The following is a 57,671-nucleotide window of genomic DNA, read 5'->3' as shown; positions in this document are numbered from 1 at the left end:
TTGCATGTCATTTAACAAAATATTGCGATTAATATTTGCTATGATAATATCGTATTTTTTTCCTTCTAAAAGCGCTGCATCTCCTTCGTACACTGAAATATGTTTGCACCTATTCCTCTTAACATTTTCTATCGAATTTTCGTAACACCAACTATCAATATCAATAGCATCAATAGGTTGCGCCCCTTTCATTTCAGCAAAAATTGCTAAAATTCCTGTTCCACACCCCATATCGAGCACTTTTTTACCAGTTACATCTATATTTAGCAAGTGTTGTACCATCATGTGTGTGGTTTCATGATGCCCTGTACCAAAACTCATTTTGGGTTCGATAACTATATCGTATGGTAAATTCGGATTTTCATGAAATGGCGCTCTAATACTTACTAAATTATCGACCTGAATGGGGTTAAAGTTTTTTTCCCATTCTGCATTCCAGTTTGTTTGTTCAATTTCTTTATGCTCGTATTGAATAGAAAATTCTTTAGAATTTAATACAAATACATCCTCTAAAATAGTAGGAGTCCAGTCATTTTTTTGAATATACGCAACCACTCCATCTTCATTTTCTACAAAACTTTCAAATCCTACGCCCCCTAACTCAGCTATTAAGATTTCGGTTGTGGGTTCTTTAGGACTTGTTTTAAAAGTATATTCTATATAAATATTATCCATTAAATTGATTTAACGATTGCTGCAAAATCCTCTGCTTTTAGGGCTGCTCCACCAATTAAGCCTCCATCGACATCTGGCTTAGAAAAAATTTCTTTTGCATTTGCTGGTTTCACGCTACCCCCATATAAAATTGAAATAGCATCGGCTGTTTCAGCTCCATACGCTTTGGTAAACAGTTCTCTTACAAAAGCATGCATTTCTTGCGCTTGTTCTGGCGATGCTGTTTCTCCTGTTCCAATCGCCCAAACAGGCTCATAAGCCAAAATAATATGTTTAAAATCTTCTGCTTTTAGATGAAATAATGCTTTTTTAAGCTGATTTTCAACAATTGTAAAATGATTTTCAGATTTTCTATCTTCTAATAGTTCTCCAAAACAAAAAATAACCTCTAACTCATTTTCTAAAGCAGCTGCTACCTTTTGAGCCAATAGCTCATCGGTTTCTCCAAAGTACTCTCTACGCTCAGAGTGTCCTAGAATTATAATACCAACACCTAAACCTGTTAACATATCGGCAGAAATTTCTCCTGTAAAAGCGCCATTTTTAGATTGGTGCATATTTTGCGCTGCTACTTCTATAGCTGACTTTTTAGTTTTTTTTACTGCATTATGTAGATTTACAAAACTTGGGGCAATAATTACTCTGGTATTTTCTTCTAAACCTGTTTTTACTTCCTTCTTTATCTCCTTAATAAGTTCTTTTGCTTCACTAAGGTTTTTATTCATTTTCCAGTTACCTGCTACTATTTTTTGTCTCACGTCTATTGTTTTTTTTCTGGTTACTAATTATATGTGTGCAAAATTACATTATTTCTAGGCTTTTACGAATTAAATTATCGGTGGCTTTTGTTGCATTGAAAACAATTATTTTTCCGTTCTCATTAACTACTAAAAATCTCGGAATCCAATTTAAGTCTAAAAACTTACCAAAACTCCCTTCCCAACCTGATTGCATAAAATAATGGTCTCCTTCTATTTTTAAGCGTTCGATACCGTTCTTCCAATCTGTTTTGTTTCTGTCTAAGGATAAAAAAACATAGGCTGCTTCTTTATATTCTCCTTGAATTTTTTGTATTTCGGGAATGCTTTTTAAACAATCTGGGCACCAAGAAGCCCAAACATCTATCACTATTTTTTTGCCTTTGTGTTTTTCTAAAATTGTATTGAACGTACTTTCTTTCCCTTCCAAAGAAATAAAAACATCCTCCAAAGCTTCTGTTGAAAACTGACCTGGATTTTCTTTTGAGCATCCTAACATGCTTATTCCTATAAAAACTACTAGAACTATTTTCTTCATATTACTGTGCTTTGTTGTGGAGTTTATCTGACACTTTTGATGATTTGTACACGCTAATTTTTCCTTCTTCATCTATTATTAAAAACCGTGGAATCGTTTTTAATTTTAAAAACTCACCTAGTTCCCCTTTTCCTTTCTTTGGAATATAATAATGTTGTCCTTTTACAGGAATACTTTCCAAACCTCTTTTCCAATCATGGTATGAATGGTCTACCGATAAAAAAACATACTCAAGTGCTGGATTCTTCTGCTGAAATAACAAAACATCTTCAAAACTGCGTTGGCTATAAGGGCAGTACGATGCAAAGATTTGTACAAAGGTTTTCTTTCCTTTATTCTGTTCTAAAACTTCCTTAAATGAAATTGAGGTTCTTTCTAAAGTTAACAATTCTTCATTCAAAGATGCAGCAGTGAATTGTTTGGGCTGAAAAACAGCACAACCAGACAACAAAACTAAAGCGATTATTAAATATAAATTTCTCATGCTACGATAATCGTATTCTTGGGTCTAACCAACTATATAAAACATCGACCACTATGTTGATAATTATAAATAAGGTCGCTACTACTAAAACCGCTCCCATGATAACGGGTAAATCGAGCGTATTTAGTGAGTTTACTATTTCTTTTCCTAATCCGTTCCAGTTAAAAATATATTCTACAAAAACTGCTCCAGCCAACATCGAAGCAAACCATCCAGAAATTGCAGTTATTACTGGGTTCAGCGAGTTTTTTAAGGCATGTTTTCGAATTACCTGATACATAGTTAATCCCTTTGCCTTTGCTGTTCGAATATAATCTTGACTCAACGTTTCAAGCAATGAGTTACGCATTAACTGAATTACCACAGCTAACGGACGAATTCCTAATACTATTGCTGGTAATAACAAATTTTTCCACTGTATATACGTTCCTTCTCCAAAATCATCTACTTCATACAAACTTCCCGTCATTTCCAAATGTGTGTATCTGTGCAATACAAATCCGAACAACCAAGCAAACAATATGGCTGAAAAGAACGAAGGAACACTCATACCTAAAGTACTAACGACTGCTATGACTCTATCGAAAAAGGTATCTTTTAACAACGCAGAAAAAACTCCTAATACAATCCCTAAAAGCAAGGCTATGGTTATAGCAACTATCGCTAAAATAGCCGTATTAGGCAAGGTTTCTTGAATTACTTCGGAAACATTTTTTCCATTTTTTTGAAAGGATTGACGTAAATAAGGGGTTTTGAGAACCACTTCTGTATTTCCTATAGAAAACAGGGGTTGTGCGTTGTATTTTCCTTCAGACAAAAAGGTATAATTGTTTTTGTTCTTACTGTGAAAAGATACTGGAGACACATCGTTCAAATAATACAAGTACTGTGTAAATACAGGTTTATCGAATCCGTATTTCTTTCGAATATTTTGTAGTTGTTCGGTATCTTCTCGTTGGTCTAACATCATACGTGCTGGGTCGCCAGGCAAAATATTAAACAGTAAAAAAATTACCGTAACTACCCCAAACAGCGTTAAAAATCCGTAAAAAACTTTGTTAATGATATACTGAAACATATGTAACAAAGATAACAGAAACTGCTAAATTTATGTACTTTTGCTTAACTTTTACAACAACACATGACAACACAACAACTTGTATCTGAAATTCAAAAAAAGAAATCGTTTTTATGCATTGGTTTGGATGTTGATTTAAACAAAATTCCAGCATATTTATTGCAAGAAGAAGACCCTATTTTTGCCTTTAACAAAGCCATTATTGATGCTACGCATGAGCTTTGTGTCGCTTATAAACCCAATACTGCTTTTTATGAGGCTTACGGAATTAAAGGTTGGAAATCTCTTCAGAAAACAATTGATTACTTAAACGAAAAACATCCTGAAATTTTTACAATTGCCGATGCTAAACGTGGTGATATCGGCAATACCTCAACCATGTATGCCAAGGCTTTTTTTGAAGATTTAGCTTTTGACTCGGTAACGGTCGCTCCGTATATGGGAAAAGATTCTGTAGAACCTTTTTTAGCTTTTAAAGACAAACATACCATTATGTTGGCATTGACTTCTAACGAAGGTGCTTTTGATTTTCAAACGAAAACTGTTCATGACAAAGAGTTATACAAACAGGTTATTGAAACCTCTAAGACTTGGAAAAACTCTCAGAATTTAATGTATGTTGTAGGGGCTACTAAGGCTGAATATTTAGCAGCAATCAGAAAAATTATTCCTAATAGTTTTTTATTAGTTCCAGGAGTTGGTGCCCAAGGAGGGAGTTTAGAGGAGGTTTGCAAGTACGGAATGACCGATACTGTAGGCTTGCTAATCAACTCTTCTCGTGGAATTATTTATGCTTCTAACTGTAATGATTTTGCAGAAGCTGCGACTAAAAAAGCACGTGAGTTACAACGGCAAATGGCAAAAATACTCGATTTATAATTTCAAAATAAACTATTAAAGTTCAATTTCTTTTTTAAAATATACTTAAACAAAAAAAATCATTACTTATGAAAAAGCTAACAGTTTTATTCTACCTTTTAATTTCTTTATACTCATGCACAAAAGATGAAACACCAACCGAAGAGGAAGTCTCTGTGACAGATGAAATTAAAGTATACCAAAAAAATAAATTAAATGATGATTTAGTATTGATTACTCAAGCTAATACTAATGAAGCCTCAATAATAAGAAAGGACGGTTCTGTTTTCCATAAATGGAATTTTTCACATAATACAGGAAATGATATACATTTAGAAGATAATGGAAAACTTCTTGCTCTTTTAAAAACAGATAATGACTTTATAAATTTTGGTGGATATGGTGGGCAAATTCAAATTATAAATCCAGACAGCAGTATTGAATGGAAATTTGAGTATTCTACAAACGAATATAACCTCCATCATGATATCGAAATGCTGCCAAATGGAAATATTATCGCTCTCTTATGGGAACGAAAAACACTAGAAATGGCTGTTGAAAATGGTTATAATGGCGATGATGATATTTTTATTGAATCAGTCATTGAAATAAACCCTATTACTGATGAGATTGTATGGAAATGGAGTTCTTGGAATCACATTATACAAGAACATGATAACACAAAGAAAAATTTTGGTGCTATCTCTAAAAATCCGCAACGAATTAATATAAATCACAACAACTTTTCTCACGGTGATATTATGCATGCCAATGCTATTGAGTATGATGCTAAAAATGATTTAATTTTTATTAGTGTTAATTTTTACAATGAAGTATGGGTTATTGATCACAGCACTTCGACAGAAGAAGCTGCTTCAAGTACGGGAGGTAACTATAATAAAGGAGGTGATTTAGTGTACAGGTTTGGTAACCCTTCTGCTTTTGAAAGCACTAACCAAAGACTTTTTCATAATAATCATCATTGTAACATTATTGAAGATGGACTGCCTGGTGCCGGAAACTTATTGATTTTCAATAATGGAAATAACGATAAACAATCTGTTGTTTACGAGTTAGAAATTCCTGCTACATTTGATTTTAAAACCAACCCAACAGTGGTATGGTCATATACAGATCCTTCGCTTCATTCTGCTAAAGTTTCTGGAGCTAAAAGAACAAAAAACGGAAATACTATTATAACAGAAGGCGACTTCGGGTATTGGGAAGTCACTAAAAACAAAGAGTTGGTTTGGCAATACGTTAAAGGAGGCTTTTATTGGAGAGGATACCCCTATGAATACGATAGCGATGCTATTAAAAACTTAACTAAATAAACTATCAAACCTAACAACTTAGTTTTTAACAAAAACCATACAAGAATTATCTCTTTAGTTCCAAGTCAAACAGAATTGCTTGTTGATTTGGGACTAGAAGATAACATTGTAGGAATTACCAAGTTTTGTGTGCACCCAAAACATCTCTTAAAAACAAAAACTATTGTAGGTGGCACAAAGAATATAAAGGTTGAAAAAATTAAAGAATTACAACCCGATATTATTTTATGCAATAAAGAAGAAAACACCAAAGAAATTGTTGAAACTTGCCAAAACATAGCTTTTACACATATTTCTGATATCTGCACGCTTACTGATGCAAAAGAGTTAATCGTTTTATACGGGAGTTTTTTCTCTAGAAAAGAAACGGCTTTTAAAATGATTAGCGAATTAGATGCTAAAATAATCGATTTTAAAAATTATGTAAAAAATATCCCTCCTAAAAAAGTGGCCTATTTTATATGGAAAAATCCTTGGATGGTAGCAGCAAATAATACGTTTATCAATCATCTACTAGAGTTGAACAAATTTGAAAACGTATATAGCAATAAAGAACGTTATCCTGAGATAGATATTGAGAAACTACAACACAAAAAACCAGAGTTAGTCTTACTCTCTTCTGAGCCTTTTCCTTTCAAAGAAAAACACATTAAAGAAGTAAATACATATATAAAACCAACTGTGGCAATCTTGATAGATGGCGAATACTTTTCTTGGTATGGTAGTAGACTTCTAACAGCTTTTGATTACTTCAAACAATTACATAACTGTATTTGACACATCTTCATCTAAATATTTAATTCTATTTAGCTTTTCCAATATTTTCATTGCTTTGAATGCAGAGCGATCACTTTTACACTCATCTTCGTATTTATAATCATTAGCCGTCTCAACCAAACTACGATACCTTTCTTCTAAATGTTTTTTATACTTTCGTAACTGATTAATTCTTGACATATTAAATTTGGTTAAACGACCATATAAATATACATAATTATTTGAATGTGATACCAATAAAATTATTTCTAACTTTAGAAACACAAAAAAAACTTAAAACTTATATAATTACAATTCCTTCTAGATAATATTTAGTCTTTTCAGAAATAGCTAACACCTCTTAAAATAGCTGTACTGCTCTATGATTTCTACTATTTTACAGCTATAAATCACTGTAGATTATGTTCTATCAAACAATTTAACTTTTCTTCTAGAACACAAAAACAGAATTTTTACATAAAAACAAGGTGATTGTCTCACTTGTAATCTACGTGTCTTAATTTTTTACAGTTCGTTTTTACATAGTAAGCCTAAAAAATGACCACCGTCTAAGACGGTGGTTCTATACATTCAAATAAATCTATCGAAAAAAAGTAATAAGAGTAAAATTTTATTCCTTAATAAAAACACCAATAAGTGTTCTTATGCTAAAACTGTTCTAACAAATAGTAAATTAAATCTGTAGTAGTTACAATACCTACCAGTTCACCATTATCAACTACTGGTAATGCATGAAACTCTTTTTTTGTTAAAATTTCAGCAACTTCTTTTATGGTAGTTGTAGAACTTACTGTAGTTAAATTTTTCGCCATTACCTGATTAATAGTAAACATGTTATACACTACAGTATCTACATCTGATTCATCTTCATAAATAGCATCGGCAAAACTAATTCTAAGTAAATCTGTATAACTTAACATTCCTTTAATTTCATTTTCTATCAATACAGGAATGTGTCTTATATTTTCTCTTTTAAACAATCGCTCTGCAGTTACTAAATCGTCTGTACTACTCAAGGTAATTACATCTTTAGTCATAATTACTGAAACTGGTGTTCTTTTTTTCATCTTAAGGTATAGTTTGTGTTTCTATCTATCCCCAAATTTCTGAAATAAATAATAACCAAAAACTGATTAAAGTCATAGACTTTAATCTATTTTATGACTACATAGATGTGCAAATATTTAGTTATTTTTACAAAAAATACATTTCATTTTGTTAGAAAATTTACAAAAACACTACGGCTTTTTATTTGAAGAAGCTTTATTACAAGAAATAACTGATGTTGCTACCTTTAAAGAAATACAAGCAAATGATACAATTATTGATATAGGAAGTTACATTACCTCTATTCCCTTACTACTAAGTGGTGCAATAAAAATATTGCGAGAAGATAAAGAAGGGGATGATTTGGTTTTGTATTATATTGAGCGAGGTGATACTTGTGCGATGACCTTATCGTGTTGTATGGGAGAAACGAAGAGTCAGATAAAAGCTGTCGCAGAAACAGATACTGAATTGCTCATGATTCCTAAACAAAAGATGAGTGAATGGTTAAGCAAGTATAAAAGTTGGCAAGAGTTTATTTTGTACAGTTATCATAGCAGGCTACAAGAATTTATTGAAGCTATTGACACAATTGCTTTTTTAAATATGGATCAACGCCTCTTTAAATATTTAAAAGATAAGGCTTTTGTAAATCAAAATGAAGTAATAAATGTTACACATCAGCAAATAGCAAACGATTTACATACATCTAGAGTGGTGGTATCTAGACTTTTAAAAGCACTTGAAAAACAACATAAAATAGCGTTAAATCGAAATCAAATAAAAGTCTTAGAGTTATAAAACTGTAACTTGTGTTACAATTTTTATAAGAGAATCGTTCTATCTTTATATCAAATTTTCGAACGATGAAAAAACTTATACTCTTACTTAGTATTCTATACTTTTATGGCTGTAATCAAAGTCAAAAGAGTGATGATTCCAAGAAAAATACTGAAGATATTTCAGTAAAAAAAGTGATGATTCCAGAGGGTAAAAAACTTTTAGAAACTCATTGTTTTGTGTGTCATAACCCTACCACACCACACGAAGAAAGAGTAGCTCCGCCAATGATTGCTATTAAAACACATTATATTGACGAAGGCACTTCTGAGGAAGATTTTACGAATGACTTTCTCCAGTTTTTACAAAACCCAACTAAAGAAAAAGCTAAAATGAAGGGTGCTGTAAGAAAATTTGGTGTAATGCCATATCAGAAATTTAACGACACTGATCTAAAGAAGATTGCTTCTTATTTATACAATTATCAAATTGAAGAACCAACCTGGTTTAAGGAACATTGGGAGTCTAAAAAAGGAAAAGCGTACATCAATTCTGGCAAAAAAGTAAGTTTAGAAAAAACCGCCAAGACTCCTGAAGAAATAGGAATGCACTATGCCATGGAAACTAAAAAACTATTGGGTAAAAACTTAATGGGAACCATTCAAAACAGTGGTACTATAAACGCGTTAAAGTTTTGTAATCAAAATGCTTACACATTAACCGATAGTATGGCTACAAGGTTTAAAGCTACTATACAAAGAGTTTCAGATAAACCAAGAAACCCACAAAACATGGCCAATGCCGAAGAACTAAACATCATTGAAGAATACAAAAGAGTGGTACATAATAACGGAAGTATTGAACCTGTAACCAAACAAATAGAAAAAGGCACTAAATTTTACTATCCAATCATCACCAATAAGATGTGTTTGCAATGTCATGGAGCTCCGAATACACAAATAAAAACTGAAACATTACAAGAATTGGCTCGCCTATATCCTACCGATAAAGCACAAGGGTACGACACAAATCAAGTAAGAGGAATCTGGAGTATTACCTTTAAAAACTAATATTATGGGAAATTTTTCTGAAATAATAAAAGGCGACAAACCCGTTTTAATTGATTTTTTCGCCGAATGGTGTGGACCTTGTAAAATGATGGCACCTATTTTAAAAGAAGTAAAACAAGAGTTAGCTGAAAAAATTACCATTCTAAAAATAGATGTTGACAAGAATCCACAAATAGCTACAAAATATCAAATTAGAGGCGTGCCCACATTCATGCTTTTTAAAGAAGGTAAGTTGCTGTGGAGGCAATCAGGAATGTTGTACAAAAATGATATGATTCAAACTATTAATCAACATACCTAAAACGTATCATTCTCCCCAAATTAAAAGCATCTGTAAAAAGATGCTTTTTTTCATTGTAACATTAGTTACTGACTACTCCCTAATATGCCTCTACTTTTGTCTTTATAAAATCATACAAATGAAAATACCTTATTTCAATATACTTATAGTTACCCTATGTATTGTCGCTAGCTCCCAAGCGCAAACTAAAATTTCAAAAGAAGAAGTATTGCAAAAAGTTCAAAAGCACAATACTTCTCTAAAAATAGCAGCACAAAACTATGAAGAAGCTAAGGCCGATTATACGCAAACCAATGCGATTTTCTTACCTAATATAACTGCCTCTCATACAGGAATTGTAACTACTAATCCATTAATGGCATTTGGAAGTAAGTTAAATCAAGAAATTTTAACGCAAGCCGATTTTAACCCCGATTTGTTAAACAACCCTAAGCGAACACAAAATTTTGCCACTAAAATTGAAATACAACAACCTTTAGTGAATCTAGATGGTATTTTTCAACGCAAGGCTGCCAAAACAAAAATGGAAGCTACTACCCTACAAACACAACGTACACAAGAATTTTTATCGCTTGAAGTTGAAAAAGCTTATATGCAATTGCAGTTGGCTCATAAAGGAGTTATCGTATTAGAGAAAGCCTTAAAAGCAGCAGAATCTAATCAACAAATGGCAGAAAACAACTTTAAGCAAGGGTATTTACAACGTGCCGATGTTTTAGCAGTAGAGGTTCGAGTTACCGAAGTAAAAAACCAATTGCAAACCGCAAAAAGTACTATAAAAAATGCTTCTAATTACCTTTCTTTTTTAATGAATGAAGCACAAAACACGGTTTTTATCCCTGCAGATAGTTTACAAGTAACGCTAACAAATCAGTCCTCTGATGTTGTTCTTTCTAAGAACCGTTCAGATATTAAAGCCATGGAGTTAGCTTCTGAAGCCCATCAAAAAATGTATAAGGCTAATAAAATGGATTTTCTACCTCGCCTAAATGCTTTTGGTAGTTACGAATTGTATGATGATGCTCTTTTTAGTACTGATGCTAGTGGGTATGTAATAGGCGCGCAGTTAACTTGGGACGTTTTTAAAGGCTCAAAACGTTACGGAAAAGTTCAAAAAAGCAAAGCTCAGTACGAAAAATCGAAGCTAGCATACGAGCAGTACAAATCTAAAAGTGAGCTAGAATTAAACAATACAAAAAGGTTATTGGCAGATGCAAAAGAACGCTTGAAATTAACTGAATTGGCGCTTCATCAATCAGAAGAAGCGCTAAGAATCAGAAAAAACAGATATAAAGAAGGACTAGAAAAAACATCTGATTTGCTAATGACTGAAACCCAATACGCTCAAAAACAATTAGAATATTACCAAACCGTATATCAATATAACTACACCAAAGCTTATTTAGATTTTTTAACCAAAGAATAATCAACCTTAAAAACAAATACATGAAAACCATCTATACCATTGCTCTTTTATCTCTTTTAATGATAAGCTGTGGCAAAAAAGAAACAACTGACAAACTCGATAGCTCGCCAGCAGTTACCGTAAAGGTTGCTAAAGTAACACCTAATAACAACCATCCGTTTGTAACCTCTAGTGGTAAGGTAACTGCTACCAATAGTGCTGAGTTAAGTACTCGTATGATGGGCTATGTAACCAATATATATGTAAAAGTTGGTGATAACGTAACCAAGGGTCAGCTTTTACTTGCTATTAATAACAGCGATTTACAAGCTAAAAAAGCCCAAGTAGAAGCCAATATTATCAAAGCTAAAGCGGGATTTTCAAGTGCCGAAAAAGATTACAATCGTTTTAAAAACTTATTTAAACAAAACAGTGCCTCTCAAAAAGAGTTTGATGATATCTCGGCACACTATAACATAGCCAAAGCAAACTTAGAAGCGGCAAAACAACTAAGAAATGAAATTAACTCTCAATTTGCATACACCAATATTAGAGCACCCTTTTCTGGAGTAGTAACTAACAAATTTATCGATAAAGGTGCTATGGCAAATCCTGGGATGCCACTTTTGTCATTAGAAGGAAAAGGTGGATTTGAAGTCACTACCCTAGTGGCTGAAAACGATATTGCTCAAATTAAGAGCAACACCAAGGTGGATGTTTTAATAAAATCCATCAACAAAACAGTTACAGGTACGGTATCAGAAGTAAGTACTTCAGCAAAAAACACAGGCGGACAATACCAAGTTAAAATTAACTTGGATAAAACAGACGTACCACTCTTATCAGGAATGTTTGCTACGGTGCAATTCCCTGTAGAGAAAACACCCCAAAGCAATGCTATGGTTTTAGTTCCTACTGAGGCTTTGGTACATAAAGGACAATTATTAGGCATTTATACGGTAAGTCAAAGCAATACTGCTTTGCTACGTTGGTTGCGCTTAGGAAGAACTTTTGGCAGTGATGTTGAAATATTATCGGGGTTGAATGCTGGCGAAAGCTATATCATTTCTTCAGAAGGAAAACTTTACAACGGAGCGAAAATCAGTGTACAGTAAACAGTTAGTAATAAACAATGTACAGTTAGTTGTAAACTAAAATTATAAATCACAGTTAAAAGTTGCGTTAGGGATAGAAGCGGCATCCTTTTTACGTTAGTTCGAGTGTACTGAGCGAAGTCGAAGGATACGAGAACAAGTAAAAAGATATAGCGAATAGCCCGTTAAAACGCCCAAAAAAATATAAATCAAAATGAAAGAAGGTTTAGCAGGAAAAATAGCCAAAGGATTTATCGGCTCTAAACTCACCATTTTATTAATGGTAGTGTTTATGGTCATTGGCGTATATAGCTCTTTTTTAATCCCTAGAGAGGAAGAGCCACAAATTGATGTGCCTATGGCTGATATTTTTGTAGGATATCCAGGGGCTAGCCCTACCGAGGTAGAATCACGGGTAATTAAACCTTTAGAGAAGCTCATTTCTAACATTAAAGGTGTAGAATACGTATACTCTACTTCTATGAAAGAGCAAGGAATGGTAATTGTTCAGTTTTATGTAGGCGAAGACATTGAACGTTCGTTTGTAAAGCTATACAACGAGATTAATAAGCACATGGATCAAATGCCGAAAGGAGTAACCATGCCTTTGGTAAAAACACGTGCGATTGACGATGTTCCTATGTTAGGTTTAACATTATGGAGTGAAACCTATGATGATTACCAGTTAAAGCAACTCGCACAGGAACTTACCAACGAAATTGAAAAGGTAAACGATGTGGCAGTTACTCAAAAAATTGGAGGTAGAAACCGTGAGGTTCGTGTGGTAATTGACAAAGATAAGCTGGCCGCTAGCGGATTGGATTTCTTATCAGTTACCGAAATGCTAAAGGCAAGTAACCAACAAATAAGTGCTGGTAGCTACCAAAAAAACGATACCGAATTTTTAGTTTCAACAGGTAAGTTTTTACAAACTTCCGAAGAAGTAAAAAATCTGATTGTTGGAGTACAGCAAAATCAACCCATTTACCTAAAACAAGTAGCCAAAGTTATAGACGGTCCTGAAATTCCAAAAAACTATGTAAGTTTTGGATACGGAAAAGCGAGTGATAATGCTAGCACCTACCCATCGGAATACCCCGCAGTAACTATCTCGGTAGCCAAGCGAAAAGGGGCAGATGCGATGCAAATTGCCGATGTAATTTTAGCCAAGGTTAATCATTTACGTAGTAACTTAATTCCTGATGATGTACATGTAGAAGTTACGCGTAATTATGGTGAAACGGCTTCACAAAAAGTATCTGAGTTGCTACTACACCTTATCGGTGCAATTATCGCAGTAACTTTGGTGGTAATGCTAGCTATGGGCTGGCGTGGTGGATTGGTTGTATTCTTATCGGTACCCATTACCTTTGCACTTACCTTGTTAAGTTACTACATGCTAGATTATACCTTAAACAGAATTACCCTATTCGCCTTGGTATTTGTAACAGGTATTGTGGTAGATGATTCTATCATTATCGCCGAAAACATGCATAGACACTTTAAAATGAGGCGACTACCGTTTAAACAAGCCGCTTTGTATGCTATTAACGAGGTTGGAAATCCTACCATATTGGCAACCTTTACCGTTATTGCTTCGGTATTGCCAATGGCATTTGTGTCTGGTTTAATGGGACCTTATATGAGTCCGATGCCTATTGGTGCTTCTATTGCCATGATTTTATCATTATTTGTAGCATTAACCATTACCCCTTATTTAGGATATATCTTCTTACGTGAAAAAGACAAAAAAGGTAGCAAAGAGCAATTTGAAGAAGATGAAACCAAAGCCATGCAAAGCACGTCAATTTACAAATTGTATGAGCGTTTTGAGCGTCCGCTTATTGAAAATAAAACCAAACGTTGGGTGTTCTTAGGAATTACGATACTATTATTGGTAGGCTCTATGTCGTTATTTTTTACCAAATCGGTTGCTGTAAAAATGTTGCCTTTTGATAATAAAAATGAATTTCAGGTAGTAATTGATATGCCTGAGGGGTCGACCTTAGAACGTACTAATGCAGTTACAAAAGAAATAGCCCAGTACTTAGCAACTAGGTCAGAAGTAGTGAATTACCAAAGTTATGTTGGTACTTCTGCGCCTATTACGTTTAACGGATTGGTGCGTCATTACGATTTACGTGGTGGAAGTAATATGGCAGATATTCAGGTAAATTTAGTCGATAAAAAAGAGCGAAGTGAGCAAAGCCATGACATCGCCAAGTCTATGCGCTCAGAGATTCAAAATATTGCCAAACCGTTTAATGCAAATGTAAAATTAGTAGAAGTTCCGCCAGGTCCTCCTGTACTATCAACCATTGTGGCAGAGGTATATGGCCCTGATTACGAACAGCAAATAGCCATTGCCAACGAGGTACAAAACATTTTACATAACACAGAAGATGTGGTGGATATTGATTGGATGGTTGAAGATAACCAAACCGAATACGAATTGGTAATTGATAAAGAAAAAGCAATGCTGTACGGTGTAGCACCTCAACAAATTGCTTATACCTTACACATGGCATTGTCTAACAATCCTGTTTCAACCTTGTATGATGAAAATGCTTCCCAGCAAGTAGGCATTGTATTTACCTTAGACGAAAAAGAAAAATCTACCATAGCCGATATCGCTCAGTTACAAATTACCTCACAACATGGCAACATGGTTTCAATAAGTGATTTGGTTCGAATTGAAGAAAAAAATAGTGCCAAGAGTATTTATAGAAAAAACCAAAAACGCGTGGTATATGTAATGGCTGACATGGCTGGTGAGCTAGAAAGTCCTGCCTATGCTATTTTAGGTATGGAAGAGCAATTAAAACAAATTGCACTTCCAGCGGGGTACGAAATGAATGAACTGTATATTAAACAACCCGATTTTGAAGATCATTACACCGTGAAATGGGATGGTGAGTGGCAAATTACTTTGGAAGTTTTTAGAGATTTAGGAATTGCCTTTTTAGGAGTAATTATTATTATTTATATGCTAATTGTTGGATGGTTTCAAAACTTTAAAGCTCCGATAGTAATGATGGTTGCCATACCGCTGTCTATGGTCGGAATTATTTTAGGTCACTGGATGCTAGATGCTTATTTTACCGCAACTTCTTTTATAGGAATGATTGCTTTGGCTGGAATTATGGTGCGAAACTCCGTCTTACTTATTGACTTCGTTAACTTACGCTTGGCAGAAGGAATTCCTTTAAAACAGGCGGTTATTGAAGCGGGAGCCGTTCGTACCACGCCTATTTTATTAACTGCTGGTACCGTAGTTATTGGTGCTTTTGTTATTTTATTTGATCCTATTTTTCAAGGATTGGCTATTTCTTTAATGGGAGGTACTATTACTGCCACCGTGCTTACATTACTCGTAGTACCGCTCGTATATTATTTAATTGAACGTAAAAACTATAACTAACATGAAGTTATTAATTATAACCGTGGTTGAAGGGCTACAAAATGAAGTTATTCAACTCTTAAAAGAAGCAGGAATCAATAATTTTAGTGCTTCAGATATTGAAGGGTTTCGAAACTCTTTCCCTGTAGTTTCGGTAAACGATTGGTTTTCTGGCAATGAAAGAGCAACAAGCTCTTATATGTACTTTTCATTTACTGAACCTGAAAAAATTGAAGTGTTCTTTAAATTAGTTACAAAATTCAATACAAATTTAGAAACCAATAATCCTATTCGAGCTATTGTAGTTCCTGTAGAAAAACATATTTAATCATTATTAATCTTTAAAAGACAAACCCCATGAAAAATAGAATTGTACGTGGTATTGCAGGAGCATTTATCCTCATCAGTTTAATCTTAGCTATTAAAGTAAATATCAATTGGTTGTGGTTTACTGCTTTTGTTGGTGCTAACTTATTACAATCATCGTTAACCAAATGGTGTTTACTTGATGATATTTTAACCAAGGTTTTTAAGGTAAAAGAGTAACCTATTTAATGTGAGTTTAGGATACCCATAGGGTTCACTTTAATATTTTAACCTCTGAGGCACATTTAAAAGTGTTCTTCCAATGACTCATACTTGCTTTTAAAGTTTCATTCATACTAAACAATTGATACACTATTTTTTTCTATGCCAGTCTTGCTGGCATAGTATTCTTATATGCACTGTAATACTGGTAGAAACTTAGCAATTTATTTTTCACCTACATTGGCACTCAATCTAAATAACGTATCTAAATCATCGTCTAATTCATATTCTTTACGAATGAGTTTTCCAGCTTCTTATAGTGACATTTTACGGTGTTAGTTTGTGCACAGTTTAGGGATATATAGTTTAACGTGAGTTCGGGATAGTTTATCCTATTCTTTGTAAGTTATCGATATTGATATTAGGTTTAGTTGGATAAAACGAATAAGCGATTAACCCTGCGACTAAATTTAAGATAAAGTTATCGAAGCTTCTGTGTCTTGTGTGCTCTATTTGACATACGTTTTTCAAAATATCATTCACACTTTCAATAACAGCCCTTTTTCTAAGCATAATTTTATCATAGATATGCATAAGAGTATTTTTCATATTCTTTCTAATTTTTGTAACCAAATGTATTCCATCTACAAAAAGCTGTTCAAACAGTTCTTTACCTACATACCCTCTGTCGGCAAATATTTTTCCGAACACACGATTATGAAAGGCTTTATCTTTAAGTGGTTGCCTGTCATCTATATTACCTTGCGTAATTAAAAAGTCAACGATATCGCCCTTTTCATTGATAATAATATGAAGTTTAAAACCAAAGAACCACCCCATGGTTCCTTTCCCTTTTTTTGCGGTGTTTTTAAAAACTTTGTTCTGCTTTTCTCTTTTATAATGACATACTTTAATAGTGGTAGAATCTAAAAAGGAGATCCCTGTACATTGACCTAAACAGTGCATTTGAAGAAACAGTATCATAGGCACTGAACAACGCTTTTTCAATTCTACAAATCGGTTATAGGAAACTAAATCTGGAAATTCTTTTGACAAGTGTTTGCTAACATATTCGATATAAAAGTGTTTAAAACACCTAAAACCACTAAAATGGAAAAGCACCATAATTGTGATTATTTCACTTTGGGTGAGTTTAGGCTTTCTTCGTCTAACTATCTTTGAACAGGTTTCTAAAGCATTTTTATCAATAACTTGATTAATTTCGGTACAAAAATCATCAATTAAACAGAAAAATTCAGTAATTTTAAAATCAGAAATCATAGTGGAAAATTTAGTTATACAATTAAAAATCAGCACTTTACTTTACTAAATTTTTCGCTTTTTTTCGTGTAATTAAAAAACTTTTTTATCCCGAACTCACGTTAGTTTAAGTTGTTTTAGTACTTTTGGATGTAAATCGCCGATATTAAATTTATCATCTCCTTTTGATTTTATTACAGTGTTGCTATTTGAAGGGGTACAAACATAAGTATAGGTTTCATAATATTCCAATACACCGTAGTGATGTTTAATGTCTTTTTTAGATAGATGGATAATTAAAGGTGGTCAATTTTTCGTTTTGATACATATTCAAATCCTCTACCGAAAAACTACCTAAATCTTCTTCATGATCTATAAAATAGGCAGTACCATAATCTTGAAAGACCAATAGCATAGAGTTTTTAGAATAGTTGTAAAAAGCCAATGTAGCATAAGGAGCTTCATAGGTGTTAGTTGTGTATACTTTTTCGTGTTTATCAACTTCTTATCTATTATGTCAATCACTTTGTTTTTAATCATAATTTGCAAAGAGTCACGATTTTGAATTTCATTTTTTACCAAATATAAATTGGGATATACGTTGGATTGTATGAATTCCATTTTTATAAAAAATATCTGATGAATAGTTATACTAATAATTGTAATTAACAGTATTGATAACGTACTAATAATTCTCTCTTTCTTAGCAATAATCCATTTTAAAAATTTTTAGAGTAGGAATATGCCTATACCAAGGAATAAGAATAAATTAATGATAACGAGTATTTCCATTTTACTAACTTATTTATTCCCAAACACGCATTGTAGCATTACAATATCCTGTGACCATATCTAAAATATCATCAGCTCCGTCTTGCAGGGTTTGGTTGGCTGGATGTTCAATTTTTATTGTTTTTAATATTTCAATAGCTATATTTTGTGTTCCTTCAGAGTTTTTAAAAGTAAACAATACTTTTCTAACTTCTTCGTTAAAACAATTGCCTTGTTCAGCAAATTCTAATAAGGTTTTATATAGTTGCTTATTGATGATTTACTGTTTTTAAATTACATCAATCACTTTTTCTAACAGCTAATGTACTACTATCACAAAAGCAGTAACTATCATAAGAGCTCCGAACTGAATAGAAATTAGTTTACCATTATTTTTCAACTTCTTTTTTAGGCAAAAAACATCCAAAAGAATAAATAACAACGTAATTACGAGTCCAATTATCAACCCTACATGAAATAGTCCCCAGTTGTAAAACATATGAGCTAAATACCCCAATCCTTCTTTAGGTATATTATTAGCCCCTAAAACAATCCGCATATACATTATACCCAACACTATGGAAACTATTGTCCATAAAGTGTATATAGCAATTTGTTTTAACTTTTTCATATTTCTAGCTTTCTTCTAGAATTGTTATGATTTATTGTTAATTAATAAATACTATCCATAATCACAACTAAATAAAACAGTTGTTTTTTAACTATTGGATCTAATTAAAATTATATAGCTAAAGTATTTACTTCTGCTTCTAACTATTGAAAAGCTTTTTGCTGAGAAGAAGCTAACAAAGCACTTTTTATTTTGCCCGTAATTATTTCAATAATATTTTGTCGTGCCTCTTGGCTTTTGCCAAAATAAGCATTCATAACCGAATTTGGTATAACATGATTTATTTTTACTGTATTATCTTCGACAAAATGGAGTTTTATAGCATGCATTCCACTTTTCTTAAGTACAATACATTGTGCTATTCGTCCATTATCTTCAGTTCTCATTTCCCATTTGTCATATTCCTTAGCGCAATCTAAAGTTGATTTGTTTTTAAAATAATTGTAAAGCGTATCTAATGAATTGTATTCGTTTCTTAGTATGATTATTTTTTTCATTGGTATAAAGTTTAGGTTGTTTTTTAATTTAATGATTAGCAAACCGACTTATTATATAAAAATCGGTTTGCTTTTTTGTTTTTTCTTAAACTATAATTATTATTGATAATGATAATTAATTCATAAAAGCTGAACCTGTAGAAAGAAACATATCTGCTCCTGTTTCACAAGGGATATATCTGAAAATATCATCTTTACCATCTCCATTAAAACTCCCAATGTACCATCTATCAGTTCCATTACCAGCTCCTGTCCAACTTCCAGACTGAACAAAACTACTTCCAGTAGATAAAAATACGTCAGCTCCACTAGTACCTGGAACATATCTAAAGATATCATCTTTACCATCTCCATTAAAATCTCCTACATACCATCCATCATCTCCATTACCAGCTCCTGTCCAACTTCCAGACTGAACAAAACTATTTCCTGTAGATAAGAATACATCAGCTCCACTAGTACCTGGAACATATCTAAAGATATCATCTTTACCATCTCCATTAAAATCTCCTACATACCATCCTGCATTTCCATTATGAGCTCCTGTCCAACTTCCAGACTGAACAAAACTACTTCCAGTAGATAAAAATACGTCAGCTCCACTAGTACCTGGAACATATCTAAAGATATCATCTCTACCATCTCCATTAAAATCTCCTACATACCATCCATCATCTCCATTACCAGCTCCTGTCCAACTTCCAGACTGAACAAAACTACTTCCAGTAGATAAAAATACGTCAGCTCCACTAGTACCTGGAACATATCTAAAGATATCATCTTTACCATCTCCATTAAAATCTCCTACATACCATCCATCATCTCCATTACCAGCTCCTGTCCAACTTCCAGACTGAACAAAACTATTTCCTGTAGATAAGAATACATCAGCTCCACTAGTACCTGGAACATATCTAAAGATATCATCTCTACCATCTCCATTAAAATCTCCTACATACCATCCATCATCTCCATTGTTGGCAGTTGTCCAAGAATTGTAATTATTGCTTATAGTTATACTAGGAGTTGGTGCTGTCCACCATCCGAGGTAACCATTTCCATTAACATAATCCCATATATATATGTAGGCCTTAACTGTATAAGTGCCATCTGGTAAATCATATTGAGAAAAATCTAAACAATTATTAGATGGTCCATACGTTGTTCCTACATAAGCATATTGATTACCATCTTTAAATAAAACAAAATCGTATATATCTGCACCTGGTGGAACACAGGCTGAAAAATTATAATTTAAACAATCTTTATTGTAATTCAAACTAAATTCACTTTTTGCTTGAAATGAAATAACGATTTGCTCATATTCTTCTTTTGATAAAGGTTTTCTCTCAGGCGGTATTTTTTCTTGTACCTGTTTATGTTCAGGAAGTTCTTTTCTTTGTTTATGTTCAGTGTTTAAAGAGTTTGAATCTAATTCAATAATTTGTTGTTCACAACTACTGAAAGCAATAATGCACAATAGTGTCAAAATAATTCTAAAATTCTTTTTTTCATAATTTTAAGTTTTAAATGAGTTATATTTATGTTTGATTTATTAGTAGTCTGTTTCAATAAAATCTCCATTTAATTTATACCTGAATGTAAATGTTGTACCTCCTTTTTCAGGGTTTAACATAACTACATATTCGGTTTTAGTCACATCTCCATTCTTTGGAAACTTGATATACGCCATGTTTAAAACAGGATTTTCTATACCTTTTTCAGCAGTTAATTTTGTACTCGATTTTTCAACCAATTCACCTAGTTTAGAAAGATTGATATCATCGTTTAGTTGAAACATAAAGTCTGCAGCTTTGTTTCCCTGAGGTACTTCTAAAGAAATTTCTGAGTTTTGCTTCCAGTTATCTTGTATATGATTCCATTGCCCCATTTTTAAAGATTCAGGAGCTGAAGTAACTGTTACTCCAATAATATTTCCTATAGATTTATTATGAGTAATCGTAACATCTGTGTAATATGCATTATTACCAAATTCGCTTTTAACCTTTTTTTCTATAGCGGCAAATCCTTCTTTGTTAGCCGCTTGCTTACTTGTCGAATTTCCGCAAGAAACCAACGAAATAAATACTGCTATGATTGCTATGAATTTTAACACTTTCATTTTCGTGTTTTTATAATTACACGACTAAAAGTATATAGCTAAAGTGAAGTAGGAAATAGAGAATCTATTTCTGGGGTTTTTGAATAAATAAGTGCAGTACTTTACAAAATATCCGTAAAACAGGAAGTTAATTATTTGTCCAGTTTAAAAAAATATTTAAAAAATGTTCTTTTTTCCGAGAAGAAACAGGTATTTTCTTACCACATTTTAAATGAATAACTCCGGTTTTATCATATTTATCTATGAATTTTAAGTTAACCATGTAAGATTGATGCGGGCGCGTAAAATTAGCCTTAGAAAGACGCTCTTCAAATTCTTTTAAAGTTTTTGAAACCATATATTTTTTATTGTCACTACAATAAAATGTAGTGTACCCCTTGTCTGATTCACAAAATAGCAATTCGTTTAAATCAATTACTTGAAAACTGTCATGCAAGGATAAAATTAATTTTGAATCCTCATTGTTCCAAGCCTGTTTTGCAATTTGTACTTGCTTTTTATGTTGACTTATGGGTAATTGCGTAACTTTTTGTATGGCTACTTTTAATTCATCGATATCGACGGGTTTAAGTAAATAATCGACGGCACCAAATTTTAAAGCGCGTAATGCATGTTCTTCATAAGCGGTAATGAAAACAACCTTAAAGGTAAGATGTTCAGTTTGTGCTAAAAAATCAAATCCAGTACCATCGGTTAGGTTGATATCTAAAAAAACCAACTCGGGCCTGCAAGCATTAGCAACTACTGTGGCATCTTTTACCGATTCACATTCTCCCAATACTGTTATTTCTGTATCAAGTAATTCTAATAGGTTGCACAATGCTTTACGAATATATTCTTTGTCTTCAACTATTAATGTTTTCACTACTTTGAATTATTATATATGGAATTATCAATGTAACAATAGTTCCACGTTCATTATATTTCTTTCTATCTTCAATAACTACGGATCCTTTCTTTTTAAAGTCTTTCGACAGTAGTTGTAAGCGTTCTGCCGTAATCGTGGTTGATAGTGATTTTTTATCTTGATTTTTATCCTCCATCAAATAGTCGATACCTACACCGTTGTCTGTTATCATACAGATTAATTCTTGATTTGAATAGGTCAGCTCAATGTTAATAATTCTATCGCCTGTTACATTTATAAAGGCGTGTTCTACAGCGTTTTCAACAAAGGGTTGAATAAGCATTGGTGGAATTTTAAACAGTGAAGTATCAATTGTGTCTTCTACGGAAATAGTATAGGTATACAACTGGTTTTCTAGATTTTGAAGTGCTAAATAATTTTCAATTGCTATCAATTCTTCAGAGAAAAGTACAGTTCGGTCTCTCGAGTTTTCTAAAATAGTACGCAATAATTTGGAAAACTTAGATACATAAGAAACCGATTTTTTCTGCTCTTTGTTTAAAATCATGCCTTGTAAAACCGAAAGGGAATTGAATATAAAATGCGGTGTCATTTGCGAGCGTAGTAATTTTTGTTCAATAATTACATTTTGTGTTTTTGATTTTTCGTTTCTCAGTTTTAAAGATAAAATGACAATTCCTAAAACCAAGGTTGTTATTAAAAAAGCAACGATACCAAACAATAAATTACGTTGTGACTTTTTTAAGTTTTGAGAAGTATCAAGTACTGTTTTTGTTAGTTTTAATTCTCGAATACTAGCAGAATCTAAGGCTTGTTTGTATTTGTAATCGTATTCTATTTGAGTAATTTTTTCAATATTTTCTTTATTAAACAAACTATCGTTTAACTTTTTAAACTCTTGATGACTTTCTAAGGCTTTTTTGTATTGCCCCATATGTTGATAAACTTCAGAAAGTATATCTGAAGCTGTTTTTTGAGATTCTAATAAGTCTAATTCTTTAGCAAGTTGTTGCCCCTCTAAAGCATTCGAAAGCGCTTTTTTATACTGCTTATCTTGTAAAAAGGTTTCCGAAATTCCTAAAAGACTAAAAGATAAAATACGTTTGTTATTTATTTGTTTACTTATGTCTCTGGCTTTGCTATAATTTTTACGAGCAATTAATGACTTATTTTCTTGTAAATATATATTTCCAATGTTAATAAAGTCAGTGGCAACTTTCCTAAAATTACCAATCTCTTGACTTGTCTTTAGTGATCTGTTAAAATATTCAAGAGCTTTTGTGTAATCTTTTTTATACATATATATACTTCCGATGTTACTATAATTAAGATTTATAAGAACCTTGTATTCGGTGTTTTCTAAGAGCTTTAATGATTTTTTATGATATTCTAATGCTTTATCATACCTTCTAATCGAAGTATAGGTGTCTGCTAAATTGAAAAGGCTATTTGCTATACCTAATTTGTTTTCCCTTTTTTCTTCATAGGTCAAGCTCTCAGTATAGCTTTTAATAGCTAATGGATAATTACCTTGCCTTGAGTATACAACACCTAAGTTAATAGAAACATAAGAAATGTGATCTTCATCATTAATAGCTTTACATAAAATTAAAGCCTCTTTGTAATTAGCAATGGCACCCTTATAACTTCCAAGTTCAGAATATACATTTGCCGTATTTATTAAACAGGTAACTATTTCTTTTTTGTTTCCTAAATCTTTATAAATTTCTGTAGCTTTTTTGAAATTCTCTATGGCATCATCGTACTGTGATAAATCACTATTTGTAATACCAAAAGCTACATAAACATCTGCAATTCTCTTTGTATCTTGAATGGCTTTAAAATACGTTAGTGATTTTTTAAAAAAGGTTAAACTTTTTGTATAATTAGCTTTCATGTTTTCTAGCCTTCCCTTGGCAAAAAATACTCGGGCTTTTCCTTTAGTATAATTTAAAGAATCGCTTAATTTTTCAGCTTTTTCAAGATAGAATGTAGTGCTATCTAAATCTTTTCGAAAATTAGCATAGGCTAAATCATACAATATATTAAATCGTGTAGTATCCTTAATTCTATGATGATCTAACTTTATTTTCAAACTATCTATTTTTTTATCTTGTGCCTTTATTCCTGCAATTAAAAGGAAAAAGCTTAGTAAAAAAAGAATATAGTTTTTTTTGAAATTCATAAGAAACGGGTATTATAACTTTAGTATCTGTAAAATTTTTGTTGCTAAAACTACTGAATATTATTCAGTAAATCTTCTTTTATATTTTATAGAGGTTCGTCGTATACAAATATCGCAGATTCGAGTAAGGGTAAGGGTTTTATTGAAATAGTTAAGCGTTAAAATCTACATACATTATAAAATGAAGGCAGCATATTGGTTATTAGTACGCTAATATATTACTTGATTGAACATAAAAATTATACATAAGAGGTTGATCTTTTATACTACAGAATAATTCAACATCAGTTGAATCTTTTGATATAATTGCGGAAATTGTTGCTGTAGGTCTTCGGGGGTTTCAAAAAAATGCTCCATGATTACAGCAACAAATTCTAATTTATTTGTCAGTGCATAGTCTCTAAAATAACCTGACGCTCTAATTGTTTCCGTATTTGTGCTATTATCCATAAAACTGGTTATTTCTTCAAATAATCGATGATAAATTCGGGCACTTACATCTTTCGATTTTCTTCCATGAAAAGTTAACGCATGCGAAAATTCGTGAATGCCTAAGTTTACATTATCGTTTAGTACAATATCTCCTAATAAAAAATCTTCCCAAGAAAACACAATTGTTTTCAAACCAGGGTTAAACTCTCCTTTATGATACAATTTGGTAATGGGCGAGTAAAAACTGGTTGGGTAAATAATAATCTTATCGAATGTACTGGTTAGGTATTTTCGCATTCCGAAAGTTAATTTGATATACGATGCAGCAATTAAAACTTTCATCTCTGGAGTTATTTCAAAATTACCTCTTTCGATAAAATCGTATTTTCTTATAAACTTTGCCAATCGGTGTTCGAAATATACTTTTTGCTTTTTTGTTAGCTTTTGATAAAAAGCTACGCTTTCTGCTAAAAACACTTTCTTGTTTTTAGGCAATTTCTTCTTTATTGGGTAAAAATGAACAAAAACTGGTTTGTTAAAAAAATATACATAGAACGATTCTATGATATTTATTCCTACACCTACAAAGCTCAAAAAAACGGCAGTATATTTTATTAAAAATAGAGGTCTCATATCAACTTTATAACTCCAACATAGCTTATGTAACATAAGTTACATTAATTTAAAAGGCAACTTTGTACTTTGGTCAAAGTAGTTAAGCAACCTTTCCCCAATAATTTCCCTTAAAGATAAAAACAGTAGATTTATTCTACTGTTTTCTTTTTGTGACCCAGAGAGGACTCGAACCCCCAACCCTCAGAGCCGAAATCTGATGTTCTATCCAATTGAACTACTGAGTCGTTATATTTCTCTTACGCTAATTTCGCTTTTACAATCGCAGAAATAGTTTTTCCGTCTGCTTGCCCTGCTAATTTTTTAGACACGATTCCCATTACTTTCCCCATGTCTTTCATTCCTTCTGCTCCAACAGCATCGATTGTTTCTTCAACAATTTTACCTATTTCTTCATCGCTTAGCGCTTCTGGTAAAAACTGCTCTAAAACAGCTGCTTCTTGTAATTCTGGTTCTGCTAAATCTTCTCGCCCTTGTTGCTTAAATATCGCCGCACTATCTTTTCGTTGCTTGACTTGTTTTTGAATAATTTTTAGCTCTTCTGCTTCAGATAAATCTCCTGCTCCTGCTTCGGTATTTGCCAGCATAAAAGCAGATTTTAAAGCTCTTAAAGCTGTTAAAGCTACCGTATCTTTCGCTTTCATAGCTTCTTTCATTTTATCCATTACCTGTTGTTGCAAACCCATTATGTATGTTTTTAAGTAGTAAAAAAATCCCGATTTTGCCTCGGGATTTTAAAAATACGTGTTATTCTTTGATTAATCTACATTATCGTGTAAAAATGAATTATTAGAGCGCAATAAATCATTATTATCGGTATTCAATGCCGTATCTGACTTGCTAATATCTGAACCAGCATCAATGTCAACTCCTAATCTTTTGTACGCAGGTTGGCGCTCAATTTCATCAATGTTTTTACTTACCTGATCGTTGAACTTATAGTTAAATCCTTTCATTTTTTCACGTCGTTCCTTTGCTCTTTTTTGCAATTCAGAAATTGTTAAACTTAACGGAGAAACTTCTTCACTTGACGTTTCTATGTTATTAATTTCTTCTTGGGTTTTCGACCTTACTTCAAATTTTAATTCTTCTTCTACCTCATCTTTAGTTGATGGCGTAGAACTTTTACCTATTGTTGGCTTTGCATTAAAGTCTTCTAATACATATCGTTTTTCAACTTTATGATACGTTACTTCTTCTGCCTTTACTTCGATATTTTTTATCTCATTAGTTGTTTCAACTAAATGAGAAGCTGGTTTTATTTCTTCGAAAGAGTTTAAAGGCAAATCAAACAACAAATCTTGTTGTATAGGTTGTGCTTCTATTTTTCTTTCTTCAACCTTAGGTTTGGCTATATTGGTGATGATAAAATCGTCTTCTGAGATTGCTTCTATCTCAATTTCATCATATACTACCTCTATATTTTTAATTGCTTCTGTGGTAGGAATGATATGCGATATTGGTTCAGGACTTTCTTCTTCTAAAACATGAACCACTTTAGTGGGCGATGTACTTCTAATAGGTTCATCTATTGCTCGATCAGTTTGTACTTTTTGATCACCAAAATTATAAGTTGCTTTTTGTTCGTCTTCTAACGTATGTACTATTTTTTTTACTTCTGTATTGGTAATATTTCCTTGCTGGTCAGCTGCAAAACCTGTAGCTACAACGGTTACAGCAATTCCGTCTTCTAACGACTCGTCTTCTCCAATACCCATAATGATGTTGGCATCGTAGCCTGCTTCATCTTGAATATAGTCGTTAATTTCACCTATTTCGTCTAAGGTAACTTCATTCACTCCAGAAACGATTAATAGCAATACATTTTTAGCTCCTGTAATTTTGTTATCGTTTAACAATGGTGAATCTAAGGCTTTTACAATGGCATTTTTAGCTCGATTTGCTCCCGATTCTTTTGCCGATCCCATGATGGCTGTGCCACTGTTTGACAATACAGTTTTTGCATCGTGTAAGTCGATATTTTGCTTGTAGTGGTGTGTAATTACCTCTGCAATTCCTTTGGCAGCTGTAGCTAATACTTCGTCTGCTTTAGAGAAGCCTGCTTTAAATCCTAAATTACCATACACTTCGCGCAGTTTGTTATTGTTGATAACAATTAGCGAATCTACATGGTCACGTAGCTCATCTATTCCTTTTTGAGCTTGTTTTGAGCGCATTCTTCCTTCAAACTGAAATGGCATGGTAACGATACCCACCGTTAAGATGTCCATATCTTTCGCAATCTTAGCTATAATAGGAGCTGCACCTGTACCAGTACCTCCTCCCATACCTGCGGTAATAAATACCATTTTGGTATGTGTACTCAACATTTGTTGAATTTCCTGCATACTCTCGGCAGCAGCCTGTGCTCCTATTTCTGGATTTGCCCCTGCTCCCAACCCAGAGGTTAAGTGTGCCCCTAATTGCACTTTGTTAGGTATCGGACTGTTTTCTAATGCTTGTGCATCTGTATTACAAATTACGAAATCTACTCCGTGAATTTGTTTGCTATACATGTGGTTTACTGCATTGCTACCTCCCCCACCAACACCAATTACTTTAATGGCATTCGATTGTGTTTTTGGCATGTCGAATGAAATGTTATCAAATTCTGCGCCCATAATAACTTTTCTTTTTTATTAATTCTTATTCAATTTACACTCCTCATAGGGGATTCATTAGGAGTTTTCTTATTTATATTTAATTACTCTGCGTTATCTAAAAATTCTTTGAATCGCTCGGTAAACTTATCAAAAAACGATTTAGATTTTTTCGTTTTGGGTTTCTTTTCTTCTTGCACTTCTTCTATAATTTCTTTTTCTTCTTCAATGGTTTGTTCTAACAAAACCTCTGGTGCTTCTTTAGTTACTGCTTTCTCTTCTACGTGTTTTTCTAACCCTTCCATTAACAATCCTACAGCAGTGGCAAATGCAGGACTTGACAATGCTTCTTCTGAATCTCCTGCTAGGTGCTCGTTTGGATAGCCTATACGAACGTCCATACCAGTAATGTATTCTACCAGTTGTCGTAGGTGTTTTAACTGGGCTCCTCCTCCTGTTAGTACAATTCCTGCAATGAGTTTTCCTTTTTGAGTCTCGTGTCCGTAATTCTTAATTTCTAAATACACGTGTTCAATAATTTCCTGAACTCTAGCGTGAATTATTTTTGATAAATTTTTAAGGGTAATTTCTTTGGGTTCTCTTCCTCTTAGTCCTGGAATGGAAACAATTTCTGTTTCTTTATTTTCTCCTGGCCATGCCGAACCGAACTTAATTTTTAATAGTTCTGCTTGCTTTTCAATAATTGAACAGCCTTCTTTAATATCTTCGGTAATTACATTGCCGCCAAAAGGAATTACGGCTGTGTGGCGAATAATTCCGTCTTTAAATATTGCTAAATCTGTAGTCCCTCCTCCTATATCAATTAATGCGACACCAGCTTCTTTTTCTTCTTGACTTAATACTGATGCTGCTGATGCTAGCGGTTCAAGCGTAATATCTGATAGGTTTAATCCGGCACTTTTAATACACCTTCCTACATTTCTAATAGAAGAAACTTGTCCTACCACCACATGAAAATTTGCTTCCAATCTTCCTCCATACATTCCGATAGGTTCTTTGATATCGGGTTGACTATCTACTTTAAACTCTTGTGGTAATACATGTATAATTTCTTCGCCAGGTAACATTACGAGTTTGTGCACTTGGCTTACTAAGTTTTCGATATCATTGGCTTCTATTACCTCTTCTGATTTTTCTCGTGTTATATAATCGCTATGGTGTAAGCTACGTATATGCTGACCTGCTATGCCAACAACTACATTTTCTATTTTGTATCCTGAAATGCTTTCTGCTTCATCAACTGCTTGTTGAATCGATTGTATTGTTTGCGTAATGTTATTAACTACCCCACGTTTTACACCTAAACTTTTTGCTTTACCAATACCTAAAACCTCAAGTTTACCGTATTCGTTTTTACGACCAATCATGGCAACAATCTTGGTTGTACCAATATCTAAACCAACTGCAATTTTATTGTTCTCCATCTTGATTTTGTTTTGTGCACACAACTTGGTTGTGGTATTTTACATTTATCGCTTTATAGTTTTTTATGGTTTTGTCTTTAAATGCTTTGTTATAAAATGCTGTTAGCTTTTTAAACTTTTCTGAAGCATTTGTTGCCTCCCCAAAAATTATTTTATAATCGCCACTACGAACTGTAAATGTATATTCGTTTTGGGCGTCTCTTTGAATAGCAATGATTTCTTTTGCAAAAAAACTATTGCTATTAACAATGTTCATTAACGTTATTAATTCGTTGATTTCTTCGGGCCCCCCAACTCCTAAAACTAACGGTACTCTTGCTGAAAAATTTGTTGATAACGGAATTTTTACTCCATACTTATCAACATAAAAAGATTTGTCTTTATCAACAATACGAGCTATCGGTTTTCTTTGCTTTATAAAGGTTTTTAACACCCCATCTACAGTTAAAAACACCGCTGTTTTTTCAACATACGGATTCGCCGAAACATTAGCTTCTAGAAAGTGTAAATCTACCAATCTTTTTGGTTGATTTTTAACAAATTCATTATTTTGTATTAACAATTTATCAACCATACTGTGCGTCAAAAAGTTATTGTCTCCAGCTGCAAACTCTATTGCCGTTTTTTTAACCTTCTTCGCACCATTTCTAAGGGTTGTAAAACCATATAAAAAGCCCAAAAACAGCAGCAGCAGGAAAAAAGACAGGTATGTTGCTAATTTTTTCATTTTATTTTTTGTGCTTTTTTTCTAATTTATTTTTTACTTCATCAACTAATAAACCAATATCTCCCGCACCCAACATTACTACAACTTTTGACGCTGATTTTATGATTTCGTCACTCAATTTTTCTTTCGTTACTAACTTTTTAGCATCCGTAGTAATTTTTTCTAATAACCAACTCGAGGTAATTCCTTTGATTGGCACTTCCCTTGCTGGATAAATATCTAATAACAGTACTTCGTTAAACAACGATAATGCTTGAGCAAAATCATCTGCAAAATCTCTAGTTCTGCTAAACAAGTGTGGTTGAAATACCACCAACACGTGCTCTTTTGGATACATTTCTCGAATAGATTGCGCTACGGCTTTTATTTCGGCGGGATGATGTGCATAGTCGTCAATTAACACCATGTCTTCCGTTTTTATTTTATACGAAAATCTACGTTGTACTCCTTTAAAACTTCCTAACTGTGTTTTGATGTTTTCTAACGATACTCCATACACATCTGCCATAGCTAATGCTGCCAAAGCATTCATCATATTATGCTTTCCTGGTAAATGAAAGGCTATATTTTTAATTTCTGATGTTGGTGTTTGCACATCAAAAACATAGTTTCCTGTTGCTATTCTTACGTTGTGCGCTTTATAGTCTGCTTCTTCATTTACAGCATACGTTATTCCTTTTAATGGCAATCCTTTTGCTACAATTAAGGTATCAGAAACTTTACTTGCAAACTCTCTAAATGATTGCTGTAAGAATTCATTTTCCCCATAAATATCTAAATGGTCTGCATCCATAGAGGTTACACAGGCAATATTGGGTGCTAATTTTAAGAACGAGCGGTCAAACTCATCGGCTTCTACAACAGAAACTTTGGCTTCTCCTAAAATTAAATTAGAATTGTAATTTTCTGCAATTCCCCCTAAAAAAGAGGTGGCTTTTTCGGGTTGCATGATGTGCCCTAAAATAGCAGAAGTGGTTGTTTTTCCATGTGTTCCTGCTACTGCTAAACAAAAGGTATGTTTAGTGATTTCTCCTAATATTTCTGCTCTTTTTAATACCGTGTATCCGTTATTTATAAAATAGTTTAATTCTAGATGATTTTTTGGAATTGCTGGAGTATACACCACCAGTGTTTTTTGAGTTGATAAAAATGTAATTGGAATATTGTTTACTGCATCTTCAAAATGGATTTCGATTCCTATTTCTTCTAAACTTTTAGTGATAGGTGTTGGTGTTTTATCATACCCTGCAACTACTTTTCCATTTACAGAGAAATAGCGGGCTATGGCACTCATTCCTATTCCGCCAATACCTATAAAATAAACGTTATGTATCGTTTTTAAATTCACTAACTAATTAATTTTTCTATTTCGTTAACGATATGACTGGTTGCATTTGGCAACGCCAATTCGTTAATATTTTCACTTAAACTTTCTTGTTTTCCTTTATCTTTTAATAAGGTTTCTAGCACTACATGAAAGGTTTCTAGCTCATTTTCTCTTATTAAAATTGCTCCGTGCTTATCGGCAATAGATTTTGCATTTTTTGTTTGATGGTCTTCTGCCACATTGGGCGACGGAATAAAAATAGTTGGTTTGCCAACAATGCATAATTCTGATACGGAACTTGCGCCTGCTCTCGACACAATAAAATCTGCCGCAGCATAGGCTAAATCCATTCTGTTTAAAAACTGATGTACTTGAACATTCTCTTGCTCGTCGTACTTTTTATATTCTTCAAAATACAACTTACCACATTGCCATATTAGTTGCACATCTAGTTTTTTAAAGAACTCTAAATTTGCTTCAACTAACTGATTTATTTTACGGGCACCAAGACTTCCTCCTAAGATTAGAATTGTTTTTTTTGATGTATCTAATTCAAAAAAGTCTTTTCCTTCTTCTACTTTTGTATGTATAAATAGTAGGTCTTGGCGAACTGGATTTCCTGTTTTTACGATTTTATCTACTGGAAAAAATCGTTCTAAATTATCGTATGCTACACATATTTTACCTGCTTTTTTTCCTAATACTTTATTGGTTATGCCTGGATAGGAATTCTGTTCTTGAATTAAGGTTGGAATACCTCTTTGATTTGCTACCATTAAGGTTGGTCCGCTAGCAAAACCTCCTGTACCTACTGCTACATCTGGTTTAAATTTTCGTATAATTTGATATGCTTTCCACAAACTACTGAGTAGTTTAAAAGGGAACATCAAATTTTTTAAAGTTAGTTTTCTTTGTATTCCTGAAATCCACAATCCCTCAATGTCATATCCTGCTTGCGGAACTTTTTCCATTTCCATTTTGTCTTTTGCGCCAACAAACAAAATTTTTGCCTCTGGGTAACGTACTTTTATTTCGTTGGCAATGGCTATGGCAGGATAAATATGACCTCCTGTACCTCCTCCGCTTATAATGACATTTATTGATTGTTTCATACAGTTATTTTTATGTTATCATTCAGGTTGTATGTAACACACATCTTAGTTTCAACCCATAAATCGTTATTTTTAATCCAGTGCTTCATGTAAAATATCTAAAGGGTTATCATCTAAAATTGTTTCTTCTGTTTCGTTTTTAGAAGCGCTTACGCTTAAAATCATTCCTAATGCGAAACAGGTCATCCATATAGAGGTGCCTCCACTACTAATAAGCGGAAGTGTTTGTCCGGTTACTGGTAATATATTCACGGCTACTGCCATGTTAATCATTGCTTGAAAAACGATGGGAATTCCTACACCAACGACTAATAGTGTTGCAAATATGGTATTGGCTTTTTTAGCGGTTATTAGTATTCTGAAAAGCAATAAAAAATAGATAAAAATGACCACTATTGCTCCTGCAAATCCATATTCTTCTACAATAATTGCGTAAATAAAGTCGGATGAAGATTGGGGTAAAAAGTTTTTTTGTACACTTTTTCCTGGTCCTTTTCCTATGACTCCTCCTGTTGCTATGGCTATTTTAGCTTTTTCTACCTGATAATTTTCTTCTCCGTCTGGTTGAAAAAAACTTTCAATTCTACTTTTCCATGTATTTACACGGTTTGGCATCGCATCTGGAAATGCTTTGGCTACTAAGATGAAAAATAAGAAAGCAAAAAGTCCTATTCCTAAAATATAACCTATGTATTTTAATGGATATCCTCCGATAAACGACACCAGCAAAATCATAAAGAATACCATTGCTGTAGTTGAGAAGTTTGCTGGTAATATTAAGATTAGCACCAAACCTACAGGAAGCCATAATTGCAGTAAACTTTCTTTGAAAGATATTACTTTTTCTTTATTTTTAGCTAAGTACCGTGCGACATATACCATTAACACCAAACCTGCTAAGGTAGAGGTTTGAAATCCGATACCTACAAACGGAATGCGAATCCATCTACTCGCATTAGCACCTCCAATAGTAGTTCCTTGTGCTAGCGTAAAAATGAGCAATAACACAACAATGGGCAACATTAAAACGGAACCTCCACTAAAATATCTGTAGGGTATTTTATGTACTCCGTAAATCACAGCAAATCCTGTAATTAATAAGACAATATGTTTTACCAAGTGCCCTAAGGTAGAGCCGTTACCAACTACATATACTAAATTGGTGCTTGCGCTATATATTGGCATGAATGAAAATATTGCCAATACTGCAACGATTGCCCAAATAGCTCGGTCTCCTTTAATATGTTGAAAGATGCTTTTCATCAATATTTATGATGTATTATATATTTCTTACCGCTTCTTTAAATTTTCTTCCTCTATCTTCATAATTTTCAAATAAATCGAAGCTTGCACATGCTGGCGATAGCAATACTGTATCGCCTCTTTGCGCTACTTTATACGCTACTTTTACGGCTTCTTCTGCTCCTGCTGTTTCAACTATGATATCTACTACACTGGCAAAAGTGTCTATTATTTTTTGGTTGTCTAATCCTAAACAAACTATTGCTTTTACCTTTTCTCTTACAAGGGGTAGTAAGTCGGTATAGTCGTTTCCTTTGTCAACTCCACCCACTATCCAAACTGTTGGATTATCCATACATTCTAATGCATAAAACACTGCATTTACATTGGTAGCTTTGCTGTCGTTAATAAATTCAATTCCGTTTACTTTTTGTACTTTTTCTAAACGGTGTTCTACTCCTTCGAAATCAGACAGACTTTCTGCGATGGTTTCTTTTCTTACTTTTAACAATCGTGCAGCCATCGAGGTTGCCATTGCATTCTTAACGTTGTGTTTTCCTTGTAATGTTAGTTCAGAGACTTTCATTAATTTTTCTTCTGTATTTAGTTTCATTAGTATCGTATCTTGTCTTAAAAAAGCTCCGTAATCCAATTCTTTTTCTACTGAGAATGGCACTAGTGTCGCTTCTGTTTTGTTGTTTTTTAACCAAGTTTGAATTGCTTCGTCGTCGGCGTCGTATAGTAAAAAATCGTCTTTTGTTTGATTTTTTGTGATTCTGAATTTTGAGTTGATATAGTTTTCGAATTTGTATTCATATCGATCTAAATGATCGGGTGTTATATTGGTAATTATAGCAATGTGCGGCTTAAATTTTTCAATTCCGTCTAACTGAAAACTACTTAACTCCAACACATATTCGTCATACACATCGTCTACTATTTGCTTGGCAAAACTGTCTCCAATATTGCCTCCAACTCCTACATTTAACCCTGCCTTTTTCAATACATGATACAGCAGCATAGTGGTGGTGGTTTTTCCGTTGGAACCTGTGATTCCTGCAATGGTAGCATGGGTAAATTCTGAAGCAAATTCTATTTCAGAAATTACTTTAATTCCTTTTGAAACTAGTTTTTGTACCAATGCTACTTTATCTGGAATTCCGGGGCTTTTCATGACCACATCAGCATTTAAAATTTTAGCTTCGGTATGTTGATGTTCTTCAAAATCAATTGAATTATGTAAAAGAACTTTTTTGTATCGCTCTGCTATATTTCCTTTATCGGAAACAAAGACGTCATATCCTTTTTGCTTTCCTAAAAGTGCTGTTCCTACACCACTTTCTCCTCCTCCAAGCACTACTAATCTTTTCATTTTTAATTAATGATTTTAGATTTATTGATTGAAGATTTTGCCCTACAAGCAGCTCTATAATTAGCTCCAACCGAACTAGAACACCTTATCAATTGTCTACAATATGCATCAAACTCTCTCGCTTTGGGGTACTCTTTACATAACCCCCAATAATCGATAGCAAATTGTTTCGTTCTATTTTTAATCTGTTCTTTCATTCAATCTTATATCTTAAATCAAAGCTCTAGAATCGCTTTTATCTTAACTTTAATGTTACAATGGTAAATACCGCTAATAAAATTCCTACAATCCAAAAGCGTACTACAATTTTACTTTCGTGATAGTTTAATTTTTGATAATGGTGATGTAAGGGAGACATTTTAAAAATTCGTCTTCCTTCTCCAAACTTCTTCTTTGTGTACTTAAACCATGAAACTTGTAGTATTACCGACAGGTTTTCTACCACAAATATGCCTGCTAAAACTGGCAGTAATAATTCTTTTCTAATAGCAATCGCTATTACTGCTATAATTCCGCCAATGGTTAAACTTCCTGTATCTCCCATAAATACTTGGGCTGGGTAGGTGTTGTACCATAAAAAACCAATTAATGCTCCTGCAAATGCCAAGATGAATACGGTCATTTCTCCTGACTTTGGGATATACATGACATCTAAATAATCTGCAAAAATAATATTCCCTGATACCCATGCAAAAATGGCAAGGGTTATGACCATGATTGCCGATGAACCTGCTGCTAAACCATCTATTCCATCGGTTAGGTTTGCTCCGTTTGAAATTCCTGTAACAATAAAAACAGTAATAAAAATAAAGACTATCCATCCATATTTTTCATATCCATTTCCTAAGAAACTCAGTGCTTTTGCATAGTCTAATTCGTTGTTTTTCATAAAGGGAACGGTTGTTTTCGTAGATTTATGTGCTTCTCCAAAGACTTTTTTCTTACCATCTACTTGCACTACTTGTTCTGAGGCTGGCAACTGCTCTTTTATGGTTACATCTGGATGAAAATACAACATCAAGCCTACGATTACACCCAAGCCTATTTGCCCTAAAATTTTAAATCTTCCTTTTAACCCTGCTTTATCTTTTTTAAATACTTTAATATAATCATCGGTAAAACCAATAAGTCCCATCCAAACTGTAGTTATCAATAGTATAATGATGTATATATTTTCTAGCTTTGCTAAAAGGAGTACAGGAATTAAGGTTGCAAGGATTATAATTACACCACCCATGGTAGGTGTTCCTGCTTTTTGCACTTGCCCTTGTAATCCTAAGTCTCTTACGGTTTCGCCTACTTGTTGTCTTCTTAAATAATTGATGATTTTTTTACCAAAAATGGTTGAAACCAACAGCGATAAGATGAATGCCATGGCAGATCGAAATGTAATAAACTGAAACACACTTGCTCCTGTTAAGCTAAATTCATTTTCTAAATATTGAAATAAATAATATAGCATTCGTTAGTGTTTTTTTAGTTGATTAAAATAGTTGGTTACTTCTTCTAAATCATCAAAATGATGCCTTACACCATTTATTTCTTGATAGGTTTCATGTCCTTTTCCTGCAATCAGTATGATATCTCCTGAAACTGCCAACTTACAAGCGGTTTTAATCGCTTGTCTTCTATCTAAAATTGAGAGTGTTTTTTTATAATTTTCTGCTCCAACTCCTGCTTCCATTTCATCGATTATCGACTGTGGGTCTTCTGTTCTGGGGTTGTCTGAAGTAAAAATAGCTTGATTGCTTAGCTGAGAGGCTATGAATGCCATTTTTGGGCGCTTCGTTGTATCTCTATCTCCACCGCAACCTACCACCGTAATTACTTTTTCATTTCCTGTTCTGATGTCGTTAATCGTTTGCAATACATTTTTTAATGCATCGGGGGTGTGTGCATAGTCTACAATAGCCGTAATTCCTTCTTCTGAAACCGTGTACTCAAATCGTCCACTTACACTTTCTAATTCACTAATGATTCGTAAAATTTCTAATCTTTCAAGACCTAATAACTCTGCCACTCCATATATAGCTAGCAAATTATAGGCATTAAACTCTCCGATTAGTTTGGTCCAAACTTCTACTCCATTAATTGTTAACAGGGTTCCTGAAAGGCGTTTTTCTAGCACTTTCGCCTTAAAATCTGCCATTGTTTTCAAGGCATAGGTTTGTTTGGTAGCTTTGGTATTTTGCAACATTATGGGTCCGTTCTTATCATCGATATTTACCAATGCAAATGCTGATTTTGGTAACGAATCAAAAAATGACTTTTTAACATCTCGATAGGCTGCAAATGTTTCATGGTAATCTAAGTGGTCGTGCGATAAATTTGTAAATACGCCTCCTGCAAATTCTAATCCCTCTGTACGTTTTTGATGGATTCCGTGAGAGCTTACTTCCATAAAACAATAGTCAACACCAGCATCCACCATTTTCGATAAATAGTTGTTTATCGCTACTGAATTAGGTGTTGTATGTGTTGCTTTGTACTCTTCTTCACCAACCATTATTTTAACGGTAGACAACAACCCAACTTTATAGCCCGCTTTTTTAATTAACTGATACAACAAACTTGCAATGGTGGTTTTACCATTGGTACCTGTTACCCCTACTAATTGCAAGCGTTTTGATGGATTTTCGTAATAATTCGCCGCCACTATGGCTAGTGCGGTATTAGAATCTTCTACTTTTATATAGGTAACGCCTTCTTTTTTATCGGTAGGTATTTCTTGACAAATAACAGCTGTAGCACCTAACGATACTGCTTTGGCAATAAACTGATGTCCGTCTACGGTTACTCCTTTTTGAGCGACAAAAATATCACCCTCTTGTACTTGCCTGCTATCAAACTGAATACCGTTTACAGCAATATCTGTACTTCCATAGACTTCTTTTATAGCTACCTTGTATAGTATGTCTTTTACTTTTTTCAACTATGATAATTTTAAGTATATCGTTGCTCCTTTTGAGACTTTTTTCCCTCTTTCTATCGATTGTTCTGTTACTTTTCCTACTCCTGAAAACTTTACTTTCAATCCCATATTCTCTAATAGCGCAATGGCATCCATTCCGCTCATACCAGTTACCTTAGGCATGATTGTTTTATATTTTCTTAATTTCTGATAGTATTCTTGATAGGCTCTATCAAGTACTTCTTCTGAAATTGTATCAGACACCGACTGATTATTAATAGCGGTTGACGTATAAATTTTTTGTGCTATTTCTTTGAAAATAGGCGCTGCCACTGTCGCTCCATAATATCCTTTTTCTTTATTAGGGCTATGTACTACTACTATACACGAATATTTTGGCTCATCTACTGGAAAAAAACCTGCAAACGAGGCTACATACTTTTCATTTGAATAATATCCCCCTTCGTACTCTCCATTAGCGTTCTTAGTTCTTGGAATATATTTTTTAGCAGTTCCTGTTTTTCCTGCCATAGAAAAGTTTGGAGAATAAATATCTTTTCCTGTACCATATTTTACCGTATTTTCCATAACTTTTCGAACCTTGTTTAAGGTTTCTTGAGAGGCTATTTTTTCTTTTACTACTTCTGTTCCAAAACGCTGCTCTACTTTACCTCCAACCCGCAACTCTTTTACAAAATAGGGCTTTACCAATGTTCCGTTATTGGCTACTGCATTGTAAAAAGCTAAGGTTTGTAATGGAGTGAGGGAAACTCCGTATCCCCAAGCCATCCATTCTAATGAAATCGGACTCCAACTTTTTTCTGTAGGTTCTGGTATGTAGGGTTTTCCTTCTCCTTTTATTTTCACCCCTGTTAATTGATTTAAGCCAAAAGACTTCATTCTATCGGTAAACTTTTTAGGGTTCTTATCGTAATGTTTTTGTATTGTTTTTACAATCCCTACGTTTGATGACACTTCAAATACTCTTCCTAGCGATATTTTTCCGTATCCTCCTTTTTTACTATCTTCTACTTTGCGGTTATTAATGTAAATTCTTCCCTTTTCACAATCTACCACTGTGGCTGTATCTGCAACTTTATCTTCTAAAACTGCCATCAAACTTGCTAGCTTAAAAGTTGACCCTGGTTCATGGCTTTCCCAAACAGCATAGTTTCTTTTTTCGTAGTATTTTCCTTTAGAAGTTCTTCCTAAATTAGATATTGCCTTGATTTCTCCTGTTTCGACTTCCATTACTACAGCACAACCATGATCGGCTTCAAAATACTCTAACTGTCGTAACAAAGCATGGTGTGTTATATCTTGAATATTTACATCGATCGTAGTAATTACATCACTGCCATCTATGGGTTCTTTCTCGTTTACATCGTTAATAGGTTTCCATTGCCCTTTGGCTATTTTTTGCTTTAAACGCCAGCCATTTTCTCCTTCCATATAATCTGCAAAAGCTCCTTCGATACCAGCACCTCCTCGATAATCATCATAACCAATAGTGCGTTCAGCAATTTTACCAATAGGATGCACGCGAACTGTTTTTTGTTCTGCTATAAAACCTCCTCGATACACTCCTCGGTTAAAAATGGGGAAGCTTTTCATTTTCACATAGTCATTGTATCCTACATTTCTAGCTATTAGCAAATAACGATTTTTCCGTTTTTTCGCTTCTCTTAATTTATTTTGATAATACGTAACTGACCTCCCCAATAAACCAGAAAGTGATTCAGAAAGCGGTCGAATATTTTTTTCAAACACTTCTGAGTCTACCGCCATCACATCCATTCGAATGGTAAATTTCGACATCGAAGTGGCTAGCAAATTCCCATCTGCCGCATATACATTGCCTCTATTGGCAAAAATGGTATCGTTTTTAACTGTTTTTTCTTCGGAAAGTTTTCTGTACTCCTCTCCTTCTACATATTGGAGTTTAAAAAGTCTAAAAATGATAACCACAAAGAAAAGCGTCATTAAAACAACAACCACGTAGAGTTTGTTTAATATGCCTTTTTTTACTACCATTTTATATTACTCTTTATTATAGGTTACTTTAATTTTTTGGGGTGGTTTTTTTGCGGGGTACAATCCTTTGCTTTTTACTTTATCTCGAATACTACTTTCTAACTTCATTCGCATTAGTTGTGTACTCGTATCTACATCTTCTGCCCGCAGCTCTCTTTTTTTCTTGTTCAGTTCTGCTATTTCCACCACTTTAGCATCGGCACTGTGAGAGCTGTATATCATAATTAACAGCAGCAACACAACAAAAATTAAAATCCGCCAATTTTTAAAAGAACTTTCATCTGTAAGAAAACTACCTCTTAAAACGTCGTATATATTCTTTCTTGCTTTAGACATTATCTTTTAATGTTGCTATTCTCAGTTTTGCACTTCGTGCTCTGTTATTTTCTTTTATTTCTTCTTTGGTAGGCACTATCATTTTACCCACCTTTTTAAGCGGTTCATTTGTATTGCCGTAAAAATCTTTTTCTGGCTCACCGCTAAACAACCCTGTTCTTATAAATCGTTTTACCAATCTGTCTTCTAACGAGTGGTACGAAATCACACTCAATCGCCCATCTTCATTTAGTAAATCTGGAATTTGCTGTAAAAACTCTTTCAACACTTCCAATTCTTGATTTACCTCTATTCGTATTGCTTGAAAGATTTGCGCTAAAATTTTATGCTCTTTTGCTTTCGGAAGAAATCGTTGCAACACCTCTTTTAACTCAAAACTTGTTTTAATCTCTTTCGCTGCTCTTGCCTCCACAATAGTTTTTGCCAAAGCTCTTGCATTTCGCAATTCTCCATACAAAAACAACAAACTTGCTAACTCTTCTTCACTATAGGTATTGATAATTTTTTTACCTGACAACTTAGACTTTTGATCCATTCGCATATCTAAATCGGCATTAAAACGAGTTGAAAACCCTCTTTCTGCTTCATCAAACTGATGCGACGACACTCCTAAATCTGCCAACACCCCATCTACTTTCTTTACCCCATAAAAGCGTAAAAACCTCGATATGAATCGAAAGTTTTCACCAATCAACACAAACCGCGGGTCGTCAATTTTATTTTGTTGTGCATCTGGGTCTTGGTCAAATGCAAACAATTTTCCGTTTGGTCCTAAACGTTTTAATATTTCTCTAGAGTGCCCTCCTCCTCCAAAGGTTACATCTACATACACTCCATCTTCCTTTATATCAAGTGCATCTACACTTTCCTGTAACAAAACTGGGTTATGATAACTCATCTGCTTCCGTATTACCCATTACCTCTTCTGCCAATTCAGCAAAATCAACAACAGCATCATCAATTACTTTTTCGTACTTATCTTTATCCCAAATCTCAATAATGTTTACTGCAGAAGAAAGCACTACTTGCTTTTCTATTCCTGCAAACTGACATAAATCTTTCGGTATCAATATTCTTCCAGAAGCATCGATATCTACCATCTTTACACCAGCGGTAAACCTCCTGATAAAATCATTGTTTTTCTTTACAAATCGATTTAGTTTATTGATTTTTGCCATCATTAAATTCCACTCTTGCATCGGATACAACTCCAAACAAGATTGAAACACAGAGCGTTTAATTACAAAGCCTTCTTGCAATACTGAAGATAACTGCTTCTTAAACGCCGACGACATCATTAGCCTTCCTTTAGCATCTACCTTACACTCGTATGTTCCAATTAAATTTATCACGTATAAAAACTATAGTCTGCATCAAAAATAAAAAATATTTACCACTTTTTACCACTTTTTACCACTTTGTTAATAAGTTTTGATTTTTTAGCTAAAAAACTGAACCTAAAGGCTTTCCAAATCGACAATAATGATGAAATAATAAAAGTGAAAATTTGACAAAAAAGAACTACATTTGTGGTTAAGTCAAATAAGAAATCTATGACTGAATTTTTAAAGAAAGAAGGCAAATTTACATACGCAGAGGCAGGAGAAGGAAGCCCTATAATTATACTCCACGGTTTAATGGGTGCACTAAGTAATTTTGACTCTACATTTAATCATCTTTCGAAAAAAGGATATCAAATTTTTATTCCAGAATTACCCCTATACACCTTGCCCCTATTAAAAACTAACGTAAAAAACTTAGCGAAGTTCTTACATGATTTTATAGAGTTTAAAGGACTTAAGAGTGTTACTCTTTTGGGAAATTCTTTGGGTGGACACATCGCTTTGTACTATACCAAACACTATCCTGAAGATGTTAAAGCACTGGTTTTAACGGGTAGCTCAGGATTGTATGAAAACTCTATGGGAGATAGCTATCCTAAGAGAGGCGACAAAGAGTTTGTTAGAAAAAAAGCACAAGATGTTTTTTACGATAAAAATATTGCCACAGACGAACTTGTCGATCAGGTATACGAAGTTATTAACGATAGAAACACCTTGATTCGAACGCTCGCCATTGCTAAAAGTGCTATTCGTCATAACATGGCTAACGATTTGCCCAACATGAAACAACCTACCTGTTTAATTTGGGGAAAACAAGACAGCGTTACTCCACCAGAGGTAGCGAACGATTTTCAAAAACTCTTACCCGATGCAGATTTATTTTGGATTGATAAATGTGGGCATGCGGCGATGATGGAAACTCCAGAAGAGTTTAATAGAATTTTAGAAGGTTGGCTTTCTAAACGCAATATATAACAGCTAAGCTACAGTATGAAAATAACGTCTGCTGAATTTGTAATGAGTAACAGTAATGTTACCAAGGCTCCTAAAGACAGAATACCCGAGTATGCTTTTATTGGGCGTTCAAACGTTGGGAAATCGTCGTTAATCAATATGCTTATGGAGCGTAAGGATTTGGCTAAAACTTCTGGTAAACCGGGAAAAACACAATTGATTAACCATTTTAAAATTAATGACGAGTGGTTCTTGGTTGATTTACCTGGATATGGGTACGCACAGGTTTCTAAAAAGAAGCGTCAAATTTTTCAGTTTTTTATTGAAAACTACTTTAAAGAGCGTGAACAACTGGTTTGCACCTTTGTTTTAATTGATTCTCGTCACGATCCACAGAAAATAGACTTAGAGTTCATGCAATTCTTAGGTGAAAATCAAATTCCTTTTTGTATAGTTTTTACCAAAGCAGATAAATTAGGTAGCTCTAAACTCAACAAACAAATTACTACGTATAAAAAGAAGCTCTTGAACTATTGGGAAGAATTACCGATGTCGTTTGTTACTTCTTCTTCCACAGGAATGGGACGCGATGAGTTTTTAAATTTTATTGAGCAAGTAAATGAAGATGTAGCTGATAATTTTAAATAATCTTTTTTCGACTACGCTCAAGGCATTCAGAATTATGCACTCTACCGAAGAAAATTTACAGGTGTTACACGAAGACAATCATATTATTGTGATTAACAAGCGTGCTGGCGATATTGTGCAGGGCGATAAAACGGGCGACAAACCTCTTTCTGACGTAGTTAAAGAATACATTAAAAGAAAATACAACAAACCTGGCAATGTTTTTTTAGGTACGGTGCATCGTTTAGACAGACCTACTTCTGGCATTGTTATATATGCTCGTACCTCTAAAGCACTCGAACGGTTGAATAAAATGTTGCGAGACAAAACCATTAAAAAGACCTATTGGGCAGTGGTTCAACAACAACCTAAAAAAGCAGCCGACACGTTAACCCATTACCTAAAGAAGAATCCGAAGAACAACAAGTCTGCTGCTTACACTAAAGAAGTTGCTGGAAGTAAAAAAGCTATCTTACATTACAAAACACTCAAAACATTAGAGAATTATTCGCTCTTGGAAGTCGATTTAGAAACAGGGCGTCACCATCAAATTCGTGTGCAGCTTGCTACTATTGGTGCTATTATTAAAGGCGATTTAAAATACGGTGCTAAAAGAAGCAATAAAGATGGAAGTATTCACTTACATGCTCGAAAAATCGAATTAACACATCCTGTGAGTAAAGAACTGATAAAAATCACTGCTCCAACTCCTTCCGATCCTGTTTGGGATGCTTGCTTGTAATTTGTATCTTTAGACAAATTTCACGCAAGATGAAAGCTCTTAAATTTTTAGCCATTTTAATCCTTCCTGTAACCGTCTACATTTCGTTTACCAATAAAGGATTATTAACCTTAACGCCGATATTTGTTTTCTTCGGGTTGGTTCCTTTACTTGAGCTACTTTTTAATCCAAATAAAGAAAACCTCAGCAAAGAACAAGAAGCGCAAGAAAAAGAAAATAAGCTTTACACCTATATTTTGTACGCAACGGTACCTATTCAATTATTTTTTTTAGGATGGTTTTTATATATGATGCAAGACGCTCAATTAACCAATATAGAATACATAGGAAGAATTTCAGCGATGGGATTATTATGTGGAGTTATCGGTATTAACGTAGGGCATGAATTAGGGCATCGAAACAATCGTTTTGATGAGTTTTTAGGAGAAGTTTTATTACTAAGCTCTTTAAATACCCACTTTTTGCCCTATCATAATGCAGGGCATCATTTTAATGTTGCCACTCCGAAAGACGCCGCTACGGCGAGAAAAAATGAACCACTTTATCTTTTCTGGATTCGTTCTCATTTTCAAAGCTATTACCAAGCCTGGGAAGTAGAAAATGCACGACTTAAAAATTCTGGAAGAAGCTGGTTTCACCTACAAAACAGAATGCTTATGTATACACTTTGTAACCTACTATTGTTAGTAGGCATTTTCTTTTTCTTCGGATTAAAAGCACTACTCGCTTTTATAGCTGCTGCTATTTTTGGAATTTTATTACTCGAAACTGTAAACTATATAGAACATTACGGACTAGTACGTAAACAAAACGATAAAGGTCGTTACGAACGTGTAAAAAGAACACATTCTTGGAATTCTGATCACCGAATTGGCATGCTTATGTTGTTTAATTTATCTCGACATTCCGACCATCACTACAACGGTAGCAAACATTACCAACTCTTAAAATCGTTGCCTGAAAGTCCACAAATGCCAACGGGATATCCAGGTATGATGCTCGTAGCCTTGGTTCCTCCGTTATGGTTTTCAATAATGAATAAAAAAATACAAAACCTCTAATACAATTTAAAGTTATGAATTGCGAATTTTTAGTTTTCAATAAACAAAAATAGTTATGGTAAATGTCTATATACACAATTCATATTTATAAACCCTATACCCTATGAACATTCCCGAATTGGTTCAAGCACAAAAAAACTTTTTTGCCACACAACAAACCAAAGATATTTCCTTTAGAAAAAGTGCTCTAAAAAGACTACAAAAAGAGCTTGTTGCAAGAGAGCAAGATATTATCAAAGCCCTACATGATGATTTTAAAAAGTCGGAATACGAAGCGGTAATGACTGAAACTGCGATTGTATTAGGCGAGTTAAAAATGGCGTTGAAAAACATGCATTCTTGGAGCAAACCGCAACGTGTATTGCCCTCGTTATTAAACTTTCCTTCTTCAGCAAAAATATATAAAGAGCCTTACGGAACCGTGCTTATCATTGCACCATGGAATTACCCACACCAATTGGCATTTGCTCCTTTGTTAGGTGCTGTTGCCGCAGGAAACACCGTGGTATTGAAACCTTCGGAATTAACACCTCACACCAGTAAAATTACCAAAGAAATTGTGGAAGCTGTTTTTGATAAAAACCACGTAACAGTAGTAGAAGGTGGTGTAGATGTTTCCACTCAACTTCTTGCCCAACGTTGGGATTATATTTTCTTTACTGGAAGTGTTCCTGTAGGGAAAATAGTAGCCAAAGCTGCTGCCAATCATTTAACTCCGGTTACGCTAGAGCTTGGCGGGAAGAGTCCGTGTATTGTTGACGAAACAGCCAATATCAAACTAGCTGCAAAACGTTTGGTTTGGGGAAAATTCATTAACGGAGGTCAAACTTGCATTGCTCCTGATTATCTACTAATTCACCAATCGGTAAAAGAACAGTTTATACAACAATTTAAAGAAGAAATTTTTAGAGCTTACGGAGAAAATCCTCGAAACTCTCCTGATTTCCCACGTATTGTAAACACTAAAAACTTTGACCGTTTGGCTTTGATGTTAGAAAATGAAAGTTGTGTAATAGGTGGACAAACCGATAGAGAAAAATGTTATATAGCTCCCACCTTAATCGACGAACCTAGCTTAGATAGCGAAGTGATGAAAGGAGAAATTTTCGGACCTATTTTTCCGTTAATCTCCTACGAGAATGAGACTGATATTGAAAAAATCACTTCAAAATACGATAAGCCTTTAGCCCTATATGTATTTACCAATAGAAATTCATTTGCAGAGAAAATGATATACCGTTTTTCGTTTGGTGGGGGTACAATAAATGACACGACGGTGCATTTTGCCAATCATCGATTGCCTTTTGGCGGTGTGGGTGAAAGTGGTATTGGTGATTACCATGGAAAACAAACGTTTGACACATTTTCTCATCATAAAGGGGTGGTCAATCGTGGTACTTGGTTAGATGTTCCTACTCGATATGCTCCGTACAAAGGAAAATTACAACAATTAAAAACATTGCTAAAACTGGGATAGCTTTTTTTGGGAAAGTGAAAAATGAAAAGCGAAAAGTGAAGAGTGAAAAGTGAAGAGTGAAGAGTGAAAAGTGAAAAGGGGAAAAATTTTAAGAATACAAACCAAAAAAAATCAAGAATAGAGATTTTCAAATTATGACAGAAAAAACCGTATCAGAAGCAGTTAGTTATCGTCGTTCAGTAAGAGTTTACGACCCTGAGAAACCTATAGACACTGCTATTGTTAAAAAATGTTTAGAACAAGCTAGTTTGGCTCCTACTAGTAGCAACCTACAATTGTGGGAATTTTACCATATTACCAATAAAGAAACTATAGAGAAAATGGCACCGTTGTGTTTTAATCAAAATGCTGCTAAAACTGCACAGCAATTGGTAGTTTTTGTTACGCGTAAAGATTTGTGGCGTCAACGTGCAAAAGCGAACTTGGCTTTTATGGACAAGGTTTTTGGTAAAAATAATCCGAAATCAGAGCAACGCAGTAGAGAAAAGGTAGCCCGTAACTACTACGGAAAACTAATACCCTTTACCTATTTTGATTTCTTTGGAATTTTTGGCTGGTTGAAATACCTACTGTTTTTGGTAGTGGGATTATTTCGTCCTATTTATCGACAGGTACGTACTAGTGATATGCGCATTGTGGCCCATAAATCATGTGGTTTGGCAGCGCAAACCTTTATGTTATCTGTGGCTGCTGAAGGCTACGATACCTGTCCCATGGAAGGTTCTGATACGTGGCGTGTCAAACGATTATTGGGATTGCCTTACGGTGCAGAAATCAACATGGTTGTTTCTTGCGGTATTCGCAAACCAGAAGGAGTATATGGCGAACGTTTTAGAATTCCTTTTGAGGAGGTGTATCGGGAGGTTTAATACTAATTATTTTAAAACTAAAAAACTAAATTATTATGAACAAAATTACCATTGTACTCCTCCTAGTAATATGTATACTTTTAATAGGAGACTTATTTCTTCTACTTAGAATAAAAAAAACAATTACTAAAAAAAAGAAAAATAAGTCAGATTTTGATGAGAAGTATTTTGCGCTAAAGTATGACATAAACCTATTGAGGTCAATAACAGCGATAGTAGTTACTATTTTAGCGTTCCTTGGTTACTCAAACTTCAAAGATTTTAATAATGAAATCAAAAATACTATTAGCCAAAATATTAAAACACAAACCACTGAAATTGACAAAATAAACGAAAAACTTATTCAATATGGGCAAACTATTGACTCTTTGGAGAAACTAAGAAATACTATTTATAGTTTAATGGGTAATAGTGAAAATGATTTAAAAAAAATAAATACCAAAATTATGAATATTGATGAATCATTTAAAAACAACCCAAAAGTATACGTTGTCAACAACTTAAAATACCCCGTTAATGAATTTAACAATAATCCCATTACAATTTACTTTAAAGACATGAACAGTATTCACGGTGAAAAACTACCTAAGTTTAAAAAAATACCCTTTGTAAACATCCAAGGCTATAGTATTGACCTTAGTATTATTAATGTAACCAGGGAATATGTCATAGTAAGTTTATCGTCTTATATTGGGAATGAAAATGACAACTATCCTAGAAACTATAGATTCGATTTATGGGTTGCTTCTTATTAAGAATAAGACTGTTTATTAAGCAAATACACTTTATGGATAGTGTCACAAAAAGATTGCTTCACTACGTTCGCAATGACGTTAGTAAATTATTCCTTCGGCACAAACACCAACTTATTGCTACTCTTCTTGATAGCTGCCTCGTTAAGGCTCATTTTTACAAACTCCCCATCCAAATATTTTTGGGCTTGATCTTTGTAATAGGAACTGAACACATTACCCGATTGCCCTGTGGGTAGAATACCTATGCTGTTTTCTATATCCGAAAAATCAATTACTCGTCGTGTTGAAGGGCCTGCATGTATTTTATAATACCCTGTACTATCAATCTTATGAATTTGGTTATTTATCACTTGGTCTCCTCCATGCGTTTCAAACGGACCAACATTAAAGAACGTACGCAGCAATCCACCTGCTTTTCCGATAGCGTGTTCATACTCTACTGTAGTTACTCTCTTCCAATACCAATTTTCTACATTTTCTCCTAACTGTTTTTGTAAGAAGTTAATTGTTTCTTTAAATGATTGCGTTACAATATCTTTTTTAGTTTCTACCGCTGTAGTCTTGATATTATCCCACCAAACTGATTCTTTTCTTTTTGCTTGACTTGCTACTGCTTTTTCTTCCAAAGGAGTGTTCACAAACTGTTCAAATGCCGCTCCCATTTCATCTTTAAAGGTATTCTTAACGAATGCATACCACAAACGTGTATAAATTACTGGAGCTACTTCTTTCTTTCCATAATACCCACCCCAATTTTGAAGTATATGCATTGCTCTTTTCTCGCTTGCTGTTAATTCATTCTCATCTATACTTTTCAGGAGGTTCTTAATAATATCAGGAGCAGTTGGAGACGTTACATCGTATATCATTTTTGCAACATCATTCTTAGAAAAATTGTTCTTAGCTTCTAATAAACTCTCTATTCTTTTAGCTCTATCTTCTGGCAAGTAATATCCTGGATACAACATACCTGCAATAGAATCAGGTTGGTTATTCGCTGAGTACACATAATTCCAACTCGGGTTTTCTGCCTGTGGATTTTCTTTAAAAGGCAGGTACTCTTGAATTTCATCTTTTCCAGAAGCTCCGTTCAAAATAATTTTGGTATTTAAACTATCTCTGTATTTATAGAGTTTAGCAGCAGCAAACCACGCAACATTCCCTTTGGCATCGCCATACATTACGTTGAGTCCTGGGGCATGAATTTTAGTAGCTGCCTTTTTAAAATCTTGTAAAGATGTTGCATGTGACATCTCATAAGAAACACGCAACATCTCATTTTTAAACTTTGTATAAATCCATTGCATTGCTATAGGACGTTCATCGTTCACAAAATCAATTAGATCATTTATTATCGGGCCGTGTTTACTTATCTTAACTTTATATACTGTGTCTTTTTCACCTTTAATTTTTATTCGTTTTTCAATTAGTTTATATTTTTCATACCCATTAGGTGTTTTGTATTCCAATGCGTTTTCAGGATTGTCTTTTTCGTAATAAAAATCAACATCATCATTCTCAAACATTGTTAAACCATAAGCATAATCTCTATTGTGCCCTAATAACGGAAATGGAATTAACGCTAGGTTAAACCCATACATCTCATAATCTGGAGTTTTAATATGGCTTTGATACCAAACCGAAGGTTGTGAGAATGCAATATGTGGGTCGTTCGCAAAAATCACTTTACCATTTTTAGTTTTTGGTGGTGCGATTACCCAAGAATTACTTCCTATAAAAGGAGAAATAGGTAATTTATCCATAACCACATTAATTGCTTTTGCAAATGATGCTTCTAATTCTCGATTTTTAAAATTCTTTATTTTTGTTAAATTCTCTGAAGTTGAATTGTTCAATTCGTTAAAATATGCTTCTCCTAATTTTTCTTTAATTTCTGTTAACAAAGGGTCTGTTTTATGTGCAATTGCGAAGCTAAAAGCCATATAACCAAAAACATTGTACAGGTCTTTAATGGTATACTTTTCTTTATCTAATCCTACTAAATAAAACTCCAGGGGTTTTGGTCCCTCTTCAATAAACTGGTTAATTCCGTTTAAATAAGCCGCTGTTAATTTGTAGGCTTCTGAGTTTTTATCTAATTCTCTAATGGTTTTTTCTGCCGCCTCTTCAATACCCAATCCAGAGAAAAACTTATCGGTTCTTACGAGGTCTTTTCCAAAAACTTCTGCCAATCTTCCCGCTGCAATTCTTCTTATAAGTTCCATTTGCCACAACCTGTCTTGTGCATGTACATATCCTAAAGCAGTATAGGCATCTTGCTGATTTTGCGCATTGATATGTGGTACCCCAACCTCATCGTAGTACACAGTAACCTGATTAGAAATAGCTGTTAGCTTTAATTCTCCTTTATAGGTTGGATGTAAGGTTTTGGTAAACAGCCAAACTCCAACACTTAACACAACTAAAAGTAACAGCACAATTTTTAAAAGCTTCTTAAATAAGTTCATTAGGTTAGGTTTTCTCCAAATATAACAGAAATTTAATTCGTATTTTTGAAGAATCAAAAAATTCATTTCCTGATGAAAAAAATTCAAATGGTTGACTTACAAAGTCAATATCAAAAAATAAAAGAAACTGTAGATGCTTCTATAGAAGAAGTATTAAATTCTTCAGCCTATATTAACGGACCGTACGTGCATGAATTTCAAGCAGCTTTGGAAGAATATTTGAATGTTAAGCATGTAATACCCTGTGCCAATGGAACCGATGCTTTACAAATTGCGATGATGGGCTTAGGCTTAGAACCTGGAGACGAAGTTATCACTGCCGATTTTACCTTTGCTGCGACCGTTGAAGTGATTGGATTATTACAATTGACTCCTGTTTTAGTTGATGTAGAACCAGATACTTTTAATATTGATATAGAAGCTTTAAAAAAGGCGATTACTCCTAAAACAAAAGCGATTGTTCCTGTACATTTATTTGGACAATGTGCCAATATGGAAGCTGTTTTAGCAATTGCTAAAGAGCATAACTTATATGTAATTGAAGACAATGCACAAGCAATAGGTGCTGATTATACCTTTGCCGATGGCACCAAAAAGAAGGCAGGTACCATTGGAAACGTGGGAACAACCTCTTTCTTCCCTTCTAAAAACTTAGGGTGTTATGGTGATGGTGGTGCTATTTTTACCAATGATGATGACTTAGCACATACGCTAAGAGGAATTGTAAACCACGGAATGTATAAACGCTATTACCACGATGTGGTTGGAGTAAACTCTCGTTTAGATTCTATTCAAGCAGCAGTGTTAAAAGCTAAATTACCTTTATTAGATAGTTATTGTGAGGCTCGTAGAAATGCCGCTCGTTTTTACAATAACGCTTTTGCTAACAATCCTTCTATAATTACGCCTACTGTAAGCTCAAAGGCAGCCAATTGTAGTGGTAATATATGCAGTACTTGTAATTGTCATGTATTTCACCAATACACACTTAGAATTACGAATGGTAAACGTAATGAATTGCATCAGCATTTACTTGATAATGGTATTCCGAATGCGATTTACTACCCAGTTCCTTTACATGCACAAAAAGCCTATCGAGACGATCGATATAATGAAAGTGACTTTACTGTAACCAATCAATTAATTGATGAAGTGATTTCGTTACCCATGCATACCGAATTAGACGAAGAGCAATTATCATTTATTACTAAAACGGTAAATGATTTTATAAATTAATTACAACTTTTCATGGACCAACAAATCAAAACCTTAAAAATCATTCATCTTAGCATGGTTGCCGGTGCCACTATTGCCTATACTGCTTTAGGAGATTTTAAAAATCTATTCAATATGGTCATTGATAACTCCTCTTTGTTCTATGCTTTTATTCCTGCCATAGCTTATGTTGTTGGTAATATATTGTATAGAAACATCTTAAAAAACGTGCAAAATCAAACAGGAAGTAATGAGAAGTTTGCCATTTACCAAACTGCTTCTATAGGAAGATGGGCAATTATTGAAAGTGCTTGTTTTATCATTTTGTTTTTAAAACCCGATTTTTTACTACTCGGAGTCATTTTATTGATTTATTTGATTCTTTTAGCTCCGAGGAAATCGCAAATTCTTGAAGTTCTAAATATCAAAAACTAATCGTTTTTAATAAAAAAACATAAAAATCACTCATTTTTGATTCTTTTTTATCAATTTTGAGTGATTTTTTATTGGTTTTAGGCTCAAAATTAAATTTTATCGTTCTCAATATGTTATTTATCCCCACTGCCTATTATCATATTCATAAAATAGCACACCCTTAATTCAAGAACCTGTATTTATTAGCTGATTTTTAAGGTTTTAACATTTATTAATTGACATCATGCTTTCGGCTTTTTAGCTTTGTAACCGAATTTAATGATACTAGAATAATGAAACTGATTAAAATTAAGAGAGAAACACGTTTAGAAAAACGATTTTCAAGAAAAATGGGAAAACTACATACCAATGTAACCTATATTAAAAAAATGTTTTTAAATATAATTCCCATAGAAACAGTACACAAATACAGAGAAACCTATTATGGCGAAGTTAAAGACTGTAAAGATTGTGAATTAGCTAGATAATACCATTTATAATTTGAAATGACCGTAATAAAACGCCCTTTTTTACTTTCTATTCCAGAATAAAAACAAACAGTAGCGAAGGCTATGACTCTTGTTTTCTTCTTTATATAAAGAAAAAAATTCATTTTCTTTTACCCTAATTTCAAACAACAAATGGTATAACAATTTTTTACAAAAATAAATCCCACTCCAAACGAGTGGGATTCTCTATACGCTACATTTATAGTATTTTCTTTAGGCAAAAGAAGCACCGCTAGCAGCTACGCTTCTATCAATCTTGCGCATTAAACCTTGCAATACTTTACCAGGCCCTACTTCTACAAACTCTGTTCCGCCGTCAGCAATCATAGCTTGTACACACTGTGTCCATCTTACAGGTGCTGTTAACTGGGCTATTAAATTTTCTTTAATTTCAGCAGGCTTCGTCACTGCCTTGGCTACTACATTTTGGTATACCGGGCAAATAGGTTCGTTAAACGTAGTTTCTTCTATGGCTGCTGCCAATTCTTCACGGGCAGGCTCCATCATAGGCGAATGAAATGCTCCTCCAACAGGCAACACTAGTGCTCTCTTTGCACCTTTTTCTTTCAATGCTTCACACGCTTTTTCAACAGCTTCTACTTCTCCTGAAATTACCAATTGCCCTGGGCAATTATAGTTTGCTGCTACCACTACTCCATCAATTGAAGCACACACTTCTTCAACTACAGCGTCTTCTAATCCTAATACAGCTGCCATCGTAGAAGGCTGTATTTCACATGCTTTTTGCATTGCCATAGCACGTTTAGAAACCAACTTTAATCCGTCTTCAAAAGAAAGTACTCCATTGGCAACTAAAGCTGACAACTCTCCTAAAGAGTGACCTGCAACCATTTCTGGTTTGAAATCATCCCCTAAAACCTTAGCCAAAATTACTGAGTGTAAGAAAATAGCAGGTTGGGTTACTTTGGTTTGTTTTAATTCTTCGGCGGTACCTTCAAACATTATATCGGTAATACTAAACCCGAGTATCGTATTTGCTTGTTCAAAAAGTTCTTGAGCTACCGGAGAATTCTCATACAAATCCAATCCCATCCCAGTAAATTGAGCTCCTTGACCTGGAAAAATATATGCTTTCATTTTTTAATTTTGTTGTTCGTTTAAGGCTACAAACATACAATTTTTAAAATTACTATCTTCGTTTTATGAAGGCACGACTAAAAAACCAAGCGCAACTTATATACTTAGTTTTAGCAGCTTTATTTATTGCATCTTTAGTAACTTCGAATTTAATTTTTCAGAAGTTTTTTTATTGGGAACCTTTTCATTTGTTTCGCTTTGAAGTTTCGGTTGGAATTCTTCCTTACCCTATTACTTTTTTAATTACCGACATTCTTTCTGAAATTTATGGTGAAAAAAAAGCAAATCAAGTTGTTGTAGCGGGTATTTTTGCTTCCTTTTTTTCAATGTTAATTATTTTAGTAGCTGACTATGCTCCTGCTATTGACAACTCCCCTGTTGGTAATGAAACCTTTACCAAAGTTTTTGGACTTTCTCCTTTGGCAGTACTGGCGTCTATGCTAGCTTATTTGGCTGCTCAATTTGTAGATATTCGTATATTTCACTTCTGGAAAGGGCTAACGAAAGGAAAACATTTATGGTTACGCAATAATTTCTCTACCTTTTTATCACAATTTATAGATACTTTTACCGTACTGTTTTTACTGTGTTCTTTTAAAGTACTTCCTTGGGATATGTTTGGAAGTTTGTTGTTAAGTGGTTTCTTATTTAAGGTAATTGTAGCTGCTTTAGACACTCCTATTTTGTATCTCATTGTATATGGATTCAGGAAAAAATTCAGTTTAAAGGTTGGAGAAGAATTAACAGATTTATAATCGAATACTACTATGCTAAATAAGTTTTTTTATACGATATTTAAAGAACAATTTTCACTTTCAGAAACGACTGCTATTTATCTTAACCTGTTAGCCAATCTCTTTGTTTTTGCAATAATTGGTTACCTACTTTTTAAAATTTTACGATACTATGGTAGAAAAGCCATTCGTAAAATGGCTGATAAAACATCGACCCATTTTGATGATTTGCTCATTAAAAACAGGGCTTTTCTCAATCTATCTAGAATTATAGTTCTTACCATTGTTTTCAATCTTTTGAAAGAAATTTTAGAAGATTTTCCTGATTTATTTACCTATGCAGAACGTTTTACTACCATCGCCATTGTTTTTTCAATCGTATGGTTTATAAGAAGTATCTTATTAACTGTTAAAGATTTTTTACGCACCACCAATGCCTTCAAAGACAAGCCTTTAGAAAGTTATGTGCAAATTTTTATGATCATATTATGGTTAATTGCCATCATATCGTCATTCTCTGTACTCACAGGCAAACCTCTAATTAGATTTTTAACAGCGTTAGGAGCTTTTTCGGCTGTTTTATTATTAATTTTCAAAGACACCATTCTCGGGTTTGTGTCAAGCATTCAAGTAGCTGTAAACGATACGGTGAGAATAGGCGATTGGATTACTATGGAAAAATACGGTGCCGATGGCGATGTGGTTGAAATTAACCTTACTTCGGTTATTATTAGGAATTTTGACAATACCATTTCAAGTATTCCTACATATTACCTAACATCCGACTCTTTTAAGAACTGGCGAACCATGAATACCTCTGGTGGTAGGCGTATTAAACGAGCCATATTAATAAAAATTAACAGCATTCATTTTCTTACTGATGAAGATATTGAACGTTTTAAAAAGATTGAACTCATTGCCAATTATATGGAACAAACCAGCAAAGAGGTTAAAAAATACAACGAAGAAAACAACGTTGACAAATCGGTGCTACTGAATGGTAGAAACCTTACTAATTTTGGAACTTTTAGAATTTACTTAGACAAATACATCGAAAATCATCCTAAAATAAACCAAGATATGTTACTCATGTCTCGTCAATTAGAACCAACACCTAATGGAATTCCTCTAGAAATTTATGCGTTTAGCAGAGAGAAAAATTGGGTAGACTACGAGCGAGTTATGGCGAATATATTCGACCATATTTTAGCTTCTGTGAAATATTTTGATTTAGAAGTTTTTCAAAACCCGTCGAGTATTGATATTTTGAACTTGAAAGAAGCTAAAAAGAGTGAATAAGAATACTGGTACATCTTTATGGCAAATAGCCTTCCAAAAATTCAAACGTAGTAAAACTGGAATGTTTAGTTTTTGGTATATTGTTGTATGCGGATTCATTGCTGTTTTTTGCTACGTTTTAGCACCCGACAACAGCAATTCAGCCAATCAAATGCACTTAGAAATTCACTCAAAACCTCCTGGTTTTTCTGTGCAGATGTTACGTATTCCTTCCGAAGAAAAAAATCAAAAGTCTTGGTTTGCTATTTTTATGAGTGGAAAACAAAATTCAGCAACAGCAATACCGATCAAATCTTTTTCTGTTCAAAACAATCAGTTAGAAGTGGTGAAATATTCCGATGGTTTACCTAAAGAGTTTCCTGCTTCTTACCAAAAGTATATTCAACAAAAAACATTTTATTTGGGCACCGATAAGTATGGGCGTGACTTATTAAGCAGGTTGTTAATAGGGGCTAGAATTTCATTTTTTATCGGTTTTATCGCCGTTTTTATTTCCCTTTTAATAGGCATTCCTATTGGAGCTATTGCAGGGTATTTTGGCGGAAAAATTGATGATTTCATCATGTGGGTTATCAATATCACATGGTCTATTCCTACACTTTTATTGGTAATCGCCATTACCTTAGCGTTAGGCAAAGGTTTTTGGCAGGTTTTTATTGCCGTAGGGTTAACAATGTGGGTAGAAGTAGCACGTGTGGTTCGCGGTCAGGTAATGACTGCTAAACAGCAACAGTATGTAGAAGCTGCTAAGGCTTTGGGGTTTTCTGATTTTAGAATTATATTCAAACATATTTTACCTAATATTTTAGCTCCTATTATTGTAATCTCTGCCGCTAATTTTGCCGCAGCCATTTTAATTGAAAGTGGGTTGAGCTTCTTGGGTATTGGAGCGCAACCGCCTACACCTTCTTGGGGAGCTATGATAAAAAACCATTACAATTATATTATTCTTGGCAAACCTTATTTAGCCTTAATTCCTGGAATTGCTATTATGAGCTTAGTAATGGCATTTATGCTTATAGGTAATACTCTTCGTGATGCTTTGGATGTGAAGGGGTAAAATTTGTACATTCGCTTTCTTAATTTTTTTGATATGATTTTTAGTGTTCAATTTAAAACACGATGGGCAGATTTTGATGCCAATATACACATGCGTCATACCGCATACAACGATTATGCTGCTGAATTACGCTTGCGCTTTTTTAAAAAGCATAACATTACCATTCAAGATTTTACGAACGAAAATGTGGGGCCGATTTTATTTGAAGAAAACACCAAATTTTTGCGTGAAATACACATGGGAGAAGATATTACCGTAAACCTAAAAGTTGTTGGTTTGTCTAGTAAGGGAGAGCGTTGGAAAATTCAGCATGAAGTTTTTAACCAGGCAGGAAATCTATCGGCGATTATCACTGTTTATGGCGCGTGGTTAGATTTGACTAAACGTAAACTAACAGTACCTCCTGTTAAATTT

The 57,671-nt window shown here is 33.8% G+C and carries 59 protein-coding genes and 1 tRNA gene (2 of these 60 cut by a window edge); 25 read left to right on the top strand and 35 right to left on the bottom strand.

Translation table 11 applies throughout. The features are described 5' to 3' along the window. The 5 genes in view from prmA to P8625_RS14125 are tightly spaced (at most 43 nt apart) and all read right to left on the bottom strand, a layout consistent with a single transcriptional unit that may run on beyond the window. Positions 1 to 675, bottom strand: the 5' portion of a protein-coding gene (prmA, locus tag P8625_RS14145) for a 50S ribosomal protein L11 methyltransferase (protein ID WP_279651086.1). 159 nt of this gene lie to the left of the window's left edge; 675 of the gene's 834 nt are visible here — the first part of the coding sequence; the start codon lies at positions 673 to 675; its stop codon lies beyond the left edge, outside the window. After that, a complete protein-coding gene (gene tpiA, locus P8625_RS14140) occupies positions 675 to 1,433 on the bottom strand; it encodes a triose-phosphate isomerase (protein WP_279651085.1) in 759 nt (252 codons plus the stop codon). Before tpiA ends, prmA begins: the two co-directional genes overlap by 1 nt. A gap of 43 nt (positions 1,434 to 1,476) precedes the next feature. Beyond that, positions 1,477 to 1,971, bottom strand: a complete 495-nt coding sequence (locus P8625_RS14135; protein ID WP_279651084.1) for a TlpA family protein disulfide reductase — start codon at positions 1,969 to 1,971, stop codon at positions 1,477 to 1,479. A gap of 1 nt (position 1,972) precedes the next feature. Next, entirely contained in the window at positions 1,973 to 2,455 is a 483-nt protein-coding gene (locus tag P8625_RS14130; RefSeq protein ID WP_279651083.1) for a TlpA family protein disulfide reductase, read from the bottom strand. 1 nt (position 2,456) lies between these two features. After that, complete coding sequence (locus tag P8625_RS14125; protein WP_279651082.1) at positions 2,457 to 3,533, bottom strand: ABC transporter permease; 1,077 nt, start codon at positions 3,531 to 3,533, stop codon at positions 2,457 to 2,459. A 63-nt stretch (positions 3,534 to 3,596) separates the two neighbouring features. On the opposite strand from P8625_RS14125, the gene pyrF reads away from it, so the two are divergent. The 3 genes from pyrF to P8625_RS14110 all read left to right on the top strand — a co-directional run bounded on the left by pyrF (position 3,597) and on the right by P8625_RS14110 (position 6,502). Further along, the gene (gene pyrF, locus P8625_RS14120; RefSeq protein ID WP_279651081.1) at positions 3,597 to 4,412 is read left to right on the top strand and encodes an orotidine-5'-phosphate decarboxylase; all 816 of its coding nucleotides are present in this window, start codon (positions 3,597 to 3,599) and stop codon (positions 4,410 to 4,412) included. Positions 4,413 to 4,480: 68 nt separating this feature from the next. Further along, the gene (locus tag P8625_RS14115; protein WP_279651080.1) at positions 4,481 to 5,725 is read left to right on the top strand and encodes an aryl-sulfate sulfotransferase; all 1,245 of its coding nucleotides are present in this window, start codon (positions 4,481 to 4,483) and stop codon (positions 5,723 to 5,725) included. Positions 5,726 to 5,728: 3 nt separating this feature from the next. Then, on the top strand, positions 5,729 to 6,502 hold the full coding sequence (locus P8625_RS14110) for an ABC transporter substrate-binding protein (protein ID WP_279652971.1): 774 nt from the start codon (positions 5,729 to 5,731) through the stop codon (positions 6,500 to 6,502). Here P8625_RS14110 and P8625_RS14105 read toward each other — a convergent pair. Together P8625_RS14105 and P8625_RS14100 are read right to left on the bottom strand one after the other, a co-directional pair. Then, entirely contained in the window at positions 6,485 to 6,739 is a 255-nt protein-coding gene (locus P8625_RS14105; RefSeq protein ID WP_279651079.1) for a hypothetical protein, read from the bottom strand. The genes P8625_RS14110 and P8625_RS14105 overlap by 18 nt on opposite strands. A gap of 410 nt (positions 6,740 to 7,149) precedes the next feature. After that, positions 7,150 to 7,569, bottom strand: coding sequence for a CBS domain-containing protein (locus P8625_RS14100; protein ID WP_279651078.1), 420 nt, complete (start codon positions 7,567 to 7,569; stop codon positions 7,150 to 7,152). A 148-nt stretch (positions 7,570 to 7,717) separates the two neighbouring features. Between P8625_RS14100 and P8625_RS14095 the strand changes: the two genes are divergently transcribed. From P8625_RS14095 to P8625_RS14060, 8 genes are all read left to right on the top strand, one after another. Continuing rightward, positions 7,718 to 8,350 (top strand): Crp/Fnr family transcriptional regulator, encoded by a 633-nt coding sequence (locus tag P8625_RS14095; RefSeq protein ID WP_279651077.1) that lies wholly within the window; start codon positions 7,718 to 7,720, stop codon positions 8,348 to 8,350. A gap of 65 nt (positions 8,351 to 8,415) precedes the next feature. Then, positions 8,416 to 9,399, top strand: a complete 984-nt coding sequence (locus tag P8625_RS14090) for a c-type heme family protein (protein ID WP_279651076.1) — start codon at positions 8,416 to 8,418, stop codon at positions 9,397 to 9,399. Positions 9,400 to 9,403: 4 nt separating this feature from the next. Then, positions 9,404 to 9,700, top strand: a complete 297-nt coding sequence (trxA, locus tag P8625_RS14085) for a thioredoxin (RefSeq protein ID WP_279651075.1) — start codon at positions 9,404 to 9,406, stop codon at positions 9,698 to 9,700. Positions 9,701 to 9,818: 118 nt separating this feature from the next. Continuing rightward, positions 9,819 to 11,126, top strand: a complete 1,308-nt coding sequence (locus P8625_RS14080) for a TolC family protein (RefSeq protein ID WP_279651074.1) — start codon at positions 9,819 to 9,821, stop codon at positions 11,124 to 11,126. A 20-nt stretch (positions 11,127 to 11,146) separates the two neighbouring features. Beyond that, positions 11,147 to 12,220 (top strand): efflux RND transporter periplasmic adaptor subunit, encoded by a 1,074-nt coding sequence (locus tag P8625_RS14075; RefSeq protein WP_279651073.1) that lies wholly within the window; start codon positions 11,147 to 11,149, stop codon positions 12,218 to 12,220. A 193-nt stretch (positions 12,221 to 12,413) separates the two neighbouring features. Next, entirely contained in the window at positions 12,414 to 15,620 is a 3,207-nt protein-coding gene (locus tag P8625_RS14070) for an efflux RND transporter permease subunit (RefSeq protein ID WP_279651072.1), read from the top strand. Between the two features lies 1 nt (position 15,621). After that, the gene (locus P8625_RS14065) at positions 15,622 to 15,927 is read left to right on the top strand and encodes a hypothetical protein (protein WP_279651071.1); all 306 of its coding nucleotides are present in this window, start codon (positions 15,622 to 15,624) and stop codon (positions 15,925 to 15,927) included. 29 nt (positions 15,928 to 15,956) lie between these two features. After that, positions 15,957 to 16,145, top strand: coding sequence for a YgaP family membrane protein (locus P8625_RS14060; RefSeq protein ID WP_279651070.1), 189 nt, complete (start codon positions 15,957 to 15,959; stop codon positions 16,143 to 16,145). A 369-nt stretch (positions 16,146 to 16,514) separates the two neighbouring features. Here the strand turns inward: P8625_RS14060 and P8625_RS14055 are convergent, their stop codons facing one another. The 26 genes from P8625_RS14055 to mraZ form a co-directional block, all read right to left on the bottom strand. Continuing rightward, positions 16,515 to 17,408, bottom strand: a complete 894-nt coding sequence (locus tag P8625_RS14055) for an IS982 family transposase (protein WP_279650008.1) — start codon at positions 17,406 to 17,408, stop codon at positions 16,515 to 16,517. Positions 17,409 to 17,667: 259 nt separating this feature from the next. Continuing rightward, positions 17,668 to 17,796: a hypothetical protein gene (locus P8625_RS14050; RefSeq protein ID WP_279651069.1), complete on the bottom strand. Its 129-nt coding sequence runs from the start codon at positions 17,794 to 17,796 to the stop codon at positions 17,668 to 17,670. A gap of 396 nt (positions 17,797 to 18,192) precedes the next feature. Continuing rightward, positions 18,193 to 18,357, bottom strand: coding sequence for a hypothetical protein (locus P8625_RS14045; RefSeq protein ID WP_279651068.1), 165 nt, complete (start codon positions 18,355 to 18,357; stop codon positions 18,193 to 18,195). 120 nt (positions 18,358 to 18,477) lie between these two features. Further along, positions 18,478 to 18,789 carry a hypothetical protein gene (locus P8625_RS14040; RefSeq protein ID WP_279651067.1) on the bottom strand — a complete coding sequence of 104 codons (312 nt, stop codon included), beginning with the start codon at positions 18,787 to 18,789 and terminating at the stop codon, positions 18,478 to 18,480. 143 nt (positions 18,790 to 18,932) lie between these two features. Then, positions 18,933 to 19,286, bottom strand: coding sequence for a hypothetical protein (locus P8625_RS14035; RefSeq protein ID WP_279651066.1), 354 nt, complete (start codon positions 19,284 to 19,286; stop codon positions 18,933 to 18,935). A gap of 115 nt (positions 19,287 to 19,401) precedes the next feature. Further along, positions 19,402 to 20,766, bottom strand: coding sequence for an FG-GAP repeat domain-containing protein (locus tag P8625_RS14030; protein ID WP_279651065.1), 1,365 nt, complete (start codon positions 20,764 to 20,766; stop codon positions 19,402 to 19,404). A 75-nt stretch (positions 20,767 to 20,841) separates the two neighbouring features. Continuing rightward, positions 20,842 to 21,408, bottom strand: coding sequence for a hypothetical protein (locus P8625_RS14025; protein ID WP_279651064.1), 567 nt, complete (start codon positions 21,406 to 21,408; stop codon positions 20,842 to 20,844). A gap of 127 nt (positions 21,409 to 21,535) precedes the next feature. Beyond that, a complete protein-coding gene (locus tag P8625_RS14020) occupies positions 21,536 to 22,273 on the bottom strand; it encodes a LytR/AlgR family response regulator transcription factor (RefSeq protein ID WP_279651063.1) in 738 nt (245 codons plus the stop codon). Next, entirely contained in the window at positions 22,254 to 24,461 is a 2,208-nt protein-coding gene (locus P8625_RS14015; protein ID WP_279651062.1) for a tetratricopeptide repeat protein, read from the bottom strand. The genes P8625_RS14020 and P8625_RS14015 overlap by 20 nt, the downstream gene beginning before the upstream one ends. A 261-nt stretch (positions 24,462 to 24,722) precedes the next feature. Next, positions 24,723 to 25,562: a zinc-dependent peptidase gene (locus P8625_RS14010; protein ID WP_279651061.1), complete on the bottom strand. Its 840-nt coding sequence runs from the start codon at positions 25,560 to 25,562 to the stop codon at positions 24,723 to 24,725. A gap of 117 nt (positions 25,563 to 25,679) precedes the next feature. After that, positions 25,680 to 25,753, bottom strand: a tRNA-Arg gene (locus tag P8625_RS14005). Between the two features lie 12 nt (positions 25,754 to 25,765). Then, positions 25,766 to 26,212, bottom strand: a complete 447-nt coding sequence (locus P8625_RS14000; protein WP_279651060.1) for a GatB/YqeY domain-containing protein — start codon at positions 26,210 to 26,212, stop codon at positions 25,766 to 25,768. 72 nt (positions 26,213 to 26,284) lie between these two features. Next, complete coding sequence (gene ftsZ, locus P8625_RS13995; RefSeq protein ID WP_279651059.1) at positions 26,285 to 28,147, bottom strand: cell division protein FtsZ; 1,863 nt, start codon at positions 28,145 to 28,147, stop codon at positions 26,285 to 26,287. 83 nt (positions 28,148 to 28,230) lie between these two features. Continuing rightward, positions 28,231 to 29,571 carry a cell division protein FtsA gene (ftsA, locus tag P8625_RS13990; RefSeq protein ID WP_279651058.1) on the bottom strand — a complete coding sequence of 447 codons (1,341 nt, stop codon included), beginning with the start codon at positions 29,569 to 29,571 and terminating at the stop codon, positions 28,231 to 28,233. Beyond that, positions 29,558 to 30,298, bottom strand: a complete 741-nt coding sequence (locus tag P8625_RS13985; RefSeq protein ID WP_279651057.1) for a cell division protein FtsQ/DivIB — start codon at positions 30,296 to 30,298, stop codon at positions 29,558 to 29,560. The genes ftsA and P8625_RS13985 overlap by 14 nt, the downstream gene beginning before the upstream one ends. Before the next feature lies 1 nt (position 30,299). After that, positions 30,300 to 31,646 carry a UDP-N-acetylmuramate--L-alanine ligase gene (gene murC / locus P8625_RS13980; protein ID WP_279651056.1) on the bottom strand — a complete coding sequence of 449 codons (1,347 nt, stop codon included), beginning with the start codon at positions 31,644 to 31,646 and terminating at the stop codon, positions 30,300 to 30,302. Next, entirely contained in the window at positions 31,646 to 32,737 is a 1,092-nt protein-coding gene (gene murG, locus P8625_RS13975; RefSeq protein ID WP_279651055.1) for an undecaprenyldiphospho-muramoylpentapeptide beta-N-acetylglucosaminyltransferase, read from the bottom strand. The genes murC and murG overlap by 1 nt, the downstream gene beginning before the upstream one ends. Positions 32,738 to 32,809: 72 nt before the next feature. Beyond that, the gene (locus P8625_RS13970; protein WP_279651054.1) at positions 32,810 to 34,000 is read right to left on the bottom strand and encodes an FtsW/RodA/SpoVE family cell cycle protein; all 1,191 of its coding nucleotides are present in this window, start codon (positions 33,998 to 34,000) and stop codon (positions 32,810 to 32,812) included. A 16-nt stretch (positions 34,001 to 34,016) separates the two neighbouring features. Next, entirely contained in the window at positions 34,017 to 35,351 is a 1,335-nt protein-coding gene (gene murD / locus P8625_RS13965) for a UDP-N-acetylmuramoyl-L-alanine--D-glutamate ligase (RefSeq protein ID WP_279651053.1), read from the bottom strand. A gap of 2 nt (positions 35,352 to 35,353) precedes the next feature. Beyond that, positions 35,354 to 35,548 (bottom strand): four helix bundle protein, encoded by a 195-nt coding sequence (locus P8625_RS13960; protein WP_279651052.1) that lies wholly within the window; start codon positions 35,546 to 35,548, stop codon positions 35,354 to 35,356. Positions 35,549 to 35,586: 38 nt separating this feature from the next. Next, complete coding sequence (gene mraY, locus P8625_RS13955) at positions 35,587 to 36,813, bottom strand: phospho-N-acetylmuramoyl-pentapeptide-transferase (RefSeq protein ID WP_279651051.1); 1,227 nt, start codon at positions 36,811 to 36,813, stop codon at positions 35,587 to 35,589. 3 nt (positions 36,814 to 36,816) lie between these two features. After that, positions 36,817 to 38,283 (bottom strand): UDP-N-acetylmuramoyl-L-alanyl-D-glutamate--2,6-diaminopimelate ligase, encoded by a 1,467-nt coding sequence (locus P8625_RS13950; RefSeq protein ID WP_279651050.1) that lies wholly within the window; start codon positions 38,281 to 38,283, stop codon positions 36,817 to 36,819. Continuing rightward, positions 38,284 to 40,296 (bottom strand): penicillin-binding protein, encoded by a 2,013-nt coding sequence (locus P8625_RS13945; protein WP_279651049.1) that lies wholly within the window; start codon positions 40,294 to 40,296, stop codon positions 38,284 to 38,286. Positions 40,297 to 40,302: 6 nt separating this feature from the next. Next, on the bottom strand, positions 40,303 to 40,632 hold the full coding sequence (locus P8625_RS13940; protein ID WP_279651048.1) for an FtsL-like putative cell division protein: 330 nt from the start codon (positions 40,630 to 40,632) through the stop codon (positions 40,303 to 40,305). After that, positions 40,625 to 41,530, bottom strand: coding sequence for a 16S rRNA (cytosine(1402)-N(4))-methyltransferase RsmH (gene rsmH, locus P8625_RS13935; RefSeq protein WP_279651047.1), 906 nt, complete (start codon positions 41,528 to 41,530; stop codon positions 40,625 to 40,627). The genes P8625_RS13940 and rsmH overlap by 8 nt, the downstream gene beginning before the upstream one ends. After that, entirely contained in the window at positions 41,517 to 41,984 is a 468-nt protein-coding gene (gene mraZ, locus P8625_RS13930; RefSeq protein ID WP_279651046.1) for a division/cell wall cluster transcriptional repressor MraZ, read from the bottom strand. The genes rsmH and mraZ overlap by 14 nt, the downstream gene beginning before the upstream one ends. Positions 41,985 to 42,185: 201 nt before the next feature. Here mraZ and P8625_RS13925 point away from each other — a divergent pair, with 201 nt between their 5' ends. From P8625_RS13925 to P8625_RS13895, 7 genes are all read left to right on the top strand, one after another. Then, complete coding sequence (locus P8625_RS13925) at positions 42,186 to 42,950, top strand: alpha/beta fold hydrolase (protein WP_279651045.1); 765 nt, start codon at positions 42,186 to 42,188, stop codon at positions 42,948 to 42,950. A gap of 15 nt (positions 42,951 to 42,965) precedes the next feature. Beyond that, positions 42,966 to 43,577: a ribosome biogenesis GTP-binding protein YihA/YsxC gene (yihA, locus tag P8625_RS13920; RefSeq protein WP_279651044.1), complete on the top strand. Its 612-nt coding sequence runs from the start codon at positions 42,966 to 42,968 to the stop codon at positions 43,575 to 43,577. 34 nt (positions 43,578 to 43,611) lie between these two features. Further along, on the top strand, positions 43,612 to 44,298 hold the full coding sequence (locus tag P8625_RS13915; protein WP_279651043.1) for an RluA family pseudouridine synthase: 687 nt from the start codon (positions 43,612 to 43,614) through the stop codon (positions 44,296 to 44,298). Positions 44,299 to 44,327: 29 nt separating this feature from the next. Then, the gene (locus P8625_RS13910; RefSeq protein ID WP_279651042.1) at positions 44,328 to 45,359 is read left to right on the top strand and encodes an alkane 1-monooxygenase; all 1,032 of its coding nucleotides are present in this window, start codon (positions 44,328 to 44,330) and stop codon (positions 45,357 to 45,359) included. 103 nt (positions 45,360 to 45,462) lie between these two features. After that, complete coding sequence (locus tag P8625_RS13905) at positions 45,463 to 46,836, top strand: aldehyde dehydrogenase (RefSeq protein ID WP_279651041.1); 1,374 nt, start codon at positions 45,463 to 45,465, stop codon at positions 46,834 to 46,836. A 134-nt stretch (positions 46,837 to 46,970) separates the two neighbouring features. Beyond that, complete coding sequence (locus tag P8625_RS13900; protein WP_279651040.1) at positions 46,971 to 47,705, top strand: nitroreductase family protein; 735 nt, start codon at positions 46,971 to 46,973, stop codon at positions 47,703 to 47,705. A 35-nt stretch (positions 47,706 to 47,740) separates the two neighbouring features. Beyond that, positions 47,741 to 48,460 carry a hypothetical protein gene (locus P8625_RS13895; RefSeq protein ID WP_279651039.1) on the top strand — a complete coding sequence of 240 codons (720 nt, stop codon included), beginning with the start codon at positions 47,741 to 47,743 and terminating at the stop codon, positions 48,458 to 48,460. An 86-nt stretch (positions 48,461 to 48,546) separates the two neighbouring features. On the opposite strand, the gene P8625_RS13890 is transcribed toward P8625_RS13895, so the two are convergent. After that, the gene (locus tag P8625_RS13890) at positions 48,547 to 50,928 is read right to left on the bottom strand and encodes a penicillin acylase family protein (protein ID WP_279651038.1); all 2,382 of its coding nucleotides are present in this window, start codon (positions 50,926 to 50,928) and stop codon (positions 48,547 to 48,549) included. Positions 50,929 to 51,000: 72 nt separating this feature from the next. Between P8625_RS13890 and P8625_RS13885 the strand changes: the two genes are divergently transcribed. The 3 genes from P8625_RS13885 to P8625_RS13875 all read left to right on the top strand — a co-directional run bounded on the left by P8625_RS13885 (position 51,001) and on the right by P8625_RS13875 (position 53,045). Then, on the top strand, positions 51,001 to 52,164 hold the full coding sequence (locus P8625_RS13885) for a DegT/DnrJ/EryC1/StrS family aminotransferase (protein ID WP_279651037.1): 1,164 nt from the start codon (positions 51,001 to 51,003) through the stop codon (positions 52,162 to 52,164). Between the two features lie 12 nt (positions 52,165 to 52,176). Next, positions 52,177 to 52,578, top strand: coding sequence for an MFS transporter (locus P8625_RS13880; protein WP_279651036.1), 402 nt, complete (start codon positions 52,177 to 52,179; stop codon positions 52,576 to 52,578). A gap of 272 nt (positions 52,579 to 52,850) precedes the next feature. Next, positions 52,851 to 53,045 carry a hypothetical protein gene (locus tag P8625_RS13875; protein WP_279651035.1) on the top strand — a complete coding sequence of 65 codons (195 nt, stop codon included), beginning with the start codon at positions 52,851 to 52,853 and terminating at the stop codon, positions 53,043 to 53,045. Between the two features lie 234 nt (positions 53,046 to 53,279). Here the strand turns inward: P8625_RS13875 and fabD are convergent, their stop codons facing one another. After that, positions 53,280 to 54,164: an ACP S-malonyltransferase gene (gene fabD / locus P8625_RS13870; RefSeq protein WP_279651034.1), complete on the bottom strand. Its 885-nt coding sequence runs from the start codon at positions 54,162 to 54,164 to the stop codon at positions 53,280 to 53,282. Positions 54,165 to 54,229: 65 nt separating this feature from the next. Here fabD and P8625_RS13865 point away from each other — a divergent pair, with 65 nt between their 5' ends. The 4 genes in view from P8625_RS13865 to P8625_RS13850 are tightly spaced (at most 33 nt apart) and all read left to right on the top strand, a layout consistent with a single transcriptional unit that may run on beyond the window. Next, entirely contained in the window at positions 54,230 to 54,919 is a 690-nt protein-coding gene (locus P8625_RS13865) for a queuosine precursor transporter (protein WP_279651033.1), read from the top strand. Positions 54,920 to 54,931: 12 nt separating this feature from the next. Further along, on the top strand, positions 54,932 to 56,197 hold the full coding sequence (locus P8625_RS13860) for a mechanosensitive ion channel family protein (protein WP_279651032.1): 1,266 nt from the start codon (positions 54,932 to 54,934) through the stop codon (positions 56,195 to 56,197). Further along, on the top strand, positions 56,190 to 57,257 hold the full coding sequence (locus P8625_RS13855; protein ID WP_279651031.1) for an ABC transporter permease: 1,068 nt from the start codon (positions 56,190 to 56,192) through the stop codon (positions 57,255 to 57,257). Before P8625_RS13860 ends, P8625_RS13855 begins: the two co-directional genes overlap by 8 nt. 33 nt (positions 57,258 to 57,290) lie before the next feature. Next, positions 57,291 to 57,671 carry the 5' portion of an acyl-CoA thioesterase gene (locus tag P8625_RS13850; RefSeq protein WP_279651030.1) on the top strand. The gene runs 63 nt beyond the window's last position, so 381 of the gene's 444 nt are visible here — the first part of the coding sequence; its start codon is at positions 57,291 to 57,293; the stop codon falls past the right edge of the window.

It is taken from the genome of Tenacibaculum tangerinum, from assembly GCF_029853675.1.
Classification (GTDB): Bacteria; Bacteroidota; Bacteroidia; order Flavobacteriales; family Flavobacteriaceae; genus Polaribacter; species Polaribacter tangerinum_A.
The sequence above is the reverse complement of the archived record's forward strand: the minus strand, read 5'-3'. Positions and strand labels throughout refer to the sequence as shown.

Excerpts from the sequence above, each read along its gene's own strand:
- P8625_RS14015 (WP_279651062.1), bottom strand. The coding sequence starts at position 24,461 with ATGAATTTCAAAAAAAACTATATTCTTTTTTTACTAAGCTTTTTCCTT.
- P8625_RS14065 (WP_279651071.1), top strand. The coding sequence starts at position 15,622 with ATGAAGTTATTAATTATAACCGTGGTTGAAGGGCTACAAAATGAAGTT.
- P8625_RS14125 (WP_279651082.1), bottom strand. The coding sequence starts at position 3,533 with ATGTTTCAGTATATCATTAACAAAGTTTTTTACGGATTTTTAACGCTG.
- P8625_RS13940 (WP_279651048.1), bottom strand. The coding sequence starts at position 40,632 with ATGTCTAAAGCAAGAAAGAATATATACGACGTTTTAAGAGGTAGTTTT.
- murD (WP_279651053.1), bottom strand. The coding sequence starts at position 35,351 with ATGAAAAGATTAGTAGTGCTTGGAGGAGGAGAAAGTGGTGTAGGAACA.
- P8625_RS14080 (WP_279651074.1), top strand. The coding sequence starts at position 9,819 with ATGAAAATACCTTATTTCAATATACTTATAGTTACCCTATGTATTGTC.
- P8625_RS14100 (WP_279651078.1), bottom strand. The coding sequence starts at position 7,569 with ATGAAAAAAAGAACACCAGTTTCAGTAATTATGACTAAAGATGTAATT.
- P8625_RS13925 (WP_279651045.1), top strand. The coding sequence starts at position 42,186 with ATGACTGAATTTTTAAAGAAAGAAGGCAAATTTACATACGCAGAGGCA.
- P8625_RS14130 (WP_279651083.1), bottom strand. The coding sequence starts at position 2,455 with ATGAGAAATTTATATTTAATAATCGCTTTAGTTTTGTTGTCTGGTTGT.
- P8625_RS13985 (WP_279651057.1), bottom strand. The coding sequence starts at position 30,298 with ATGAAAAAATTAGCAACATACCTGTCTTTTTTCCTGCTGCTGCTGTTT.
- P8625_RS14060 (WP_279651070.1), top strand. The coding sequence starts at position 15,957 with ATGAAAAATAGAATTGTACGTGGTATTGCAGGAGCATTTATCCTCATC.
- P8625_RS13970 (WP_279651054.1), bottom strand. The coding sequence starts at position 34,000 with ATGAAAAGCATCTTTCAACATATTAAAGGAGACCGAGCTATTTGGGCA.
- P8625_RS13885 (WP_279651037.1), top strand. The coding sequence starts at position 51,001 with ATGAAAAAAATTCAAATGGTTGACTTACAAAGTCAATATCAAAAAATA.
- P8625_RS13890 (WP_279651038.1), bottom strand. The coding sequence starts at position 50,928 with ATGAACTTATTTAAGAAGCTTTTAAAAATTGTGCTGTTACTTTTAGTT.
- P8625_RS13945 (WP_279651049.1), bottom strand. The coding sequence starts at position 40,296 with ATGGTAGTAAAAAAAGGCATATTAAACAAACTCTACGTGGTTGTTGTT.
- murG (WP_279651055.1), bottom strand. The coding sequence starts at position 32,737 with ATGAAACAATCAATAAATGTCATTATAAGCGGAGGAGGTACAGGAGGT.
- P8625_RS13960 (WP_279651052.1), bottom strand. The coding sequence starts at position 35,548 with ATGAAAGAACAGATTAAAAATAGAACGAAACAATTTGCTATCGATTAT.
- P8625_RS14075 (WP_279651073.1), top strand. The coding sequence starts at position 11,147 with ATGAAAACCATCTATACCATTGCTCTTTTATCTCTTTTAATGATAAGC.
- P8625_RS14090 (WP_279651076.1), top strand. The coding sequence starts at position 8,416 with ATGAAAAAACTTATACTCTTACTTAGTATTCTATACTTTTATGGCTGT.
- pyrF (WP_279651081.1), top strand. The coding sequence starts at position 3,597 with ATGACAACACAACAACTTGTATCTGAAATTCAAAAAAAGAAATCGTTT.
- ftsZ (WP_279651059.1), bottom strand. The coding sequence starts at position 28,147 with ATGGGCGCAGAATTTGATAACATTTCATTCGACATGCCAAAAACACAA.
- fabD (WP_279651034.1), bottom strand. The coding sequence starts at position 54,164 with ATGAAAGCATATATTTTTCCAGGTCAAGGAGCTCAATTTACTGGGATG.
- yihA (WP_279651044.1), top strand. The coding sequence starts at position 42,966 with ATGAAAATAACGTCTGCTGAATTTGTAATGAGTAACAGTAATGTTACC.
- P8625_RS14025 (WP_279651064.1), bottom strand. The coding sequence starts at position 21,408 with ATGAAAGTGTTAAAATTCATAGCAATCATAGCAGTATTTATTTCGTTG.
- P8625_RS13895 (WP_279651039.1), top strand. The coding sequence starts at position 47,741 with ATGAACAAAATTACCATTGTACTCCTCCTAGTAATATGTATACTTTTA.
- P8625_RS14035 (WP_279651066.1), bottom strand. The coding sequence starts at position 19,286 with ATGAAAAAAATAATCATACTAAGAAACGAATACAATTCATTAGATACG.
- P8625_RS13860 (WP_279651032.1), top strand. The coding sequence starts at position 54,932 with ATGCTAAATAAGTTTTTTTATACGATATTTAAAGAACAATTTTCACTT.
- P8625_RS14010 (WP_279651061.1), bottom strand. The coding sequence starts at position 25,562 with ATGTTACATAAGCTATGTTGGAGTTATAAAGTTGATATGAGACCTCTA.
- rsmH (WP_279651047.1), bottom strand. The coding sequence starts at position 41,530 with ATGAGTTATCATAACCCAGTTTTGTTACAGGAAAGTGTAGATGCACTT.
- P8625_RS14115 (WP_279651080.1), top strand. The coding sequence starts at position 4,481 with ATGAAAAAGCTAACAGTTTTATTCTACCTTTTAATTTCTTTATACTCA.
- P8625_RS14055 (WP_279650008.1), bottom strand. The coding sequence starts at position 17,408 with ATGATTTCTGATTTTAAAATTACTGAATTTTTCTGTTTAATTGATGAT.
- P8625_RS13910 (WP_279651042.1), top strand. The coding sequence starts at position 44,328 with ATGAAAGCTCTTAAATTTTTAGCCATTTTAATCCTTCCTGTAACCGTC.
- mraY (WP_279651051.1), bottom strand. The coding sequence starts at position 36,813 with ATGCTATATTATTTATTTCAATATTTAGAAAATGAATTTAGCTTAACA.
- P8625_RS13900 (WP_279651040.1), top strand. The coding sequence starts at position 46,971 with ATGACAGAAAAAACCGTATCAGAAGCAGTTAGTTATCGTCGTTCAGTA.
- ftsA (WP_279651058.1), bottom strand. The coding sequence starts at position 29,571 with ATGGAGAACAATAAAATTGCAGTTGGTTTAGATATTGGTACAACCAAG.
- P8625_RS13905 (WP_279651041.1), top strand. The coding sequence starts at position 45,463 with ATGAACATTCCCGAATTGGTTCAAGCACAAAAAAACTTTTTTGCCACA.
- P8625_RS14070 (WP_279651072.1), top strand. The coding sequence starts at position 12,414 with ATGAAAGAAGGTTTAGCAGGAAAAATAGCCAAAGGATTTATCGGCTCT.
- P8625_RS13865 (WP_279651033.1), top strand. The coding sequence starts at position 54,230 with ATGAAGGCACGACTAAAAAACCAAGCGCAACTTATATACTTAGTTTTA.
- trxA (WP_279651075.1), top strand. The coding sequence starts at position 9,404 with ATGGGAAATTTTTCTGAAATAATAAAAGGCGACAAACCCGTTTTAATT.
- P8625_RS14000 (WP_279651060.1), bottom strand. The coding sequence starts at position 26,212 with ATGGGTTTGCAACAACAGGTAATGGATAAAATGAAAGAAGCTATGAAA.
- P8625_RS13880 (WP_279651036.1), top strand. The coding sequence starts at position 52,177 with ATGGACCAACAAATCAAAACCTTAAAAATCATTCATCTTAGCATGGTT.
- P8625_RS13915 (WP_279651043.1), top strand. The coding sequence starts at position 43,612 with ATGCACTCTACCGAAGAAAATTTACAGGTGTTACACGAAGACAATCAT.
- P8625_RS14040 (WP_279651067.1), bottom strand. The coding sequence starts at position 18,789 with ATGAAAAAGTTAAAACAAATTGCTATATACACTTTATGGACAATAGTT.
- P8625_RS14135 (WP_279651084.1), bottom strand. The coding sequence starts at position 1,971 with ATGAAGAAAATAGTTCTAGTAGTTTTTATAGGAATAAGCATGTTAGGA.
- P8625_RS13875 (WP_279651035.1), top strand. The coding sequence starts at position 52,851 with ATGAAACTGATTAAAATTAAGAGAGAAACACGTTTAGAAAAACGATTT.